Annotated in this window: 55 protein-coding genes and 3 pseudogenes (2 of these 58 only partly in view); 23 read left to right on the top strand and 35 right to left on the bottom strand. The window is 65.6% G+C overall.

Features of this window, described 5'->3' with window-relative positions:
* The 3 genes and pseudogenes from NA5_RS26250 to NA5_RS40650 all read left to right on the top strand — a co-directional run.
* Window positions 1-1,063, top strand: a pseudogene (locus NA5_RS26250) (IS110 family RNA-guided transposase) (it extends 34 nt beyond the left edge of the window).
* Between the two features lie 192 nt (window positions 1,064-1,255).
* Window positions 1,256-1,390, top strand: a pseudogene (locus NA5_RS43520) (transposase); the annotation flags it as partial.
* 22 nt (window positions 1,391-1,412) lie between these two features.
* Window positions 1,413-2,207 carry an integrase catalytic domain-containing protein gene (locus tag NA5_RS40650; RefSeq protein ID WP_157110638.1) on the top strand — a complete coding sequence of 265 codons (795 nt, stop codon included), beginning with the start codon at window positions 1,413-1,415 and terminating at the stop codon, window positions 2,205-2,207.
* Here the strand turns inward: NA5_RS40650 and NA5_RS26230 are convergent.
* The 4 genes and pseudogenes from NA5_RS26230 to NA5_RS40640 form a co-directional block, all read right to left on the bottom strand.
* Complete coding sequence (locus NA5_RS26230; protein WP_062990615.1) at window positions 2,150-3,721, bottom strand: sialidase family protein; 1,572 nt, start codon at window positions 3,719-3,721, stop codon at window positions 2,150-2,152. The two genes, NA5_RS40650 and NA5_RS26230, sit on opposite strands and share 58 nt — an antisense overlap.
* On the bottom strand, window positions 3,718-4,035 hold the full coding sequence (locus tag NA5_RS40645) for a hypothetical protein (RefSeq protein ID WP_157110637.1): 318 nt from the start codon (window positions 4,033-4,035) through the stop codon (window positions 3,718-3,720). The genes NA5_RS26230 and NA5_RS40645 overlap by 4 nt, the downstream gene beginning before the upstream one ends.
* Before the next feature lie 238 nt (window positions 4,036-4,273).
* A pseudogene (locus NA5_RS26225) lies at window positions 4,274-4,429 on the bottom strand (SDR family NAD(P)-dependent oxidoreductase); the annotation flags it as partial.
* Between the two features lie 67 nt (window positions 4,430-4,496).
* On the bottom strand, window positions 4,497-4,664 hold the full coding sequence (locus NA5_RS40640) for a hypothetical protein (RefSeq protein ID WP_157110636.1): 168 nt from the start codon (window positions 4,662-4,664) through the stop codon (window positions 4,497-4,499).
* Window positions 4,665-5,063: 399 nt separating this feature from the next.
* Here NA5_RS40640 and NA5_RS26215 point away from each other — a divergent pair, with 399 nt between their 5' ends.
* Window positions 5,064-5,798, top strand: a complete 735-nt coding sequence (locus tag NA5_RS26215; RefSeq protein WP_062990662.1) for a FadR/GntR family transcriptional regulator — start codon at window positions 5,064-5,066, stop codon at window positions 5,796-5,798.
* Window positions 5,782-6,513 carry a cache domain-containing protein gene (locus tag NA5_RS26210; protein WP_062990610.1) on the top strand — a complete coding sequence of 244 codons (732 nt, stop codon included), beginning with the start codon at window positions 5,782-5,784 and terminating at the stop codon, window positions 6,511-6,513. The genes NA5_RS26215 and NA5_RS26210 overlap by 17 nt, the downstream gene beginning before the upstream one ends.
* A 93-nt stretch (window positions 6,514-6,606) precedes the next feature.
* Here the strand turns inward: NA5_RS26210 and NA5_RS26205 are convergent, their stop codons facing one another.
* The 21 genes from NA5_RS26205 to NA5_RS26110 all read right to left on the bottom strand — a co-directional run bounded on the left by NA5_RS26205 (window position 6,607) and on the right by NA5_RS26110 (window position 26,646).
* Window positions 6,607-8,301: an FAD-dependent oxidoreductase gene (locus NA5_RS26205; RefSeq protein WP_062990660.1), complete on the bottom strand. Its 1,695-nt coding sequence runs from the start codon at window positions 8,299-8,301 to the stop codon at window positions 6,607-6,609.
* A 4-nt stretch (window positions 8,302-8,305) separates the two neighbouring features.
* The gene (locus NA5_RS26200; RefSeq protein WP_062990608.1) at window positions 8,306-9,781 is read right to left on the bottom strand and encodes a flavin-containing monooxygenase; all 1,476 of its coding nucleotides are present in this window, start codon (window positions 9,779-9,781) and stop codon (window positions 8,306-8,308) included.
* An 84-nt stretch (window positions 9,782-9,865) separates the two neighbouring features.
* Entirely contained in the window at window positions 9,866-10,498 is a 633-nt protein-coding gene (gene yczE, locus NA5_RS26195) for a membrane protein YczE (protein ID WP_062990606.1), read from the bottom strand.
* Window positions 10,499-10,914: 416 nt separating this feature from the next.
* Window positions 10,915-11,682 carry a DUF6390 family protein gene (locus NA5_RS26190; RefSeq protein WP_062990604.1) on the bottom strand — a complete coding sequence of 256 codons (768 nt, stop codon included), beginning with the start codon at window positions 11,680-11,682 and terminating at the stop codon, window positions 10,915-10,917.
* Window positions 11,679-12,749 carry a Nickel transporter NicT gene (gene nicT / locus NA5_RS26185; RefSeq protein WP_062990658.1) on the bottom strand — a complete coding sequence of 357 codons (1,071 nt, stop codon included), beginning with the start codon at window positions 12,747-12,749 and terminating at the stop codon, window positions 11,679-11,681. Before nicT ends, NA5_RS26190 begins: the two co-directional genes overlap by 4 nt.
* A 94-nt stretch (window positions 12,750-12,843) precedes the next feature.
* Window positions 12,844-13,920 (bottom strand): hydrogenase expression/formation protein HypE, encoded by a 1,077-nt coding sequence (hypE, locus tag NA5_RS26180; RefSeq protein WP_062990602.1) that lies wholly within the window; start codon window positions 13,918-13,920, stop codon window positions 12,844-12,846.
* The gene (gene hypD / locus NA5_RS26175) at window positions 13,913-15,025 is read right to left on the bottom strand and encodes a hydrogenase formation protein HypD (protein ID WP_062990600.1); all 1,113 of its coding nucleotides are present in this window, start codon (window positions 15,023-15,025) and stop codon (window positions 13,913-13,915) included. The genes hypE and hypD overlap by 8 nt, the downstream gene beginning before the upstream one ends.
* Window positions 15,022-15,348, bottom strand: a complete 327-nt coding sequence (locus NA5_RS26170; RefSeq protein WP_062990598.1) for a HypC/HybG/HupF family hydrogenase formation chaperone — start codon at window positions 15,346-15,348, stop codon at window positions 15,022-15,024. Before NA5_RS26170 ends, hypD begins: the two co-directional genes overlap by 4 nt.
* Before the next feature lie 16 nt (window positions 15,349-15,364).
* Entirely contained in the window at window positions 15,365-17,734 is a 2,370-nt protein-coding gene (locus NA5_RS26165) for a carbamoyltransferase HypF (RefSeq protein WP_062990596.1), read from the bottom strand.
* Window positions 17,731-17,973: a HypC/HybG/HupF family hydrogenase formation chaperone gene (locus NA5_RS26160; protein ID WP_062990594.1), complete on the bottom strand. Its 243-nt coding sequence runs from the start codon at window positions 17,971-17,973 to the stop codon at window positions 17,731-17,733. Before NA5_RS26160 ends, NA5_RS26165 begins: the two co-directional genes overlap by 4 nt.
* A 3-nt stretch (window positions 17,974-17,976) precedes the next feature.
* Entirely contained in the window at window positions 17,977-18,531 is a 555-nt protein-coding gene (locus NA5_RS26155; RefSeq protein WP_062990592.1) for a hydrogenase maturation protease, read from the bottom strand.
* On the bottom strand, window positions 18,497-18,814 hold the full coding sequence (locus NA5_RS26150) for a hypothetical protein (protein ID WP_062990590.1): 318 nt from the start codon (window positions 18,812-18,814) through the stop codon (window positions 18,497-18,499). The genes NA5_RS26155 and NA5_RS26150 overlap by 35 nt, the downstream gene beginning before the upstream one ends.
* Before the next feature lie 21 nt (window positions 18,815-18,835).
* Window positions 18,836-18,955 (bottom strand): DUF6893 family small protein, encoded by a 120-nt coding sequence (locus NA5_RS43285; RefSeq protein WP_371856460.1) that lies wholly within the window; start codon window positions 18,953-18,955, stop codon window positions 18,836-18,838.
* 13 nt (window positions 18,956-18,968) lie between these two features.
* Window positions 18,969-20,297, bottom strand: coding sequence for a hypothetical protein (locus NA5_RS26145; protein ID WP_062990588.1), 1,329 nt, complete (start codon window positions 20,295-20,297; stop codon window positions 18,969-18,971).
* Window positions 20,294-20,941, bottom strand: a complete 648-nt coding sequence (locus NA5_RS26140; RefSeq protein WP_062990586.1) for a DUF6084 family protein — start codon at window positions 20,939-20,941, stop codon at window positions 20,294-20,296. The genes NA5_RS26145 and NA5_RS26140 overlap by 4 nt, the downstream gene beginning before the upstream one ends.
* The gene (locus NA5_RS26135) at window positions 20,938-21,573 is read right to left on the bottom strand and encodes a DUF5947 family protein (RefSeq protein WP_062990584.1); all 636 of its coding nucleotides are present in this window, start codon (window positions 21,571-21,573) and stop codon (window positions 20,938-20,940) included. The genes NA5_RS26140 and NA5_RS26135 overlap by 4 nt, the downstream gene beginning before the upstream one ends.
* Window positions 21,570-22,484: a NifU family protein gene (locus NA5_RS26130; protein ID WP_062990656.1), complete on the bottom strand. Its 915-nt coding sequence runs from the start codon at window positions 22,482-22,484 to the stop codon at window positions 21,570-21,572. The genes NA5_RS26135 and NA5_RS26130 overlap by 4 nt, the downstream gene beginning before the upstream one ends.
* Window positions 22,485-22,516: 32 nt before the next feature.
* Window positions 22,517-24,313, bottom strand: a complete 1,797-nt coding sequence (locus tag NA5_RS26125) for a nickel-dependent hydrogenase large subunit (RefSeq protein ID WP_062990582.1) — start codon at window positions 24,311-24,313, stop codon at window positions 22,517-22,519.
* Window positions 24,314-24,324: 11 nt separating this feature from the next.
* On the bottom strand, window positions 24,325-25,380 hold the full coding sequence (locus NA5_RS26120) for an NADH-quinone oxidoreductase subunit B family protein (RefSeq protein WP_062990580.1): 1,056 nt from the start codon (window positions 25,378-25,380) through the stop codon (window positions 24,325-24,327).
* Between the two features lie 91 nt (window positions 25,381-25,471).
* A complete protein-coding gene (gene hypB / locus NA5_RS26115) occupies window positions 25,472-26,314 on the bottom strand; it encodes a hydrogenase nickel incorporation protein HypB (RefSeq protein ID WP_062990578.1) in 843 nt (280 codons plus the stop codon).
* Window positions 26,272-26,646: a hydrogenase maturation nickel metallochaperone HypA/HybF gene (locus NA5_RS26110; RefSeq protein ID WP_062990576.1), complete on the bottom strand. Its 375-nt coding sequence runs from the start codon at window positions 26,644-26,646 to the stop codon at window positions 26,272-26,274. The genes hypB and NA5_RS26110 overlap by 43 nt, the downstream gene beginning before the upstream one ends.
* A gap of 254 nt (window positions 26,647-26,900) precedes the next feature.
* Between NA5_RS26110 and NA5_RS26105 the strand changes: the two genes are divergently transcribed.
* The 5 genes from NA5_RS26105 (at window position 26,901) to NA5_RS26085 (ending at window position 33,238) form a co-directional block, all read left to right on the top strand.
* Window positions 26,901-27,314 (top strand): Fur family transcriptional regulator, encoded by a 414-nt coding sequence (locus NA5_RS26105; protein ID WP_371856463.1) that lies wholly within the window; start codon window positions 26,901-26,903, stop codon window positions 27,312-27,314.
* A gap of 42 nt (window positions 27,315-27,356) precedes the next feature.
* Complete coding sequence (gene katG, locus NA5_RS26100) at window positions 27,357-29,585, top strand: catalase/peroxidase HPI (protein WP_062990572.1); 2,229 nt, start codon at window positions 27,357-27,359, stop codon at window positions 29,583-29,585.
* Window positions 29,586-29,772: 187 nt separating this feature from the next.
* Entirely contained in the window at window positions 29,773-32,031 is a 2,259-nt protein-coding gene (locus NA5_RS26095) for a serine/threonine-protein kinase (RefSeq protein WP_062990570.1), read from the top strand.
* Between the two features lie 86 nt (window positions 32,032-32,117).
* Complete coding sequence (locus tag NA5_RS26090; RefSeq protein ID WP_062990568.1) at window positions 32,118-32,477, top strand: DUF4913 domain-containing protein; 360 nt, start codon at window positions 32,118-32,120, stop codon at window positions 32,475-32,477.
* 44 nt (window positions 32,478-32,521) lie between these two features.
* Complete coding sequence (locus NA5_RS26085; protein ID WP_062990566.1) at window positions 32,522-33,238, top strand: metal-dependent hydrolase; 717 nt, start codon at window positions 32,522-32,524, stop codon at window positions 33,236-33,238.
* A 300-nt stretch (window positions 33,239-33,538) separates the two neighbouring features.
* On the opposite strand, the gene NA5_RS26080 is transcribed toward NA5_RS26085, so the two are convergent.
* Complete coding sequence (locus tag NA5_RS26080) at window positions 33,539-34,024, bottom strand: carboxymuconolactone decarboxylase family protein (protein WP_062990654.1); 486 nt, start codon at window positions 34,022-34,024, stop codon at window positions 33,539-33,541.
* Window positions 34,025-34,192: 168 nt separating this feature from the next.
* Here NA5_RS26080 and NA5_RS26075 point away from each other — a divergent pair, with 168 nt between their 5' ends.
* The 3 genes from NA5_RS26075 (at window position 34,193) to NA5_RS26065 (ending at window position 37,723) form a co-directional block, all read left to right on the top strand.
* On the top strand, window positions 34,193-35,131 hold the full coding sequence (locus NA5_RS26075) for an RNA polymerase sigma-70 factor (RefSeq protein WP_062990564.1): 939 nt from the start codon (window positions 34,193-34,195) through the stop codon (window positions 35,129-35,131).
* A 385-nt stretch (window positions 35,132-35,516) separates the two neighbouring features.
* Window positions 35,517-36,425: an SMP-30/gluconolactonase/LRE family protein gene (locus NA5_RS26070; RefSeq protein WP_245672401.1), complete on the top strand. Its 909-nt coding sequence runs from the start codon at window positions 35,517-35,519 to the stop codon at window positions 36,423-36,425.
* A gap of 47 nt (window positions 36,426-36,472) precedes the next feature.
* A complete protein-coding gene (locus NA5_RS26065) occupies window positions 36,473-37,723 on the top strand; it encodes a lipase family alpha/beta hydrolase (RefSeq protein WP_062990562.1) in 1,251 nt (416 codons plus the stop codon).
* Between the two features lie 14 nt (window positions 37,724-37,737).
* On the opposite strand, the gene NA5_RS26060 is transcribed toward NA5_RS26065, so the two are convergent.
* A complete protein-coding gene (locus NA5_RS26060) occupies window positions 37,738-38,832 on the bottom strand; it encodes a hypothetical protein (protein WP_062990560.1) in 1,095 nt (364 codons plus the stop codon).
* Window positions 38,833-38,951: 119 nt separating this feature from the next.
* Between NA5_RS26060 and NA5_RS26055 the strand changes: the two genes are divergently transcribed.
* Window positions 38,952-39,749: a HugZ family pyridoxamine 5'-phosphate oxidase gene (locus NA5_RS26055; protein WP_062990650.1), complete on the top strand. Its 798-nt coding sequence runs from the start codon at window positions 38,952-38,954 to the stop codon at window positions 39,747-39,749.
* A gap of 212 nt (window positions 39,750-39,961) precedes the next feature.
* Window positions 39,962-40,612, top strand: coding sequence for an arsenate reductase ArsC (locus NA5_RS26050; RefSeq protein WP_062990648.1), 651 nt, complete (start codon window positions 39,962-39,964; stop codon window positions 40,610-40,612).
* Between the two features lie 2 nt (window positions 40,613-40,614).
* On the opposite strand, the gene NA5_RS26045 is transcribed toward NA5_RS26050, so the two are convergent.
* Entirely contained in the window at window positions 40,615-41,241 is a 627-nt protein-coding gene (locus NA5_RS26045) for a TetR/AcrR family transcriptional regulator (protein ID WP_062990558.1), read from the bottom strand.
* A gap of 111 nt (window positions 41,242-41,352) precedes the next feature.
* Here NA5_RS26045 and NA5_RS26040 point away from each other — a divergent pair, with 111 nt between their 5' ends.
* The 3 genes from NA5_RS26040 (at window position 41,353) to NA5_RS26030 (ending at window position 43,910) form a co-directional block, all read left to right on the top strand.
* Window positions 41,353-41,859, top strand: a complete 507-nt coding sequence (locus NA5_RS26040) for a VOC family protein (protein WP_062990556.1) — start codon at window positions 41,353-41,355, stop codon at window positions 41,857-41,859.
* A gap of 84 nt (window positions 41,860-41,943) precedes the next feature.
* On the top strand, window positions 41,944-42,816 hold the full coding sequence (locus NA5_RS26035; protein ID WP_062990647.1) for a TIGR03619 family F420-dependent LLM class oxidoreductase: 873 nt from the start codon (window positions 41,944-41,946) through the stop codon (window positions 42,814-42,816).
* A 212-nt stretch (window positions 42,817-43,028) separates the two neighbouring features.
* A complete protein-coding gene (locus NA5_RS26030; protein ID WP_062990645.1) occupies window positions 43,029-43,910 on the top strand; it encodes an RNA polymerase sigma-70 factor in 882 nt (293 codons plus the stop codon).
* A gap of 374 nt (window positions 43,911-44,284) precedes the next feature.
* Here NA5_RS26030 and NA5_RS26025 read toward each other — a convergent pair whose 3' ends face one another.
* The 4 genes from NA5_RS26025 to NA5_RS26010 are packed head-to-tail and all read right to left on the bottom strand — an operon-like array spanning window position 44,285 to window position 47,150.
* Window positions 44,285-45,139, bottom strand: a complete 855-nt coding sequence (locus NA5_RS26025) for a fructosamine kinase family protein (protein ID WP_062990554.1) — start codon at window positions 45,137-45,139, stop codon at window positions 44,285-44,287.
* A complete protein-coding gene (locus NA5_RS26020) occupies window positions 45,139-45,927 on the bottom strand; it encodes a helix-turn-helix domain-containing protein (protein ID WP_371856462.1) in 789 nt (262 codons plus the stop codon). Before NA5_RS26020 ends, NA5_RS26025 begins: the two co-directional genes overlap by 1 nt.
* Window positions 45,928-45,984: 57 nt before the next feature.
* Entirely contained in the window at window positions 45,985-46,515 is a 531-nt protein-coding gene (locus NA5_RS26015) for a pyridoxamine 5'-phosphate oxidase family protein (RefSeq protein WP_062990550.1), read from the bottom strand.
* A gap of 38 nt (window positions 46,516-46,553) precedes the next feature.
* Window positions 46,554-47,150, bottom strand: a complete 597-nt coding sequence (locus tag NA5_RS26010; protein WP_062990548.1) for a type 1 glutamine amidotransferase domain-containing protein — start codon at window positions 47,148-47,150, stop codon at window positions 46,554-46,556.
* A 112-nt stretch (window positions 47,151-47,262) separates the two neighbouring features.
* Between NA5_RS26010 and NA5_RS26005 the strand changes: the two genes are divergently transcribed.
* Window positions 47,263-48,366: a glutamate--cysteine ligase 2 gene (locus tag NA5_RS26005; RefSeq protein WP_062990546.1), complete on the top strand. Its 1,104-nt coding sequence runs from the start codon at window positions 47,263-47,265 to the stop codon at window positions 48,364-48,366.
* A 263-nt stretch (window positions 48,367-48,629) separates the two neighbouring features.
* Entirely contained in the window at window positions 48,630-49,403 is a 774-nt protein-coding gene (locus NA5_RS26000; RefSeq protein WP_062990544.1) for a DUF72 domain-containing protein, read from the top strand.
* Here NA5_RS26000 and NA5_RS25995 read toward each other — a convergent pair.
* Entirely contained in the window at window positions 49,390-49,668 is a 279-nt protein-coding gene (locus tag NA5_RS25995; protein ID WP_062990643.1) for a hypothetical protein, read from the bottom strand. The genes NA5_RS26000 and NA5_RS25995 overlap by 14 nt on opposite strands.
* Window positions 49,669-49,958: 290 nt before the next feature.
* Between NA5_RS25995 and NA5_RS25990 the strand changes: the two genes are divergently transcribed.
* From NA5_RS25990 to NA5_RS25980, 3 genes are all read left to right on the top strand, one after another.
* The gene (locus NA5_RS25990; protein WP_062990542.1) at window positions 49,959-51,329 is read left to right on the top strand and encodes a purine-cytosine permease family protein; all 1,371 of its coding nucleotides are present in this window, start codon (window positions 49,959-49,961) and stop codon (window positions 51,327-51,329) included.
* Between the two features lie 404 nt (window positions 51,330-51,733).
* Window positions 51,734-53,149 (top strand): alpha/beta fold hydrolase, encoded by a 1,416-nt coding sequence (locus tag NA5_RS39540; RefSeq protein WP_218020156.1) that lies wholly within the window; start codon window positions 51,734-51,736, stop codon window positions 53,147-53,149.
* A 567-nt stretch (window positions 53,150-53,716) separates the two neighbouring features.
* Window positions 53,717-54,196 (top strand): SLOG cluster 4 domain-containing protein, encoded by a 480-nt coding sequence (locus tag NA5_RS25980; RefSeq protein WP_062990540.1) that lies wholly within the window; start codon window positions 53,717-53,719, stop codon window positions 54,194-54,196.
* A 68-nt stretch (window positions 54,197-54,264) separates the two neighbouring features.
* Here the strand turns inward: NA5_RS25980 and NA5_RS25975 are convergent, their stop codons facing one another.
* Together NA5_RS25975 and NA5_RS25970 are read right to left on the bottom strand one after the other, a co-directional pair.
* A complete protein-coding gene (locus NA5_RS25975; RefSeq protein WP_245672400.1) occupies window positions 54,265-55,701 on the bottom strand; it encodes a DUF4153 domain-containing protein in 1,437 nt (478 codons plus the stop codon).
* Between the two features lie 683 nt (window positions 55,702-56,384).
* A protein-coding gene (locus NA5_RS25970) for a HAMP domain-containing sensor histidine kinase (protein ID WP_371856461.1) crosses the window boundary here: on the bottom strand, window positions 56,385-57,013 show its 3' portion. The gene runs 304 nt beyond the window's last position; only the last 629 of its 933 coding nucleotides appear in the window; the start codon falls outside the window, past its right edge; its stop codon occupies window positions 56,385-56,387.

The following is a 57,013-nucleotide window of genomic DNA, read 5'->3' as shown; positions in this document are numbered from 1 at the left end:
ACGTCGGCAAGGCCGCTCATCATGCGTGCGCAGTCGACGAGCTGGGCACTGTTTGCTGGTCGAACAGAGTGAAGAACGACCAGCGGGCGATCGAGTCGATCATCGATCGGGCCCGGGCCGCCAGCGCTGAGCGGGTGTGGGCGATCGATCTGATCAGCCCGCTGGCGGCGCTGCTGATCACGGCGCTCCTGGCTGCCGGTGAACGGGTTGTGTATCTGCCTGGCCGGACGGTGGCGACCATGACCGGGGTGTTCCGTGGTGAAGGCAAGACTGATGCCAAGGATGCCCGGGTGATCGCCGACACCGCCCGTATGAAGACGGACCTGCAACCGGTAACCGCGCCGGACGAGTTGATCGCCGAGCTGACTGTGCTGTCGGCCTGTCGTGCCGATCTGATGGACGACTGGGTGGCCGGGGTGAACAGGCTGCGGGCGATGCTCGCGTCGATCTTCCCGGTCCTCGAGGCGGCGTTTGACTATTCGTCGCGGTCGCCGCTGATCCTGGTGTCGGGACTGTGTGCCCCAGCGGAGATTCGAGCTGCCGGAATCGGCGGTGTTGCAACGTTTCTCGCTGAGAACGGAGCGTGGGCGAAAAGCATCGACAAGATCGCTGCGGCTGCGGTATCCGCGGCCGGCGCGCAGGACCTTGCTGTTCCCGCTGAGGCCGCAACTGCGGCTTTGATCAAGCGGTCGGCAGCCAAGCTTCTCGATCTCGATCGCGAGATAAAGGACCTCGATAAGCAGATTGCCACCGTATTCCGGCAGCATCCGTACGCGTCGATCATCGAGTCGATGCCGGGCATGGGCCCGCATCTGGGGACAGAATTTCTGGTGTCCATCGGCGGTGACCTGACAACGTTCTCGACGTCGGGTCGTCTGGCCTCCTACGCTGGTCTGGTTCCGGTGCCGCGTGATTCCGCAAAAGGAATGAGCGGCAGGTTCATACCCAGGCTCTGTTGGCGCTGTCTCGGCGCTTGGTCGATGTGCTGTGGGCGCTCTTGCGTGACGGACGGCACTTCACCGACCAGCCTCCGAGGGCACTCCGGGCGACCGCTTCGGCTTGACATCCTCATTGAGACTCCTCCTCATTGAGACTCCTGATGGCCCTGACGAGGGTCGGAAGGGACACTGAGGGACATGGCCGCACGCAAGCGGCATTCCGCGGAGGAGACGTGCGCAAGCTGCGCCGTGCCGACGCGTTGGCCGCGGAGGGCCGCTCGGGTGGAGGAGGTCGCCGCCGAGCTGGAGATCTCGGCGCCACGTTGTACAACTGGCGGCGCCAGTACGGTGGGATGGACACCGATGCCGCGAAGGAGCTCAAGGAGTTGCGCGATCAGAACGCCCGGTTGAAGCGGTTGCTGGCCGAGGCGGAGCTGGAGAAGGACGCGCTTCTGGCGTGAGGAAGGCCTTCAGGTGCGCGAGCATCATCCGCGCAAGCGTGCCGGTGTTTCGTCGGTGCCGCCGATCGACGCGGATGCGCCGAAAGTGGTGTGGGCGCTAGACTTCCAGTTCGACTCCACCATCGACGGGCGGGCGGTGAAGATCGCGTCGATGGTCGACGAACACACCCGCGAATCGCTGCTGCACTTGGTGGAGCGGTCGATCACCGCCGAGCGGCTCGTCACCGAACTCGAGCGAGCGTTTGCCGACCGCGGCACACCGAAGGTGCTGCGGCTCGACAACGATCCGGAGATGATTTCTCAAGCGCTGCAACGATTCTGCTCGAACAGGGTCTGGTGCCGCTGTCTTCCCCTGCGGCGCAGGGGTTTTACCAACCGCTACGTGAATACCCGCGGTCGGGCCGGTGGTCGCCAGTTTTACTTTGTTAACGTTGTACGCATGATGACGCCGTTGCTTTTGTCGGCGTCGATATCGAAGTCGATTGTCACGGTAAAGTCGTTCTTGAAGGCGTCCCGCAGGATATCGAGCATCCCTGCATGGGTGAAGCGGTTCTTGTCGGTCCGCAGCCTGAAACCGAATGCCCGGCCTGGCTCGGTGTCCAGCATGCATACGACCTCTACGTCGATTTGGTTTCCGTGCGGGTGCGCCGCAGAAGGTGCAGGGTCTCCAAAGCGGTCGTTGACGTCGTTCACCCGTAAAAACGTCAGCTTTCCCGATGATTGCAGACGCGTCGCCATGATCTTCCTCCTCTACGGCGAATTCACGACGCGCAGAATGCGGCCGTTGCTGAGTCCCGTCACGATGTAGTCGATCGTGACCTGAATGTTCTGGCTGAACGCGTCGCGCAGCATGTCGAGCATCGCCCGCCGCGCCGTACCTTGCGAGTCGTCGCGCAACTGGAAGCCAAAGGCGCGTCCCGGCATGGTGTCGAGTTGGACCACCACGTCGACATCCAGGAAGTCGCCTGGTGGCCCAAACCCCGTCTTGACGTCGTTTACCCGTAGGAGCGTGATACGTCCAGTTGCGGGGAGCAGTGTTCCAGGGATCGACACCTGCGCAGTCCAGATTTCCTCGGCACCGCCGCTACGGCGATCCGTCCACGTCGGAAAGAAGATCCCATTGTGGCCATGAAGGCCGTTGTAGTCCCCGTACCGGAACGTGTTGGCGCCTGTGCTGGTCTCATCGGTCCGCGCCGATGTCAGCGCGACTGCGGTACTCCACGTCCGGCCGTCATCTTTTGAAGTCTGCATGAAGACATCGGTCTGGAGACGGCTCGGGTCGTTGACAGTGTCGTGATAAGTGACGACGAGATTGCCGTTGCTCTCATCGACACATAGACGCGAGTGGAACTGGTCGTTCCGTCCCGGCTGGTTGTTGATCATTTTCGGTGTCGACCAGGTGGTTCCGCCGTTGGTCGACCGGGTGAACCAAACGCGGGTCTTGCACGCCGAAGTGGTGGAGTTGCCGGGGCCGAATCCAGTTGCGCAGCCAGTTTTGCCGCTGAGATCCGTCCACACGGCGTAGACGAGATCCTTGGTGGCTGTGCGGTACGCGCCGGCCGAGATATACACCCGGCAACCGCCTTGTAGTGCGCCACCGACAGTAACAACCGGAACCGACGGAATCCGAAGCCGACGTCTGGATGCGAACGTCTGTGCGATGACAATAGGGGTTGTAAAGGTTTGTCCGCCGTCGGTCGACTTTACGACAGAGATATTGCGGCTCCCGTCCGCATCAGGCCAGAAGACGAAGACATCGCCGTAAGCGTTCGTTTTGACGTCGCCACCGATGCCGATGCCTGTCGTCTCGGCGCCGCTGAGCTGGATCGGTGCCTGCCACGCACCTGTGGCGCCCGCTGTTCGTCGTGCAAAGAAGACAGGCAGACCGACATGCCACATCGCGTAGATCTGATCCCTGAAGGGAGAGGTCGCCTCGTGGTCGACCCAAACGACGTCGCGATCGGCTGCCAACTGGGTTCCCGAGACAGTCGCGTCGAAGGTCCAGTTCGCGCCGGAATCCGTCGACCGGAATCCATGCAATCGAATGTTCATCATCGTGTCGCTGCCCAATGTGAACGCCCACGCCGTCCCGTCGGAGGTCCAATCGACGGCCGGGTCACCCTGGAACACGTCGCCTGTGACAGGTGGGAGGTTGGTCTGAGACCAGGTGGATCCGCCGTCGGTCGAAAAGAACTGCGCCTGCGTCGGGTTGCCAAGATTGTTCGACGCCGCGATTATCCGGTTGGGGTCACCGTAGTTGAGACGAATATCCGACTCAGCCCGGGGCGAGGTCGACGCGCCAGAAATGCGCAGATCGATCATGACTCGCCTGCGTTCGTTCCGCCTCCGGCGGTAGGACCAAACGTCGGCAGCTCGGGGTGTGCTTGTATCCATTCACAGATCATGAAAAGGACGTCGGGATAGCTGGCTCCAGGATTGATTGTGGAATGCTCGACGTCGGGGTGTTGCTTTCGCCAGCGGACGCGCAGCCAAGGCGGAAGCCCGATGTCATCGTCGGCCTCACGCGGGTCGAGTAGATCAAAGTCCTGGTTACCGCGAATGAGACTCTCAAGCGCGCTTCCACGCGGAGCATTCGCCGAAGCGATCTGCTCTTCCACAGATGGCCAGTTCACCATGGTGACCCTCCACAAGGCTCGAGGTTTCCCTGCTAGCTTCACCGGATCAGCCTGTCGGCATGATCAAGTATGAGCTTGTGGGACAGGGCTTCGGCTGAAAAGTCAACTTTTGGTCAAAGCTGGCGAACTGTGCGGTGTTTGAGGATGGCTGTCGTGGGTGCCTTCGCTGTACGCGGTGGGCGACACAAGCTCGCTGCCGGCCCCAGCTGAGTCATCAAACGGGGGGCACAACCGCGTCAGCCAGTTTCCGTGCGGCGATCTCGAGCGGTCCGGCCGAGCGGGCAGCGATCACGACATCGACGCCTTCGGCTGCGAGGCCGTGCGCGATTGCATGCCCGATACCGCGGCTGCCGCCGGTCACGATCGCGCGTTTTCCATCCAGATTCAGATCCACTCGCCCCACGCTAACAAGTTCGACCGCGCCGGTGATCGGTCCGGCTCGGGCTGATCCGAACTCCGCGCTACGAGACCGTGCGGCCCAGCGCCGCCGAGAGTTCCGCGGCGATCTGCTTGTGTGGCAGCACTTCTGGCCCGGCCACTACGAACCGCTCCCGGTTCCCCTGATCGGTGGTCAGTAGCACCGCGGCGGGATCAGTTGCGTCCAGAATTCGCGGCGGACCGCATCCCACAGCTTCGTCAGTCCCGGAAGGAGTTCTCGCGCTCGCGCGAGATCCGGGTAGCTGCTGGGGCAGAAGGATGCCACTGGCGAAGCGTCGGATGCGTTGTGCACGGCGACGATTGCGATCACATGATGCTGAACCAAGCGCCATGTCACACGCAGTCCGTCGACTTCCGTATGGCAGGTCCGGTTCTGGGACATGGGGAAATTCCTGTTTCGATCATGACGTCGGCGCGTCGAGGTGTCCAGGTGGGGCAGTTCACGCTGCTATTAACCTAAGACATTAGATTTCATAGTTCAAGGGGTTGAGATATAACTTTATAGTTCATAGTTCAATTGTTAGATGGGTAGAATCGTGTCAGGCCCGTCACCCCCAGGAGGCGCGTTGTCCCACCAGAAGAGGGCCGGATTGACCGCGCTCGGCGCAGTGCTGTCACCGCTCGAGGGCAGTGGTCCGAAAACCGAGGCCGTAGTGCAGCGGCTGTCTGCTGCGATCAGCCTCGGTGTGATGGGCGACGGCCAGCAGTTGCCGAGCGAGACCGATCTCGCCAACCAGTTGGGGGTATCGACGATGACCCTGCGGGAGGCGCTGGTCGTACTTCGGCAGCAGGGCATCGTGCACACCAAGCGCGGGCGCGGGGGTGGCAGCTTCATCAGCGCTTCGGCCGAGGTCCTCGAGACCCCCTCGCTGGCGCGGTTGCAGCAGATGAGCGTTCAGGAGCTGCGCGATCTAGGGGATGAGCACTTCGCCGTCACCGGGGCGGTTGCTGTGTTCGCCGCGCGCCGCAGCTTACGGGCCGATATAGCCGGACTCCGCGCCTTGGCCGACCGGCTGAAAGACAGCTCCGACCTTGTCTCGGCCCGCCAAGCCGACAGCCGCTTTCACATCGAGATGGCGGTGTGCGCGCAGTCCACCCGGCTGACCCGCGCCGAGGTCGGTCTGCAGGCAGAGCTCTCCGCCTTGCTCTGGCTGCCGGGCCTGAAGCTGGACCCGGCCGTCGAGGCGAGCGCCCATCGCGAACTGGTGGACGCGATCGAACAAGAAGACGATGCCCGGGCGAGAGAACTGGCAGAATCGCATACGGAATCACGCATCCGCCGCCTTGTTGCTTTGCGCTTGGAGCTCAGTGAGGAACACCGATAGCTTTCCGGCCCCCGCGACCATCGAGTCGCTCGCTGATTCCGTCACAAAACTGGCTGACCAGATTTACGAGTCGCTGGCAACCATCGGGACCGCGCTGACAACCCTATGGGATGAGTTGACCGAGAAGCTGCGATCCGCTCCCCGGGCGACTGATCTGGCACCGTTGCGCGAGGCCATCCTCGGCGAGCTCGAGTCGCGCGGAAAACTGTTCAACGGCGCAGGCGTAGTGATGGCCGACAGCGTTCTGGCGGATCGCCCCCGACACCTCGAATGGTGGCTTCCCACCGCGCAACGACTGGTGCTGGAATTGAATCCCGAGAGTGAATACTTCTACGACTACACCAAAATGGACTGGTTCACGGTTCCGCGCGAGCAGTGTCGGCGATGGGTACAGGGGCCGCACCTCGATTACGCGTGCAGCGATGAGTATGTCTGCACATTCGCGATACCGGTCACGACCACATCGGGAACATTCCTCGGAATCGCCGGTGCCGATGTGCCGGTTGCCGCGATCGAGAAGGTCCTGCTTCCACGATTCCAAGCATCCGGTCAGCGGGTAGTGCTGGTCAACAGCGAAGGCCGCGTCATCATGGGAACCGATCCCGAATTCACGACCGGATCCAAGACGAGCAGGATGGACAGCTCTGCTGCGACGGTCCCGATCGAGGCGGTGCCCTGGTCGCTGCGTCCGCTCGGATCCACGGCATCCCACTGAACTTTTCAGGACAGACGAGGTGATCGGCGCCTATGGCCGCGCCGATGCTCCATCGCGGCGCCCGCGTTCAACTCCACAGCATCACATACACTTTCAGACCGGAGTAATCGGCAACCGAAGCGCTCCCGGCGCCGACTCCGGCACCACCGGATTCTTCGGCGCGATCGCATCGATCCGCCGATACGGCCCACCCAACGGCGGACGCTGATCGGGTTCACCCTTGTTCGGCCACAACGACATCGCCCGCTCGGCCTGCGCGGTGATGGTCAGCGACGGATTCACTCCGAGATTCGCCGAGATCGTCGAACCGTCCACAATATGCAAACCCTCGTAGCCATAGAGCCGCTGATACGGGTCGACCACACCGGTATCGGGGGAGTCGCCGATCGCGCAACCACCGATGAAATGACCGGTGATCGGAATATTCGCCATTTCCGTCCAGGAACCCTGCGGAATGCCGTTGATCTTCTCCGCGACCCGCCGCGTGACCTCATTGCCCTCCGGAATCCACGCCGGAGGCGCTTGTCCCGCACCGGGTTTGGTGGTCATCCGCGTACCGAACAGACCGCGCTTGTTATAGGTGATGATCGAATTGTCCACATTCTGCATCACCAGCAGCCCGATCATCCGCTCGGACCAGTGCGCCGGATTGTGCATACGCAGCAGATCCCGCCGATACCGCACCAGCTCCCGCAGACCCAGCACCCAGCGCCGCTTACCCTCCTGCCCATCGACCAGCACCGTCGTCAACAGACCCATGAAATTACTGCCCTTGCCGTAACGCACCGGCTCCACATGGGTGTAGGAGTTCGGATGGATCGACGAGGTGATAGCGACACCCTTGGTGAAATCCGAATCCTTATCCCGCGAACGCGCCGCCAATACCGCCTCGGAATTCGTGCGCGCCAAATGACCCAGGCGCGGCGAAATATTCGGCAGGACACCGCGATCCCGCAGATCGTGCAGCAGCTGCTGGGTACCGAGCGCGGCCGCGGAGAACACAACCTGATCGGCGGTGAAGCTCTGCCTCCCCTTGCGCACCCAGCGCCCGGTGCGCACGGTATCGACCGCGTACCCACCGCCGGACAGCGGCCGCACCGATACCGCGGTCGTCAACGGATGCACCGTCGCACCCGCCTGCTCCGCCAGATACAGATAGTTCTTCACCAGCGTGTTCTTCGCCCCGTGCCGACACCCCGTCATGCACTCGCCGCAGTGCGTACACGAGCGCCGCTCGGGCCCGACACCACCGAAGAACGGATCCGCGACCGCGGCTCCCGGCCGAGTCTCCTTATCCGCGAACAACACCCCGACCGGCGTGCGACGGTAGGTATCGCCGATACCCATATCCTCGGCGACCTCCCGCAGCACCCGATCCGACGGCGTGGTCGCCGGATTGGTCGTCACCCCCAGCATGCGCTCGGCTTGGTCGTAATGCGGCGCCAGCTCGGATTTCCAATCGGTGATATGCGCCCACTGCTTGTCGCCGTAGAAGGTGTCCGGCGCCTCGTACAGCGTGTTCGCGTACACCAGCGAACCACCACCGACACCGGAGCCGCTCATGATGAAGGTGTCGTTGAGCAGCGTCATCCGCTGAATACCGAAGCAACCCAACTTCGGCGCCCACAGGTACTCGCGCAGATGCCAGGAGTTCTCGGCGAATTCGTGATCGGCGAAGCGCCGCCCAGCCTCCAGGACACCGACCCGATAACCCTTCTCGGTCAACCGCAGCGCGCTCACACTGCCACCGAAACCGGAACCGATCACCAGCACGTCATAGTGCGTCATGGAATTACCTTCCGGTGCGAACAAGCTCGTAGTCGCCGACATCGAAATGCGTCCGCTTGTCGTATTCGCTCATCCGACCCGGCCAATTCGTCGTCACCCGACCGCTGGCCTCGCGATACCAGCTGGTGCACTTGGTCCACACCGTATGCTCGAGCCGTCCCTGGATCTCCTCGTCGAACCGCGCCTCCACCTCCGGCTTCACCGACAGATAACCACCGGCCCCGCGCAGATGCTCGACCGCTTGGCGCAGATAGCGCGCCTGCCGCTCATGCATATAGATGATCGAACCCGCACCGAGGTTCGTATTCGGCCCGTACATGATGAACATATTCGGAAAATGCGGCACGGTGAGACCCTTGTAGGCCCGCGCACCACCCGACCACACCTCGCGCAGCTCCTTACCGCCGACCCCGCGAATCGTCATGGGCGCCAAGAACTCCGTCGCCTTGAAGCCGGTGCAGTACACGATCACATCGACCTCGTAGAGCGTGCCGTCCTCGGTGCGCACACCGGTCGGCGTGATCTCGGCGATACGGGAAGTCTCCACATGCACATTCGGCTGCGACACCGCCGGGTAGTAGTTGCTCGCCATCAGCCCGCGCTTACAGCCCGCCTCGTAATCCGGCGTCATCTTCGCCAGCAGCTCGGGATCGGATATCTGTGAGGCCCGATGCCGATCCGCCCACCCGGAGACCAGCTCGGCGATGCGGCCATTGCCTTCCAGCCCCGAGGTCACCAGCTCGTAGAACGAATACCAGCCGAACCGCTCCGCACGCTGGATCAGCGGAAACCTCGCCACCATCGACAGCTTGCCCAACGCATTGAGTTTCGGTGGCGCGTAATAGCTTTCGATCTTCGGAATGATCCACGGCGCCGACCGCTGGAAGACCGTCAACTGCCCGACCTTCGGCTGAATCGCCGGAATGATCTGAATCGCGCTCGCACCCGTGCCGATGATCGCGACCCGCTTACCGGCCAGCTCGACATCGTGATCCCACCGCGCGGAATGGAACGCATCCCCGGCGAAGGAGTCCATGCCCGCAATATCGGGCCACACCGGACGCGACAGCTGACCCACCGCGGGCACGAAGACATCCGCCTCGAGCAGCTCACCGGCGGTCGTGCGCACCTGCCAGACACCGCGGTCGGCATCGAAGTCCGCCGAGTCGACCTCCACACCGAAACGCATATGCCGGTCGAGGCCATAGCGGCGCGCGACATCATGCATGTAGGCGAGGATGTCGGGCTGCTCGGCGAAGCGCTTGGGCCAGTGCGCATTCGGGGCGAAGGAGAACGAATACAGATCCGACGGCGCGTCACAGGCGGCGCCTGGATAGGTATTGTCGCGCCAGACCCCGCCGAGCCCGTCTGCCTTATCGATAATGGTGAACGCGTCGTAGCCGCGGCGCTTCAGCTCCAACGCGGCCGCGAGGCCGCCGAATCCGGCGCCGACGATGAGCACGGACGGAGTGCTAGTCATGTCGACCACTGTATGAACGGTGGGGGAGTTGCCGAGAGAGCGCCGCGGCCAGGAAATCAACATTTTCGGCCATCCCGGCCATAGTCAAGGCGCTACCGGAACAACATCGGGTTCGGCATTACGATCCGCGTGGAACCCCGGCAGATACCGGTTGGCGAACGGAATCATCACCTGAATCAACGGACCAATCCCGAAGGCGTACACCACGGTACCCACGCCGACGCTGCCGCCGAGTAGCCAGCCGGTCGTCAGGACCGTTACTTCGATCCCGGTTCGCACCAGTCGCACCGACCATCCGGTTCGGCGGACCAGTCCAGTCATCAGTCCATCCCGCGGCCCGGGACCCATACCGGCACCGATATACAGCACCGTGGCCACCGCATTCAAAACCACCGCGGCACCCATCGCGGCGATCCGCACCGCTAGCACATCCCAGTCCGGCAGCATCCACAACCCGACATCGACCGAGACGCCGATCACCACGACATTGCTCACCGTGCCCAGACCCGGCCACTGCCGCAACGGAATCCACGCCAACAACACCGCGACTCCGGTCAGCGCCGTCACCGCCCCGAAACTGATCGGCACATGCGCGGCCACCCCTTGATGAAACACATCCCACGGATCCAATCCGAGCCCGGCCCGAATCATCACCGCCATCGAAAACCCGTACAACCACAACCCGACATAGAGCGCCACCAGCCGCCGAACCAACATCACCCCAGCCTGCCGCCAACTGGACCCTCAGCAACAGAGCCAATCACCAAGCACTGGCCCCATAACACGAAACCAATCCAATCCACGGAACACGCGAGCCGCCCTTAAATCGTCACTGTGACGCTTTAAGGGCGCGAGGGGAACCCCGCGGGGGAGCCGCCTCAAAACCGCCCAAATCGCCGCGCTGAGCCGATCCAATGTTTCTTCGGCGAAATCCAGGTTTCACCGAAACATTTACATCAACAGAATCAGACACCGAGGGGACAGCACGCATCCGCATCCACACATTTCCGACACAGACGCCGGTAGCCAGCCAGCCGCCCAGCATGCGAAGTCGCGAAATCCCGTAGCTACCAACGTCATACAACCAGAGCGCACCCCTTCCAGCGCCTCCGTTGTAACGCCGATAATCAACACTATGTCAAGTAGAGGTGACCCCCGGTGTCCGAGTTTCTGATTCGGCCCCTGAGCCGCCGGTTGGTTGCCTCCAGCTGACGCACTGTTCCCACCTCGAGAACGCTCACCTGGTTGTCGTCCAAACGTCCGCACAGCCGCCCCCAGTGCATCGCGACCGACTCCCCGACAGCCACATCCGGCAACGCCGCGTAGCCGTCTACCCGAATCGGTACGGACAGTAGGGTTTCCGCGGTCAATGTCAGGCACTGTCCGTCCCAACCCAGTCTTCGGCAGCGCACCGCGATATCGGTATCGGTGCGGTCGAGTACGGTGCCCCACCTGATCCGGCAGCTGTCCAGTACGTGCAGCGGGTGCCCACCGCCGTGGCGGAGCAGCCGCGACCACGGATAGACACCGAAGACGTGGAAGCAGTGGTTGGCGGCGGCTTCGTCGGCCAGCTCGGCGGTCAGATGTGTCCAGTACACACCGGCAACCGGACCCAGCAGTGCCATCAACTCGGCGGTGAACTCGACAGGATCCAGGCCCGCGCCGACTCCGCCGCCCAGCCAGTAGGACTCGACCAGCCGCTTATCCAGCGGATCGGCGATGCCGGTCATCCGCGCCATCACCCGGAGATAGGGCCAGGCGCCGGTGAACCGGCGTGCCACCGCCCGCACCTGCTCGTCCGACCCGTCGCGCAGCGCAGCGGTGTCGGGTGGCCCGCAGTAGCCGAGCCTATTGGGGGCGTAGGCGTAGCGGGCGAACATCTCGACTCCCCCGCTCGTCATCCGCAGGACCTTTCACCGACGCGGTCCAGGGTCCATCGCTGCTCGATCCGACCGAATCGCCACACCGCGACGGCGACCGCCCAAGTGAGTATGAACAAACCGACGATAAGGAACCCCATGGCGCTGAGGTCCAGGCCACCGACCCACGCCAGCGGGCCGTGTGCGATGCCGAGTTCGTCGGCCAGCAACGAGATCACCTCCTGTGCACCGATCAGCAGGGCGACCGCGACCGACAGCCCGGTCACCACGATGTTGTAGTAGATCGTGCGCAGCGGACCGGCGAACGCCCACCCGTAGGCATAGTTCATGAGCGCGCCGTCCAGCGTGTCGAACAGTGTCATACCTGCCGAAAACAACACGGGCAGAACCAGAATCGCGTACCACGGCAGGTCGGTGGCGGACGCGCTGCCCGCGATCACCAGCAGGCTTACCTCGGTGACGGTGTCGAAGCCGAGTCCGAACAGCAATCCGACGTAATACATCTGCCAGGGCGCGCGTATGGCGCGGGTCAGTGGTCCGATCACCCGCTGCAGGGCGCCACGATCGTCCAGTTGCCGCCGCAGTGCCGCTTCGTCGTAGCGCTCGCGGCGCATCGTGCGGAACACCCGCCAGATCCCGATCAGCGAAACAAGGTTCAGCAGGCCGATCACCAGTAGGAAGGTCCCCGACACGCCTGTACCGAAAACGCCGGTCCACCGTTGCAGGCCGGAATTCTCGTCGCGCAGATTCCCGGCCAGCGCCTTGACGCCGAACGCCAGCACCGCGACCAGCACGAAGACGATCGTGGCGTGCCCGAGCGCGAACCAGAACCCGACCGTCAACGGTAAGCGCCCGTCCGCCACCAACTTTCGGGTCGTGTTGTCGATCGCGGCGATGTGGTCGGCATCGAAGGCGTGTCGCATTCCGAGCGTGTACGCGGCGACACCGAGGCCGACCCCGAACACCGCGCCGTCGACGACGTAGCCGCCGGGCACCACGAGCAGCAGCAGCGCCGCCCACCCGATGACGTGCAGCGTCACGACGACTGAGGTCATCACCGCGACGCTGCGACGCTGCCGCCGGTCCATGCGCCGCAGCGGGCCACGCGGCGCGGCTGGTGTGTCGACGATCCGAACGATGACCACACCTCGCCTTCTCGTTCTGGGACCGTGCGGTCCCGGGTCAGCAGATCCGTGGGAGTTGTTCTCCCGCAGGCAGATCCACCACACGTGTGCCGCCAAGCGCGGTGCGCGCCACCACCATCCCGGGGTGTTCGGTAACGCAGCGGCCGATGGCAGCGGCCTGCGCGCCCAGCGGATGTTCTCGCATCGCAGCGAGCACATGGTCGGCATGCTCGGGGGCGACGAATGCCAGGAGCTTGCCCTCGTTTGCCACGTACATGGGGTCCAGTCCGAGCAGCCCGCAGGCGTCGCGGACGGCGTCGGGAACCGGGAGCTGACGCTCGTCCAGCGCTATCCCGATATCGGCGGCGCGGGCGATCTCGTTGAGCGAGGCCGCGACGCCGCCGCGGGTGGGATCGCGCAGGACGTGCACATCGGCGCCGGTGGCCAGCATCGCTGCCACCAACCCGTGCAGCGGTGCGGTGTCGCTGAGCACGGTGGTGCCGAATTCCAGTCCCTCCCGGCAGCTGAGCACTGCGACGCCGTGCACGCCGATATCGCCGCTGACCAGCACGACGTCGCCGGGGGTCGCGCGCTGCGGCCGGATATCGACTCTCGCGTCGAGCACACCGATTCCGGCTGTATTGATGTAGATCCCGTCGCCGTGTCCGGCATCGACCACCTTGGTGTCCCCGGTGACCAGCTGGACTTCTGCTGCCAAGGCGGCGGTACCGACGGCCTGCGCGATGCGGGCGATATCGGCCAGTGCGGTGCCCTCCTCGAGGATGAACGCGGTCGACAGCACCATCGGGCGGGCTCCGGACATGGCCAGGTCGTTCACCGTGCCGTTGACCGCCAGTTCGCCGATCGTGCCGCCGGGGAACACGATCGGCTTGACCACGAACGAGTCGGTCGAGAACGCCAGCCGTGCGCCGCCGAGTGTGACCACCGCGGAGTCGGTGAGGTCGGCTTGCGCGGCGGAGCCGAACGCGGGCAGGAACAGATGCTCGATCAATTCGCCGGACATCGCGCCGCCGCCACCGTGGCCCATCACGATGTTCGGCGAATCGCGTAGCGGCATCGGGCAAACCCAGCCCTCCATGTCGATCGCCGCGGGGGCGGTGCCTTGTTCAGGCATGTGCCACCTCCGCGGGCAAATCCAGGCGCCGGTAGAGGTAGTAGGCGGCGCATGCGCCCTCGGAGGAAACCATGGTGGCGCCCAATGGGTTTCGTGGTGTGCATTGTTTGCCGAAGGCGGCGCATTCGTTCGGTTTGATCAGTCCCTGCAATACTTCCCCGGAACGGCAGATCGTCGACTCGGCGGTGTGTAGGTCGCCCACGGCGAAACGGTGTTCGGCGTCGAAGTCGCGATAGCGTTCCGAGAGCCGCCAGCCGCTGCGCGGGATCACGCCGATACCGCGCCAGGCTCGGTCGGTGACCTCGAAAACGTCCTGCAACATGGCTTTGGCCGCGGGATTGCCCGCCGCCGACACCGCACGCGGGTAGGCGTTCTCCAACTCGTGCCTGCCCGACTCGAGTTGCAGGACGGTGCGGCGGATGCCTTCGAGAATGTCGAGCGGCTCGAATCCGGTGACCACCATCGGAACGCGGTATTTCTCCGCGAGCGGCGGGTATTCGTCGGTGCCCATCACGGTGCAGACGTGTCCGGCCGCGAGGAATCCCTGTACCCGGCAGGTCGGCGATTCCATGATCGCGGCGATGGCCGGCGGCACCAGCACATGGGAGACCAGTAGCGAGAAATTCGGAATGCCGAGCCGCTGGGCCTGATACACCGTCATCGCGTTGGCCGGGGCGGTGGTCTCGAAACCGATACCGAAGAAGACGACTTCGCGGTCGGGGTTTTCCTTGGCGAGGTTGAGCGCATCCAGTGGCGAGTAGACCACCCGGACGTCGCCGCCTTCGCTTTTCACCTGGAACAGGTCCTTGGAGCTTCCGGGTACGCGCAGCATGTCACCGAACGAACAGAAGATCACTCCGGGCTGCGCGGCGATCTCGAGTGCTTTGTCGATCACCTCCAGCGGGGTGACGCAGACCGGGCAGCCGGGGCCGTGGATCATCTCGATCTGGTCGGGCAGCAGCTGGTCGATACCGTGTCGGATGATCGAATGGGTCTGTCCGCCACAGACTTCCATGATCGCCCAGCGGCGGCTTGTCGAGGCGCGGATCCGGTCGAGCAGATGCCGGGCCAGCTCGGGGTTGCTGAATTCGTCCAGGTACTTCATGACGTCGCCTCCGGTTGCTCGCGTGGCGGCTCGGCGGCGGGATTGTCGACGCCGGCCTGTTTGGCGGCGATGGCGAAACCATCGCCGAATTCCTCGTTCAGTACGCCGAGGTGCTCGAACTCGGCCAGGGTTCGCAAGGCGGACTCCTCATCCAGCCGTTGGATCGCGAAGCCGACGTGGACCACGACGTAGTCGCCGATCGCCGCGTCCGGGATGTATTGCAGGCACACGTCCTTGTGCACGCCGCCGAAGTCGACGACCGACATCAGTGTGCCGTCCCGCTCCTGCAGGCTGACAACCTTGCCTGGTACCGCAAGACACATCGTTGCTCTCCTTCGCTCATCCCTCGCTGCACGCGAGGAGTTGCCCGAATGCGAGGCCGCCGTCGTTGGGAGGCAGCCGGTGGTGGATGATCACGGTGAACCCGTTGTCGCGCAGCAACGCACACGATCGCGCGAGCAGCAGGGCATTCTGGAAAACTCCGCCAGACAGCGCGACGACTGTCGCCGGGGCGGTGTAGCGGACCGCGAGATCGAGTACCAGCCTGGCCAGGGCGGCGTGGAATCGTGCGCCCACCACCGTGGCGGGTGTGCCCGCGCGAATATCGGCCACCACGGCCGTGAGTATCGGTGTGGGGTCGATCACGGCGGGATCGGCGTCGTCGAGCAGGAACCGGTATTCGGTGGTGCCTTCGGTACCGGAACGCGACAACCCCTCCAACTCGATGGCCGCTTGGGCTTCGTAGTCGACGACGTGCCGTACGCCGCACAGGGAGGACACCGCGTCGAACAGTCGCCCGATACTCGAGGTGGGCGCGCATCCCAGTCCGGTGCGGAACTGGTGGGCCAGTACCGATCGCTCGTCTGCCGGGCAGGCCGCGACCGCGGGGATCTCCTCGGCCCAGTCGATCCCGGCTGCCCACAGATGTGCCAGCGCCATCCGGTAGGGCCTGCGGACCGCGAGGTCACCGCCGGCGAGCGGCACGTACTTCAGATGGGCCAGGCGCCGGTATCCCTTGTAGCCCGCCAACAGGACCTCGCCACCCCATACCGCGCCGTCCGGACCGAATCCGGTGCCGTCGAAGGCGATACCGACGACCTGTTCGGTGGCGCCGAGTCCGTGCTCGCCCATGACGGCGGCGATATGCGCGTGGTGGTGTTGCACGGTGTAGAGGGCGCGCTCGCCGGCGTGCCTGCGCGCCCACGCCGTGGAGCGGTAGCCGGGATGCGCGTCGGCGACCAATTGCACCGGGCATACACCGGTCAGCTCTGCGAGGTGGCGCTGGGTGATGTCGAAGGAATGCAGTGTGGCCAGATCGTCCATATCGCCGATGTGCTGGCTCAGCCAGGCGTAGCGGCCATCGGCGACCGCGCAGGTGTTCTTCAGGTCGGCGCCGACGGCGAGGGTCGGTGGCAGTGGCACCGGCAGCGTCAGTGGCAGTGGCGCGTAGCCGCGCGAGCGCCGGACGGGCAGTTCGCGACCGTCGAGCGGACGGACCACCGAGTCGTCGCAGGGCACCAGGATGCGCCGATTGTGTGACAGCCAGCCGTCGGCCAGACCCGCGAGGCGGGTGCGGGCGTCGTCGTCGGTGTAGCAGATGGGTTCGCCACCGAGATTGCCGGAGGTCATCACCAGCACCTGTGGACCCGGCGGGTCACCGGGCAGACCGAACAGCAGCAGGTGCAATGGCGTGTAGGCGAGCATGACACCCAGGTCGGGATTGCCGGGCGCCACCGATGCGGCGGGAAGTGGGCAACGGCTTTGTTCGGCGGTTTCATCATCTGGTCTGGCCCATCCTGGCGCCACCGACGCGATATCGCTCCCGGCGGCATCGGCGATGGTGGTCGTGTCGGTCCGGCGGGCCAGTAGCACAATGGGCCGTGCGGGGCTGTTGAGCAGCGCCGCGGCCGTGTCGTCGACTGTGACGATCGCGCGCGCCGTGCCAAGATCGGGCACCATTACGGCGAAGGGCTTGTCGCCGCGGCGTTTACGCCTGCGCAGTTCGGCGACCGCGGCCTCGTTCGTCGCATCGCAGGCCAGGTGATAGCCGCCGATGCCTTTGACCGCCAGTATCGCGCCTGTGCGCAGCAGCTCTCGCGCGGCCGCCAGCGGCGCATCGGCCCCGGGTCCGGAGTAGGTCAGGGTCGGACCACAGTCGGGGCAGGCGATCGGCTGGGCGTGGAAGCGCCGGTCGGTGGGGTCGGCGTATTCCTGTGCGCATCGGTCGCACATGGTGAACTCCGCCATCGAGGTTCGCTCGCGGTCGTAGGGCAGGCTGGCGATGATGGTGAAACGCGGACCGCAATTGGTGCAGTTGACGAAGGGGTGGCGATAGCGGCGGTCGGCGGGGTCGCGCAGCTCGCGTACGCAGTCGGCGCAGATCGCGACATCAGGTGAGGCCAGCGTGCGCCCGCCGTCGCCGCGGGTGGTGTCGGCGATATGGAATCCGGTGCCACCGCGCACCGGAATCTCGGTGTGTTCGACCGATTCGATCACCGCCAGCGGGGGTGGCCGCAGGCGTAGTCGCTCGCTGAATTGGTCCAGATCCGCTGGCGTGCCCTCGATTTCGATGACGACTCCGCTGCTGTCGTTGCTCACGCTGCCCGACAGCGCCAATTCGGCGGCGGTGGTGTAGACGAACGGGCGGAACCCGACGCCTTGGACTACGCCGCGCACCAGCAGCCGCCGCCGCAGCCGTGCGGCGGTCATGCCGGGTCTCCGCGTTGCAGCAGGCGCAGTCCGTCCATGGCCGCCGCCGCGCCCGCTTCGTCGGTCTTCTCCACGGCGAAGCCCATGTGGATGATCACCCAGTCCCCCGGTCGCGCCGGATCGTCCTCGAGCAAGCCGATATTCACTTTCCGCTGTTCGCCGGACACCTCGACCAGCGCGATCTGGTCGTGGTAGCCGTCGGGGATCTGCACTACCCGACCCGGGATACCGAGACACATCGGTCAGTCCTCCTGTTGCGCTGTGGCCGGCGGAACCGGCGTGGCGTTTTGCGCCGCTGCGGCGGCCAGCACCTCGGTGAGCACCTCGTCGATGGTGGCGACCGCTGCGTCCACCGCGGCGGCTACCGGCGTGGATAGTCCGATGCCCTCGTCCACGCAGGCGACTTGGCAGCCGACCACGACGGTCGGCGGTAGCACGCCGCCCAGGGCGCGCACCCCGGCGAAGACGGCGGCGGGATTCATCGCGTGCGCGTCCAGATGTGCAGTGTCGCCATCATCGGGCACGGCACCGAACACTTCGACCATTCCAGGGGTTCCGCGGTCGGGTATCGCGTCGACCAGTATCAGTGCGTCCCAGGGATCGAGCAGGTCGTAGGCGAGGTGCATGCCGCGGATGCCGTAGTCCACCGCGCGCACACCGGCGTCGGGGTGCCGCGGCAGTCGCCGCACCACCTCCGGTCCGAATCCGTCGTCGCCGAGGAAGATGTTGCCGATCCCGGCGATCAGCACGGTAGCCGTCGACTCACCCCCCTCCCTCGGTCGGCGCTGTCGCTCCATCGACTTCCGCGTCGTCGACCTTGCCGGTCGCCGTCTCGCCGGGGGCGTTGGCCGAGGCTTTACGTCCTTCGTAGGGTGGGGTCGCCGATTCGGTATCCGGCGGGGGCTCCGTCGTGAACTCCGTCTGCTTGTCGGCGTCGCCGCCGGGCGCCGAGGTCGTCTCCTCGTGGCCGAGGTGACCCGGTTTCCGTTCGACCTGACCTCCGGCTGCGGTATCGGTGCCGGTGTCGCGCGAACCCGGTGCACCCCGTGCCGATTGCGGCTCTTCGCGTTGCTCACCCATGATGCTCCTTTCCGGTCGCCGCTACATGTGCCGGATCTTGAGGTATCGCCGGAGATCCGGGATCGCTCGCACGCCGATGTACAAGCCCACCACCGCCAACCCGGCGACGACAGCCGTCGCGATCACTCCCAGCTTTTCCATAGCGGAGTTCCTTTCATTTCTCGGAGTCGTCGATCGGCTCCAGTTCGTCGGGCGCGAAATACAGGTAGCGGCCATACCATTCGTGCAGATCAGCGCCCGGATCGTCGTCCAGGACGACCCCGACGTGCCCCTGCCCGTCCACGTCCTGATGCACCGTGACGACACGGGCGCACCTGCCGTCGAAGAACAGGTCTTGAGCGTCGGCGCGCCGGGCCGGATGCAGCCGGACCCGGCTGCCCTTGCGCACCAGCACGCCCGCGACCGCGACCGCGTCGGATTCCGGTCGAACGGCGCTGTCGGCCAATGGGTCCCACCAGTCGATACCCGCGGGAATCTCCGGGATCAACTGCGGACGTTGTGGGTGCGGGTCACGCAGGGTGCCGTGCAGCTGCCCCATCGCCTCGGGCGTCATACGCTCACTGCGGTCGATGATCTCGGCCGCACGCGAATCGGTGGCACGGGCCTGGGCTTTCTCCTCGTCGGTCATCGTCAGCACCCGCAGGGTGAGGATTTCGTCGATCTCGGTGGAGTCGAACAGCGCGCCCGCGCTCTGCTCGGCGATCTCGGGATGGTCGTAGAGGATGATCGGCGAGATCAGCAGCATGCTGTAGTCGCCGGGCGGGCCCGCGAGGACGGGAAAACAGCGGTGCCGCTCGCAGCGCCCGATGGCGGCCGCGGCATCCTGCGGCGGATCCAGCAGCGAAACGAATTGGCCGTCGGTGACTTCCGCGATGACGTGTGCGCCGATCAGTGAGCGGGCGATGGCGTCGCGGTGGTCGGTCGCGGGCGAGCCCACGTTGCGCAGCACGACGGTCAACCGCAGGTAGCCATCGTCCTGGTCGGTGGCGAGCACGAGTTCGCTGGCGAGCGGAAGTCGGGTCCGCACCAACGCGCCTTCGGCCGCTCCGGCTGCCTCGACGATTTCCTCGGTGTCGGTTCCGCCCGGAATGTGCAGCGACCGAATGAGATTCGCGGGCGCGAGCGGACCGACGACGATTTCCTGCTCGACCGCCTCGTCCCAGGACAGCCACGACCGCTGGTCATGGGTCAGCTCGGCGACCGGGGTGCCGTCGCCGTCGAGTACTTGGCGGCGCTGTAGCTGCAGGAAACGGATCGTGAGGGTCAGTTCGGGGTGCTCGCCCGCGTCGATCAGGCACTGCGTCCACAGCGTCGACTCCTCGCCGAGTCCCGCCGCCGCGGCTCCGTTGGGGCCGAGTACGCCGAACTGCCACCGCGACTGGTTCTTTCGCGCGTCGGCCCGATAGGGGTACAGCAGATACCCCTCGTAGAGCACCGCGTCGGCCACCGCGCGGGCACGGGCACGGGATTCCGCGGTGGTCATGGCTGCTCCTGGGGGTGTGTCAGCAGTCGGGTCACCGCGTCGTCGAAACCGAGCAGTCCGTGGCTGGATTTGTAGGCGGCGAGCGCTTGCAGAGTGTCCCTGTGCAGGCGCACCCAGCCCGCGTTGGGGAAGTGCGCGGCCATCAGGGCGTGCCAGACCGATACCGGCATATCGAACTTGTCTTCGCGGTCCCAGGGAATCTGCTGGATCGCGAATCCAGCGCTGCCCTTGATGAATACCGTTCCGCTGAACAGGAACAGCAGCGGAACCACTCCCTCACACAATGCGTGCATGTACTTCGACCCGGTCACCTCGAAGTCGTAGGTGCATGGCATGGGCAGATCCACTTCGGTGCCGCCGCTGAATCCGGGAACCATGGTGGCGCAGTGCATCCAGAGGAACGAGCGTTGAGTGGCGTGCCATCGCTCGCGCGGGCCGAACAGATCGACCAAGCCCGCGCCCTCGTCCTCGGAGTAGCCGCGGCGGAACGGCTCGATCCGCACCTGGGCGCGCAGGGCGATGGCGTGCACGGGTTCCTCCGCCAGCGCCGCGATGCCGACTCGCGCGGACAGCATCGGCGCGACGGCGTAGGGCTCGGGCTTCATCTCCAGCACGGCGAATGTGGTGGAGTAGACCGGACTCATGGCGCACCGCCCGGTTTCGCCCGTGCCGCCGTGGCGGCGAAGAACTCGTCGAGGTAACGCCGGACGTCCTGGCCGCCGTCGAAGCCACGCCACAGCAATCGCATGCGGCCGACGAACTCGTAACAGGCGTCGATCGGTAGCAGCAGGCAGGCTGCGTGCTCGGTCCCGCGATCGGGAACCCGGATCAGCAGGGCCTCCACATCGGGTGCGAGTTCGTTCAGCTCGGGATGTCGGTGCAGAATCGAATTCCACTGCTGCAGTGGCAATTCCGATTCGGTCGCACCGGCCGGCCCTGGATAGAACGCCACTGTCCGGCCGAGCGCGGAGTTGCGGAAGAAGAACGCGAGACCCACCGGGATCTCCAGTGCGTCCCACTCCGCCTGGCTGATCGTGAAATCGGGAAATACGAGATACCGATCTGGCACGGCTCGATAGCGCAGCGCCGCGTTCTGATCGACGAAAAGCAGATAGCAGCTGCGGCATACGCACATCAGCTGCCTGCCTTCGACATTGACGACGTGTTGGTGCTCGTCGGCGATCGGCTCGGCGCACATCTCGCACCGTTCGCCCGCCCGCGGCGCGGGCCCGCGATCGGCCGCGATCCGCTGTAGCGCACGAAACGGTGTACTCACCCGCGCACCCCTATCGGTACCGCCACTGACAGCTGACCGGAGCGCATGAGCACCGGAAGCGGCTCGAGATGTCCGTCGCCGTCGATGCGGGCTCCCGCGTGCACGACGTCGTAGTGCGCCCGACAGGCCGGGCACCGCAGCACCGCGTCACCGACCGGCAATCCCACCCGACGCTCCAGCGCCGCCCCCGCCAGCGAGCTGTCGCATGCCGGGCAGTGGTCCCGGTAGACGTACACGTCCTCCCCCATCCGGCAGGCCAGCACCGCCAGCCCGGCCACGGTGAACCCGCCAACCTCACCGGCGTGGAGCTCGGCCAGCTCCGGGACCGCGACCCAGTTGCCGGACCGCTGACCGGCCGAGTGCACCCGCGAGAACAGCGCGTCGGCGGATATCACCTGTGCCGATTCCGGCTGTGCGGCAACGACTTCGATGGATTCGATTTCCGGTGCCGCGGCCCGCACCGCGTCCTGCACGGCCAGTTCCAGCGTCACCGACGACGATGGACAGCTGCGGCAACTGCCCGCCAGTTCCAAGCGGACCACCCCGTCGGTGATGTCGACCAGGTGGACGTCGCCGCCGTGCGAACCCAGATACGGGCGCACGCTGTCCAGCGCTGTGCGCACCCTGGTCTGCATGTCGTGCGGGTGCAGTCCGTGCACGAGCAGCAGGCTCGCGACCAGATCGTCGCCGACCAGCCGCTCGATCGCCTCGGCGTCGAGCAACCGCAGCACGTGGGTGAGCCCCGCGCCGTAGAGTTCGACGACCTCGCGCACGAGTTGCTCGGCGCGCTCGCGGGCGGCCGCACCACCCGCCGAACTCGCCTCGAGCAGCGTTTCGATGCGATCACCGGCCGCACGCCACCGGGATTCACCGAACGTCGCGTTGTCCTGGTCGTCTGGGCGATCCTCCACCGTCACCTCCGGTCGTCTCGCCCGACGCGGACTCACTGCGGGGTGAGCGTCTGCGTCGGTGAATGCAGTTTCTCCAGCGTCTGTCCCTTGCCGAGATACATGTGGACGCCGCAGGGCAGGCAGGGATCGAAGCTGCGCACGGTGCGCATGATGTCGATGCCCTTGAAGTGTTCGCGGTCGTTCTCCTCGAAGATCGGCTGGCCCTGCACCGCGTCCTCGTACGGGCCCGGTGTGCCGAAGCTGTCTCGTGGGCTGGCGTTCCACGGCGTCGGTGGATACGGGTGGTAGTTCGCGATCTTCCCGTCCCGGATCACCATGTGATGCGACAGCACCCCACGCACCGCCTCGGTGAAGCCGCACCCGATGCCTTCGTCGGGCACCTCGAACTGCTCCCAGGTCTTGGTGTGCCCCGCTCGGATCTCGGCCATCGCCTTCTCCGCAAAGTGCAGCGCACACGCCGCCGCATACGCCTGGAAGTAGGTGCGCGCCCGATCGCGCTCGATGGTGTTGCTGCCGTGCGCGGGGATCTTCCATTCCAGCGTCGCCGGGCCTTTCAGCGCGGTCTTGGGCAGGTTGATCTGCACGCTGTTCCCGGTCGCCTTCACATAGCCGATATCGACCAAACCGGCCAGCGCCGTCGCCCACAGCCGCGCCAGCGGACCGCCACCGGTGTCCAGCGCGAGATGGTCGGTGCCGTCGAACCACCGTGGCGACATCACCCAGCTGTACTTGTCCTCCAGGTCACGCTTCTGCGGTTTGGGGTTGGTGTGCTGGTTCCAGGGGTGGCGCCGGTCCACCGGGTTACCCAGCGGATCGGTCTCGACGAACATGTCCTGGTCGGTCCAGTCCTCGTAATACGAACTGCCCAACAGGATCCGCAGACCCAAGTTGATATCGACCAGGGAGGTGGTGAGCAACTTGCCGTCGACGACGACGCCGGGGGTCACGAACATCTTGCGGCCCCAGTCCTCCATGTCCTTGTATGCGAAGTTGCATACCTCGGGATCCTGGAACGAGCCCCAGCAACCCAGCAGCGTACGCCGCAGGCCGACCTTCTCGTAGCCGGGCAGCGCCTCGTAGAAGAAGTCGAAAAGGTCGTCGTGCATCGGCACGACCTTCTTCATGAACTCCACGTAGCGCATCAACCGGGACATGTAGTCGGTCATCAACTGGATGGTCGCGACCGTGCCGGGACCGCCGGGATACAACGTCGACGGGTGCACGTGTCTGCCTTCCATCAGGCAGAACATCTCGCGGGTGTAGCGGCTGACCTGCAGTGCCTCCCGGTAGAAGTCGCCGGAGAACGGGTTGAGCGCGCGCATGATGTCGGCGATCGTGCGGTGGCCGTGCTCGCCGGCGTGCGGTGCCTCGGTGTTCTCCGCCCTGGCCAGCACGCCGGGATTGGTCTCCGCGACCATCTTCTCGCAGAAGTCGACGCCGACCAGGTTCTCCTGAAAGATGTTGTGGTCGAACATGTACTCGGCCGCTTCACCGAGGTTGACGATCCACTCCCCCAGGTGCGGCGGACGCACGCCATAGGCCATGTTCTGGCAGTAGCACGAACAGGTGGCGTGGTTGTCGCCGCAGATACCGCAGATGCGGCTGGTGATGAAGTGCGCGTCGCGCGGGTCCTTACCCCGCATGAAGATCGAATAGCCGCGGAAGATCGATGAGGTGCTGTGGCACTCGACGACTTCCCGATTGTCGAAATCGATCTTGGTGTAGATGCCTAGGCTGCCGACGATCCGAGTGATCGGGTCCCAGGCCATCTCGACGAGACGGTCCGGCTCGATCGTTCGGTGCGACGGCTCCGGGATGATCTGTGTCATCAGAGATCCTCCTACCAGGTGCGGGTCGCGCCGGTTTCCAGCTTCTGGCCCTTATGCCGCCACTGCGGCTCTTTGTCGACCGTGCGTCCGGTGATGTGACGGAGACTGCGGATCACCGATCCGTAGAGCCCCGATGCGGTGGAAGAGAACTTTCCGCCGGGCGGTTCGTCCATGAACGGCATGAACTTGTCGGGGAAACCCGGCATGGTGCAGCCGATGCAGATGCCGCCCACGTTCGGGCAGCCACCGACGCCATTGATCCACCCGCGCTTGGGCACGTTGCACTTGACCACCGGGCCCCAACAGCCCAGTTTCACAATGCATTTCGGCGAGCCGTACTCGGTGGCGAATTCACCCTGTTCGTAGTAGCCCGCGCGGTCGCAACCTTCGTGCACGGTCGCACCGAACAGCCATTTGGGCCGCAGCGCTTCATCGAGCGGGATCATCGGCGCCTGTTCGGTCGCCATATAGAGCAGATAGGTGAGCGTCTCCGACAGATTGTCCGGTTGGATCGGGCAGCCGGGCACACAAACGATCGGAATCCCCGCCTTGCTCTTCCACTCCCAGCCGAGATAATCGGGAACGCCCATCGCGCCGGTCGGATTGCCCGCCATCGCGTGGATGCCGCCATAGGTCGCGCAGGTGCCCGCGGCGACTATCGCGGTCGCCTTCGGTGCGAGCCGATCCAACCACTCGCTGGTCGTCATGGGCTGACCGGTGGCGGGATTGTTGCCGAACCCGCACCAGTAGCCTTCTTCCTTCAGCTTCTCATTCGGGATCGAGCCCTCGACGACCAGGACGAACGGCTCGAGCTCGCCGCGGTCCGCCTTGAAGAACCACTCCAGGAAATCGTCGGCACCGCCGTTGGGGCCGCATTCGAAATCGATCAGCGGCCAGTGCACGGCGATCTTCGGCAGGCCCGGCAGCGCGCCGAGCGCGATTTCTTCGATACTCGGCTGGGTGGCCGCCGTCAACGCGACCGAGTCGCCGTCACAACTGAGTCCCGCGTTGATCCACAGCACGTGGATCAACGTGTCTTCTGCTTTTACTGCTTCCTGAGTGGGCATATCTCGCCACCTTCCGCAGCGGACCACCGGGGCCGGATCTCACCTTTCTCGAAGAAGGGGCCGCCGAAATTGTGATCCTGATCACTACACTTTAAGCTCGCCCGGCAACGTCCTCAAGCGACGCCGGAACCGCCGCGCACCGCTGCGCGACCAGCCAGTCGTACCAGCTCGACAGGCCTGAACCGCTGGTCACCGACAGCGGCAGAACCTCGACGCCGGGATGGATCGAGTTGATGTACTCCCGGCATCGGTCCAGATCGAAATCGACATAGGGCAGCAGATCGACCTTGTTGACCAGCACCAGTCCCGCCGCCTGGAACATGTGCGGATACTTCAGTGGTTTGTCGGTCCCCTCGGTGACCGAGATGAGGACCACCTTCTCGCGCTCACCCAGATCGAACAGCGCTGGGCAGACCAGGTTCCCGACGTTCTCCACAAACAGCAGCGTGCCCGGCGCGGGATCGAGCATCTCCAGCGCACGGTGCATCATCTCGGCATCCAGGTGGCATCCCGCGCCGGTATTGATCTGCACGACGCCACAGCCGGTGGCCGTTACCCGCTCAGCGTCGAGCACCGTCGCCTGATCGCCCTCGATCACCGCGATCGGCCGCACACCGGACTCGCCGATCGTGCGTTCCAGCAGTGTGGTCTTGCCCGCACCCGGGGAGCTGGTCATATTGAATGCGACGATGTCGCGCTCGGCCAGCCAGGCCCGGTTGCGTTGTGCCAGTTCGTCGTTTTTCGCGAGGACCTTCAGCTCCAAGCTGACCGTCTCGGTGGCGGGCAGGTGGACGTGGTCGGCGCCGCGCGCATGCTCATGGTCGTGATGATGTTCGGGCTGGTGGGCGTGGTCGGGCCCGGCCCCGTGCTGATGGTCGTGCGGGACTCGGATCACCGCGGCGGTGTCGTCGCCACATCCACAGGTTCGGCACATGTCTGACTCACCTCCATCGATCGGATACGCAGCTCACGCCCGGATCGGATCTCGACATCGGCGCTGCCGCAGGAACACAGCAGGATCGGATCGGCGAGCCGGAATTCGGCGCCGCAGCTGCGGCACGCCGCGACGCCAGGGATGGGTACCAGGATCAGTTGCGCGCCCTCGGCGACCGTCGCCTCGGCGGCAACATCGAAACAGAACCGCATGGCGTCGGGCACGACCGCACACAGCGCGCCGACCTCGACCGTGACGGAGTACACCGTGCGTCCCGCCGCATGTTCGCAGACGGCGTCGATGACACTCTGGGTAATAGCCATTTCGTGCATCGCGGCCTCGATCCCTCGAGTGGACCCTCTTGAGGCTACTCCCAGGCAAATCGACCGCGGACGAAATCGTCGATGCCACGGAAAGAGCCTTCCGAGCCCCCGCACGGGTGCCCGATTGTGGGTTCACCACACGCGACAGTGTCCGCAGCGCGCAGGGATTGTGCGATCTTCTCGAGTTTTCTCGAAACACTGCCCAACAAAGACTTGAATCAGTCATACTCTTGAACGTGTCCAGCAATTCGGAATTCGAGCGCATGCTGCGCGGGGCGTCGCTGCGCGTTACGGCGCCGCGGATTGCCGTGTTGACTGCCGTGCACGAGCATCCGCACTCCGATACGGACTCGATTCTCGGTCATGTGCGCCAGACGCTCGGTGCGGTATCCCATCAGGCGGTATACGACGTGTTGCGCGCACTGACCGCCGCCGGTCTGCTGCGGCGCATCCAACCGATGGGATCGGTCGCGCGCTACGAAACGCGCATCGGCGATAACCATCACCATGTCGTGTGCCGCTCATGCGGCGTCATCGCCGATGTCGACTGCGCCGTCGGCGAGGCGCCCTGCCTGACCGCATCACACGACAACGGATTCGTACTCGACGAGGCCGAGGTCATCTATTGGGGCCTGTGCCCCGACTGCTCGGCGCAAATGTCCGGATCACACCCGTGATCACAGCCCGATTCACCACTCACTCCCCCGAAAGGAAATGCCGTGCCCGAGGAACATCCGCCCATCGGAGAGGCCAATACCGAACCCGCCGCCGGTGGTTGCCCCGTTGCCGGTCGCCTCAAGTCCCCAGCCGAAGGCGGAAGCAACCGTGACTGGTGGCCGAACCAGCTCAATCTCAAGATCCTGCAGAAGAATCCGGCCGTAGCCAACCCCATGGACGCGGACTTCGACTACGCCGCGGAATTCAAAACCCTCGATCTGGCCGCCGTCAAGGCCGACATCGTCGAGGTCATGACCACCTCCCAGGACTGGTGGCCCGCCGACTTCGGTCACTACGGACCGTTCTTCATCCGGATGGCCTGGCATGCCGCGGGCACCTACCGGATCAGCGATGGCCGCGGCGGAGCCGGTGCCGGTATGCAGCGCTTCGCCCCGCTCAACAGCTGGCCCGACAACGGAAACCTCGACAAGGCCCGACGCCTGCTCTGGCCGGTCAAGAAGAAGTACGGCAAAAAACTCTCCTGGGCCGACCTCATGGTCTACGCAGGCAATGTCGCGCTCGAAGACATGGGCTTTCCGACCTTCGGATTCGGCGGCGGCCGCGTCGACCAGTGGGAACCCGAGGAGGACGTGTACTGGGGTCCCGAGCAGACCTGGCTCGGCGACGAGCGCTACACCGGCACCCGCGATCTGGAAAGCCCGTTGGCCGCAGTCCAAATGGGTCTGATCTACGTGAATCCGGAAGGCCCCAACGGCAATCCGGATCCGCTCGCCGCGGCCGTCGACATCCGCGAGACGTTCCGCCGCATGGCCATGAACGATATCGAAACGGCCGCGCTGATCGTCGGCGGCCACACCTTCGGCAAGACCCACGGCGCAGGCGATGCCGGACTCGTCGGTCCCGAGCCCGAGGCCGCCTCGCTCGAAGAGCAGGGTCTCGGCTGGACCAGCGCCTTCGGCACCGGTGTCGGCAAGGACGCGATCACCAGTGGTCTGGAGGGCACCTGGACGCCCACCCCGACCAAGTGGGACAACAGCTTCCTCGAAACCCTCTACGGCTACGAGTGGGAGCTCACCAAGAGCCCCGCCGGTGCCAACCAGTGGATTCCCAAGGACGGCGCGGGCGCGGGCACCGTGGTCGATGCCCACGACCCGTCCAAGTCCCACCCCCCGGTCATGCTGACAACGGACCTCTCGCTGCGGATCGACCCGATCTACGAACAGATCACCCGTCGCTGGCTCGAGCACCCCGAAGAACTCACCGCGGAATTCGGCAAGGCTTGGTACAAGCTGACCCACCGCGATATGGGTCCGAAGGTCCTCTACCTCGGACCGGAGGTGCCGGAGGAGACGCTGCTGTGGCAGGACCCGGTCCCGGCCGCTGACTACGACCTCATCGGGGCAGCCGATATCGCCGCACTCAAGAGCCAGATCCTGGCCTCGGGACTGACTGTCGCACAGCTCGTTTCGACCACGTGGGCAGCCGCGGCGTCGTTCCGCGGCAGCGACAAGCGCGGCGGCGCCAACGGCGGACGCATCCGCCTGCAGCCGCAGGCCGGTTGGGAGGTCAACGAGCCCGACGAACTCGCCCAGGTGGTACGCGTCCTCGAGGGCATCCAGGAGTCCTTCAACTCCGCCCAGACCGGCAACACCCGGGTGTCCTTCGCCGACCTCGTCGTGCTCGGCGGCGCCGCGGCCGTCGAGCAGGCCGCCAAGAACGCCGGTTACGACGTCGAGGTGCCGTTCACCCCGGGTCGCACGGACGCCACCCAGGAGCAGACCGATGTGGAGTCCTTCTCCGCGCTCGAGCCGACTGCCGACGGTTTCCGCAACTACCTCGGCAAGGGCAACCGCATCCCCGCCGAGTACCTGCTGATCGACCGGGCGAACCTGCTGACCCTCAGCGCTCCCGAGCTGACCGTCCTCATCGGTGGTCTGCGCGTCCTCGGTGCCAACCACAAGCAGTCGCCGCTGGGCGTATTCACCACCAACCCGGGATCGTTGACCAACGACTTCTTCGTGAACCTGCTCGATATGGGCACGAAGTGGGAGCCGTCGGCCACCGATGACGGAACCTACGAAGGCACCGATCGCGCCACCGGCGCGGTCAAGTGGACCGGCAGCCGCGTCGATCTGGTCTTCGGGTCGAACTCGCAGCTGCGCGCCCTCGCGGAGGTTTACGCGACCGACGACTCGAAGGAGAAGTTCGTCAACGACTTCATCGCCGCGTGGGTCAAGGTGTCGAACCTGGACCGGTTCGACCTGGTGTGATGAAGGAGGAATGACCGACCGACTCCGGCCGGTCCTCCGCACGCGGCGCCCCCGCGAACTCCCATGGTTCGCGGGGGCGCCGTCATGTGAGCCGGACCCTCCGGTAGCGAAGATCAGCAACCGACGACGATAATCGAATATTCTCGGTTTCTGTCCGGGACACCAACCTTGATCGAGTGAGCCGACAATGAATACCCAGCTCGGCGCGGTACCACCGGAACATGGTGGGGATCGCGCGATGGCGGCTCAGGCCGTATTGGCCAGGGCGGTCGCCGATTTCGCAGGTGAGTGGGAGGCCGCGGGCGAACCGCCCGAGCTGATCCCACATCTGCCCACCGAGACCGCGCTTCGGCGTTCGGCGCTCATCGAGTTGATCAAGGTCGATCTGCATCACCGGTCGATCCGCAAGAAGGCCGAAAAGCGCCTCGACGAATACCTTGCCGAATTTCCCGAACTCGACAGCGCCCCACTGCCACCGGATCTGATCTACGAGGAGATCACCGCGCGCCGCCAGTTCGATCAGGATCTGGATCTCACTGAATACGAACAACGGTATTCCCAGCAGATGGCGCGGATCGCCGACCGCCTCGATGGCGATCACTTCCGCAGCACCGTCCTGACCGACCCGGCCGCACTGGCGACGCTCGACTCCATCAATCCCGGTGCGACCGTTGACGATTTCGACATGTTGATCCTGCTCGGCCAGGGCGCGTTCGGCCGAGTCTTCCTGGCGCGGCAGCGCTCGATGCAGCGACTCGTCGCGGTCAAGATCTCCCATGACCGCGGCAGCGAGGGACAGACGCTGGCCCAACTCGATCACGAGAACATCGTGCGCGTCTTCGATCAACGCCAAATCGCCGATCAGCACCTGAAATTGATGTATATGCAGTACGTGCCCGGCGGCACCCTGCTCGGCGTGCTGCGGCTGCTGCGCCGCACCGGCGTCGAAGGCAAGACCGGTCGCCTACTCCTCGATGCCGTCGACGAAGCGGCCGCCAGCGGCGGGGTGCTCGAACCACAACCATCCCCCACCCGCACCGAACTCGCTCGGCTGAGCTGGCCGGAAACCGTTGCGTGGCTGGGCAGTCGACTCGCCTCCGCACTGGACTACGCCAACCACGCGGGCGTGCTGCACCGCGATATCAAACCCGCGAACGTACTGCTCACCGTCGACGGACAACCCAAGCTCGCCGACTTCAATATCAGCTTCAGCCGTCACATTCCGGGCGCCAGCCCCGCCGCCTACTTCGGCGGCTCACTGGCCTACATGTCCCCCGAACAGCTCGAGGCCTGCCATCCGACCATGGCCACCACCGCGGCGGACCTCGACACCCGAAGCGATCTGTACGCACTCGCGGTCGTGCTGTGGGAACTGCTCACCGGCCGACTCCCCTTCGACGACGAACGCGGTGCGGGCGAATCGGATACCTCACTGGAACGGATGATCGAAGTGCGCCGCCAGCCGGTCCCCGACCGCTTCGCCGCCGATATACCGCCGGACTGCCCACCGGTACTGCAGCATGCCCTGCTCACCTGCCTGTCCCCCGATCCCGCCGACCGCTTCACCACCGGCGCCGAATTCGCCAGTCAACTCGATCTCACCCTGGACCGCACCGCCCGCGACCTCGTCGACCCGCCGGCGCGCAGCATCCGCGCCAAACTGCGGATGCGGCCGATGCCGGTGGTCACGCTGTCCAGCATGCTCGGGCAATTCCTCGGCGCGCTCTATCTTTCCGCGCACAACACGCGTCTGCTCGACGCACAACTCACCGCCGAGGCGAGCGCCCAACTGCAACGTCTCGCAACCCTGCTCGGCGCGATCGGCTACCCGGTCGGCATTCTCGCCCTGCTGTATTGGTGCCGTCTGGTGTTCCTGGTTCCCGACGGATTGAGGCGCGGTAAGCACTTCGACGAGCAGACCCTCACGCGAGCGCGCGCCGATACTCTCGCATGCGGCGACCGCATCGCGGTGGTCGGCTTCGCGGGGTGGGTGTTATCCCTGGTGATCTTCCTTACACAGCTTCATTACACCGCGGACCTAGCCACCGGATTCACCATCAACCTCATCGCATCCCATCTGGTCTCGGCCGCGGTCGCGGTCGTGTACTCCTACTTCCCGATCACGTTCTTCGTATTGCGCTGGTACTACCCAGGTTTGCTCGCTACCGGGCAGAGCTCCCCCGATGACGCCGCCCGATTGCGGCGGCTCGCACGGCGCAGCCGCATTTATCTCGGCATCGCAGCCTCCGTCCCGCTGATCGGGGTGGCAGGTGGTCTGGCCTATCTCGACGCGGCACAACAGCAGATGGTGATCGGTGCCATCGTCATCCTCTGCGTGGTCGGTCTTTTCGCATTCGTCGGCGCGCTGCGCGTGTTCTACGCATTGGAATCGGATCTGCACGCCCTCGATCGCATCGTGAACCCGCGTTCGCGGCGCAACGGTTAGCCTTTTCAAAGGTTTCCCAAAGGACCTCAGTAGATTTCGTGACTACTCTCGAAGCTGTTTGGAATGCCACTGGCCTCGGGGGCGCCATGAAAGAGCAGCGGACACAGGTCTACGGATCGGTCGTGGAATTCGTCGAGAACTACCTGGCCCAGGTCTATCGGCGCAAAGTAGCCGATAACGGCCTGGCCTGGTGCCCGGAATGGTGGCGGCACACCGAAGCCGTGGCGCGCCTCGAGGCGCTCTGGCACTCCTGGGAACTCTACCGGCTCAACGGCGCATTGGGCCTGTCACTATGGTTTCTGGACCATGCCGACAGCCATATGGACATGCTGTTCGATCCCGACGGACCGTTCGCGGGTTGTTCCATGCACAACGGGCATACCGACCGCCTCTGGCCGCTCTCGGTGAAATCGCCTCCCCCCGATACGTTTTCACCCACTGGTTAGTCGCGTTTGTTTGAAACGGGTTGTGGTCAACTAACCTTCATGCGGTGCTAGGACATTCACATGCGACCAGCGGCGCTTTCGCCTGGTCGGTGGCAGCGGCAACGCTGCCCATCTCGGCGTTGGTATATCCGGTATTGCCCACAGGCGACGCGCATCTCGGTGCCGTCGAGGTATTGCTCGGTACCTTTCTCACCGCGGGGGCCGCACTGCTGCCTGATGCGGACCATCCCAACGGCACCATCGCGCATGTACTCGGTCCGATCTCCTATCACCTGTGCCGCTTGATCTCCTGGATCTCCGGTGGACATCGGCACGCCACGCATTCCTTCGCCTTCGTCATCGCCGTCGCCTACGGAACCTGGGCAGGTGAGCACTGGCTCGGACGGTATTTCACACTGGGATTGGTCTTCTTCCTGCTCGCGCTCGCGGTGCGGGCACTGCATCTGTGCCCCGCCGGCGAGGGCATCGAGGCGTGGGGCACGGTCGTAATCCTCGCCACGGCAGGAACGTTCGCGATGGATCACTGGATCACCGATAAACCGGCGTGGTTGCCGTTCGCTGTCGGGCTCGGGGCGCTCGCCCACCTCGCCGGTGACTGCCTCACCGATAAGGGGTGCCGACTGTTCTGGCCGTTCCCGCTGCGTACCTGCGTGCCGGTGATCGAACGGACCGGGAACAAGGTCGAAACCTGGATTCTGTCACCGTTGTTCACGCTGGCCACACTTGCCGTGCTCTGGCACGTCTTCTCCGTCAATCCCTAGTCCCCCGCCGCCGCGGCCGTCGTTGTGCGCAGCGGCGGTCCCGCTGTTCTTTGCGGTTTTTTGGAGTCTCTGGGGTTTGGTGAGTTAGCAGTGTTGGGATTATATAGTTCAATACGCATATCTAGATAGTCAGATGTATTTTCCACGGCTGCACTGAGGCTCGCAGTTCCACCGGATACGTTCCCCGTGGACTCTTTCGATCACCGCCGCGACCCGTCCGGCCCCGCTCATGCGAGCGGAAAGCGCTCCCCCATCCGCGGACCCCGGCCCGCATGCCCCGGGCCGGGGTCCGCGAATAGATCAGCTCGCCACGCTCTCGAACGTACCGGGCACGTAGGAGCCGCCCTTGGTCTGCGTGATCACCAGGAGCCGGTTGGCGGCGTTGATCATGGCGACCAAGTAGACCAGCGCGGCGATCTGATCGTCGTCGTAGTGCTTGCGCACCTGAGCCCAGGTCTCGTCGGATACACCGAGATTCGCGTCGGCGAGACGAGTACCCTCCTCCGCGAATGCCAGTGCGGCCCGCTCGGCCTCGCTGAACACGGTTGACTCACGCCAGGCGGCAACCAGATTGATCCGAACCGCTGGTTCGCCAGCGGCCGCCAGCTCTTTGGCATGGGCGTCGACGCAGTAACCGCAGCCATTGATCTGGCTGGCACGCAACTCCACCAGCTCCAGAGTGGACTTCGGCAGCGACGACTCCATGATCGCCGTGCTCGTGTTGGCGAAACGCTTGCCGATCTTGGCGCCGAGCTCGTTGCCGTTCAGGTTGAAACGGGGTTCCATCACTTCGGTCCTCACTCGTGTGCTGAATTGAACGACCATGAGACGGCGGCACACCGGTCCACGTAACAGCACTTGAATGTGACACACACCACCGCTGCTTCGCTGTTACGAAACGACAGGACCGGACGTCTGATGGGTGACAGAGTCGAAAGTGAACAGGAGCCGCCCATGCCCGGCATGTCGCAGTCCACGCCCGCGAACCGCGGCGCGAGCACCAGCCGCGACGACCGCCCGGACTCCGCGACGGAAGCGTTTGTCGCGCATCGCAATCTGCTGTTCACCGTCGCATACGAGATGCTCGGCTCGGCCGCCGATGCCGAAGACGTACTACAAGAGACCTGGCTGCGCTGGTCGGGCGTCGATCTCGACACGGTGCAGGACCAGCGGGCGTACCTGGTCCGAATCGCCACCCGCCAATCGCTCGACCGGCTGCGCGCGCTCGGGCGCCGCAAGGAGTCCTACGTCGGCCCCTGGCTGCCCGAACCTTTGCTGACCGCACCCGACGTCGCCGAGGACATCGAGCTCGCCGACAGCGTTTCGATGGCGATGCTCTTGGTATTGGAGACCCTCACGCCTATCGAGCGAGCGGTATTCGTGCTGCGCGAGGTATTCGATCTCGAGTATGACGAGATTGCCGATGCGGTCGACAAGAGCGCGGCCGCGGTCCGCCAGCTCGCGTACCGGGCACGGTCCCATGTCGCCGCGCGCCGCCCACGCGGGGTGGTTTCTGCGGACGAGACCCGAGACGCGCTCGCGGCCTTCCAGCGGGCCGTCGAAACCGGCGAACTGCAGAGTCTGCTCGACATTCTCGCACCGGATGTCGTCTTCCTCGGCGACGGCGGCGGAATCGCCCAGGCCGCGCTAGTGCCCATCGTCGGCTCCGATGCGGTCGCGGGTTTGCTCGCCGCCGCGCTCGGGAACCTCACCGCGAGGTCCGCGCAACCTGTCCTCGTCAACGGCTATCCGGCACTGATCCTGCGACTCGACGGCCACATCGACTCCGTCGTGGCCGCGCGCATCGATGACGGCCTCATTACCGGGATCTACTCGGTGCGCAATCCCGAGAAGCTGTCGCGTTTGCACCGGGAGACCGCCCTGTACCGCTGACGCACCGGGGAGACCTCCCCGGAAGCCGCGGTGTCAACGACGGCCCTCCCTCATCCGTGCGCCACGACGCGACATCGGTACTGCCACTTACCTTCTGCGCCTGGGTTTTTCGAAGCGATGGTCCTCCCCCTCTCTTCTGTGCTGCGTTCGGCGAAGCCGGACGCATATCGTTCGCGATTTCTATGAAAGGCGACGATAAATGTTTAAATGCGCATATCTACGTATGGACATGTAACTCTAGTGGTCGGCGTTGTAGCTGACGGTTGTCGATGCCGAGATAAGGTGAGCCATGGTCGTCGGATCGACAATGCAGCCGCAGCGCTGGACACCACCGCCTGCCCCACCCCGGGCTCGCGAAACGCATAGCGCCACACCACTTCCCCGAGTGGCACGTTTGGAACTGCCCGGCGCGGCACCCGAGGATGTGGTACGCACCACCGAGGGGCAGATCATCGCGGGAGTTGATGATGGTTCGATCTACCGCATCGACCCAACGGACGGTGCGGTCCGCCTGCTGGCGAACACCGGCGGCCGTCCGCTCGGTATGCATGCCGAGGCCGATGGGTCGCTGCTGATCTGCGATTTCGATCGCGGCCTGCTGCGACTGGACAGCGCGGGCGGCATCGAGGTGCTCGTGGACGAGGTCGACGGCGAACCGCTCCCCTTCGCCAGCAATGTGGTTCGCGCCGAGGAGGGTTCGATCTACTTCTCCTCGTCGTCGCGCCGTTATCCGCTCGACGAGTGGATGGGTGATCTGCTGGAGCATTCCGGCACCGGTCGTCTGCTCCGCCTCGATCCGTCCGGCAAGCTCGAAACCCTCATCGACGGACTGCAATTCGCCAATGGCGTGGTCCTCTCCCCCGACGGCTCCTGTGTGCTCGTCGCGGAAACCGGCGCCTACCGCGTCACCCGATACTGGCTCACCGGACCGAAGGCGGGCACCTCCGACCGCCTGATCGAGAACCTGCCCGGGTTCCCGGACAATATGGCTCTGGGCAGCGATGGTCTGGTGTGGATCACCCTGCCGTCACCGCGAAACCCCTTGCTGGACCGCCTACTTCCGCTGCCCGGCGTGCTGCGCCGGATCGTGTGGGCGCTACCGCAATGGGTCCAGCCCAAGCCCGCGCGCACGGTCTGGGTGATGGCGGTCGACTTCGACGGAAAGGTCGTACACGACCTGCAGACCGAGGGCACCGACTTCGCAATGGTCACCGGCGTCGTCGAACACGAGGGCACTCTCTATCTCGGCAGTCTCACCGAAACCGCGGTCGGAGTCAGCCACATACCGTCCTAGGCCGCGCTGCGACACATAATCTCAGTGAACAGTTGTACACTGAGCAAATGAGTGAGCCCGAGCGGCAACGACAGGCCGAGATTCAGGCGCTCGCCCGGTTGGCGGGCGATGAGTTGGATGGTGCGATCGAGGGGATCGCCGCGGTGCATCGAGCCGTCTCCGACCGCGTGTTCGCGGCGGTGCGACTGGGTGTCGGCCCTGCGACGCAGCCGGTCAAGGCGGTGCACGATGCGATTACCGATGGGGTGTATCGGCTGGTCGGCGGCACCGCGGCAGCCGCGGGAGCGCTTGCCGAGCGCGCGGTGGACATGCCCGGCGCTCCCGTGCCCTCACGCACCGTGTACGGCTCCGGATTCCTTGCCGCGCTGCAGGGTTTGATCGGCGACAGTCTCGAGGAGGAGCGGCCGATCCTGGCCGGGCCGATGACATTTCGGATCAATGGTGAGCCGGTCGCGCCGGGGTGGGTCGGCGATGTGGTGTCGAATCCGCGCTCGCGCATCGTGGTATTCCTGCACGGTCTGGTGGAGACCGAGCACGCTTGGCGACTGGGCGGGCGGCCAAGCTATGCCGAGCGGCTGGAAGCCGATCTCGACTGCACGGCGCTGATGGTTCGGTACAACAGCGGGCTGCACATCTCGGAGAACGCCCGTCTGCTGAACGGGATGCTGCAGCGGTTGGTCGAGAACTGGCCGGTGCAGGTCGAGCAGATCGCCCTTGTCGGACATTCCATGGGCGGCCTGATCGCGCGGGGCGCGTGCTATGACGCCGATCAGGCCGATCTGCCGTGGGTGCGTCGGGTGCGGCATGTCGTATGTCTCGGATCACCGCATTTGGGCGCGCCGTTGGAGCAGCTGGTCCACTATGCATCCGCCGTGTTGGTGAAGATTCCGGAGACTCGGCCGTTCGGTCGGTTGCTGCGCCGCCGTAGCGCGGGCATTCGCGACCTGCGCCAGGGTTCGCTCGTCGATGAGGATTGGCACGGCTTGGACGCGGATGCCTTGCGCCGCAGGGTCATTCGCGAGGTGCCGCTGCTCGACTGCGCCGATCACTACTTCGTCACCGCCTCGGTCACCCGCAGCCCGCGCCATCCGCTCGGTCGCATCATCGGCGACGGCCTGGTGCTACCGGCCAGTGGCTCCGGCCGAAATCGGGCCCGGCGCATCGGTTTCGACGATGCCAATGGTCTGCATCTCCCCGGGGCCAACCATTTCACCCTGCTCAACCACGACGCGGTTTACCAGGCGCTGCTGCGCTGGCTGGCCGCCGATGTGCGCCAGGAGTCGGTGCGCTGTGGTTGATCGGCGGGGCACGGTCAGAACAGTTGGTCGGGGTGGGTGTCGGCTTCTCCTCTGACGTCGGCGGCGAACTGGGCTTCGACTTGCGCGTCGTCGCCCGCGGTGTGGGCCGAGTAGAGCAGCAGGCAGCCGCGGATGCCGTCGAGGAGATCTTCCAGCAGGTCGAGGGCAGGGCGGGTGGGGTCGAGGCGGCTGATCCGGAATTCGTCGAGGAGAGCGGCGCGGGAGGCGCTGTCGAGCTCGAATTTGCGGGCCTGCTCTTCGATTTCGGCGACGCGGCCCACCACTGCCCATGGGGCGGGCACGTGCCCTTCGGATACGGCCATGGCCTCGGCGATGAGGTCGACGACGATCTCGGTCGGGGTTTCGCCGCCGGTCAGGCGCTCTAGCACCAGGGTCGGGGTTTCGACCTGCAGTGCCTCGATATCGTCGGCTTCGACGACCACATCGGCGGTCGGGACGCCCGCGAGTTCGCCCGCGATCTCGGCGGCGGCGTAGAGCCAGTGCGCGGCCGCGACGGATGCGGAGGCCGGGTCGAGTTCGGTGAACAGTTCCACCGTGCCGAGTGGGTCGACGCGCAGTAGTTCGTCGGCGGCCTGTACCTGGGCGGGTGAGACGTCCGGGCGGGAGAGTTCGACCGCTTGGCGTGCGCGACCGGACAGATCGCCGAGTTCGGCGGATTCGATGGCGGCTTGTTCGGTGCGGACCTCGGCGGCGATGGTGTCGCGCAGGGCGGAGTCGTCGACGGCGTGCAGGGTGCGCCCGACGCGGTGCGCGGATTCGACCACGCCGCTGTAGGAAACGACGAGGCCGTGGTCGGTCGGCAGGTTCGGAGTGCGGATTCCGGCTTCGACCTCCTTGAAGTTGCGGCGCTCCTCCGCGCGCCGCCAGGCCTCGCTATTGGGGACGTCGGGGTCGCCCGCGGCGCTCGCCGGATGTGTGTAGGTGCGCCACTGGAACCGGGACAGGGTGGTCAGATTCGACGCCAAACTCGTTGCCTGGTCGTGGTTTATTGGTGGCAGCTCGGCCACCGTGGTTGCGAGATCGCCGCGTCCGGTCGCCCAGATGGCGACGAGGGCGTTGCGGTCGGCGTCGAAAGCGTATCTGGTCACGCACGCCAGTCTTGCCGATCAGCGGCCGTTGCGCGCGCTATCGCCCGGTTCGGGATGCGGTCTTCGCTGTTTCAGTGTGCGATGTCGGCGCTGCCGTGGTTCCTGCGAGGATGGAGGGTATGACTCTCGATCACGGTGATCCCGGCGACGCGCCTTCGATTCCGCAGCCGATCGCGCCGGTGGTGAATCCGGTCCGGCCGTCGGCGGCCGAGGAGGCCAGAACCGTTGCGGCGGCGACGAATATCGCGACGCTGGCGAGTTTGAGTGAGGACGGCGGTCCGTGGGCGTCGTTTGTCACCTATGGGTTGCTGGAGGGGCAGCCGGTGCTGTGCGTGTCGCGGATGGCCGAGCACGGGCGCAATCTCGCGGCGGATCCGCGGGCCAGTCTGTCGGTGGTGTCGCCTGATGTTCCCGCCGATCCGCTTGCTGGTAGTCGGATCACGCTGGCCGGTGTGGTGGAGCGTCCGGTCGGTGATGAGGCTGCGGCGGCGCGTGCGGCGCATCTGGCGGCGGTGCCTGCGGCGAAGTTCTATGTGGACTACAGCGATTTCTCGCTGTGGGTGTTGCGGGTGCGGCGAGTTCGATGGGTCGGTGGGTACGGACGAATGGATTCCGCGACCGCGGAGCAGTATTTGGCGGCCGCGCCGGATCCGGTTGTTCCGGTGGCGGGGCGGGCGATCACGCATCTGAATGACGATCACGCGGACGCGCTGTTGTCGATGGCGCGGGTCTTGGGTGGATATCCGGATGCGACCGAGGCGAGTTGCGAAAGCGCCGACCGGTATGGGCTGGACTTGCGAGTGGTCACACCACGCGGAGTGGCGCGAACACGAGTCGGCTACGCGACCCCGATTGATTCCGCCGACGAATTGCGCGCGGCGACAGTCGAATTGACGAGGCGTTCGCGCGAGGGGTGATGGCGCTTCCCCGCGGTGGTCGATCGGCAGAGGGTTCTCTGCGCTAATGGTTTCGCGACGCGCTGTATCGGGGGTTCTTCGTCGGTACGCCGCGTTGTGGTCTGCGGGTTCGTTCCGGTTCATCACCAGTTTGGTTGCCGCGCACGGTCATTGGTGTCACCCTCACTACTGTGGCTGTGCCCGAGCGGACGAACCGGGCCGGTTACGCCGAGATCACTCCGGCGTACCGACTCCTCGATATTGTGCACGGTACGGCGCTCGCCCGTGCCGAGCGGCGCCTGCATCGCGAGTTCACGATCTTGTTCGACGCCAATACGATTCACCGATTCCTGCACGACTCCTACGCGCAGCTCGGGGTGCGGGCGCCGGTGAAGTTGTACCTGCCGCTGCTGGCCGAGCGCTTCGCCCGGCAGCAGTTGCACGCTCGGGCCAAGGTGGAGGGTCGGATGGAGCACGAGGTGCCGGTGGTGCTGTTCCTGTGCACATTCAACGCCGGGCGTTCGCAGATGGCGCTGGGTTTCTTCGAGCATTACGCGCGGGGGCGGGTATTGGCCTGGTCCGGTGGGTCGGAGCCGAGTGGGGCGCTGAATGCGGCGGCGGTCGTGGCCATGGCCGAGGTGGGCATCGACATCTCCCACGAGTTTCCGAAGTCCTGGACCGATGAGATCATCTTGGCCGCCGACGTCATCATCACCATGGGGTGCGGCGACGTGTGTCCGCTGGTACCCGGCGTCCGGTATGAGGAGTGGGGGGTGGACGATCCGGCCGGGCTGCCGTTGGCCGAGGTGCGGCCGATCCGCGACGATATCCGCCAGCGGGTCATCGACCTGTTGGCCAGCCTCGACCTGCCGGTCACCTGTTGACCTCACACACCGCCTGAAGTCGCTTGGGGTACCGGCACGGTGAGCATTGCGACGATCATGTCGATGATCTCGGCGGTGTCGCCGTCGGGGTGCGCGGTGCGCACGCCCGCTTCGAGTGCGCGTTCGTAGTCGGCGATCAGAGCGAACATGACGGTCGCCATCGTTTCCAGGCGTTGGCGGCGTCGGCGGGGTGGCAGTTGCGGCAGGGCCGCGTCCAAGCGGGTGGCGATGATGCGGACGGCGGCGCGGTCGGCACCGGCGAGGCGGCGGGCGTCGGCGATCACCGGGTGGGCGCGCACCACCTCGAGGAAGCGGCCGTAGTGGGTGACCTGCGCGGTGTAGATGAGTTCGAGGATGGGGGTGGCGAGCATCGCGACCAGGGTGCGGATCTCGTGTGCGGTGCCCTCGGTTTCGTATCGGGCGAGCAGGCTCATTCGGCGGTCTTCGAGCCAGTTCATCCGGCGGTCGACGATGGCCTCGAGCAGGCCGCCGCGGGAGTCGAAGTAGTAGTGCACCGCGGAGTTGTTGCGCTGGCCCGCGGCCGCGGCGATATCGCGCAGTGGGACGTCTACGCCGCGTTCGGCGATGAGCCGTTCGCCCGCGTCGAGCAGTGCGGCACGCGGATCCATGTCAGCACTGTACTAAACCCGAGTATTGACGAGGTTAAGCGGAGGTGCTTAATTTGGGCCGTACGGAACGAAGGCGCGGCGGTCTTCGTGCAGCAGACTCGAGGTGATCCGATGAGCATCGCGCGCGGCCCGATCTTCCAGCTGTGCTGGGTGGTGCGCGATATCGAGGCGGCCCAGCGGGAGTTCACCGAGCGATATGGCGTCGCGAAGTGGTTCACCATCCCGGACGTGCACTTCGGACCGCAGTCGTGCCAATTGCGTGGCGCGCCCGCCGATTACACGATCACGGTGGCACTGGGGTATGCGGGCGCACAGCAGTTGGAGTTGATCGAGCCCAAGTCCGGGACCAGTTTGTATTCCGAACATCTGGACACCGTCGGGCCAGGGCTGCATCACGTCGCGTGGGTGCCCGAGGACTACGACGCGGCGCTGGCCGACGCGCAGGCGAGCGGGGCCGAGGTGCTCGCGCGCGGTGCGTTCGAGGGCGTCGGGATGGAGTTCGCTTATCTCGACGGAGGCGCGCTCGGCTCCGCTGTCGAGCTCATGCGGTTGTCGGCGGATATGAAGACGATGTTCGATTCTCTGATTCCGGAGGGGTTTTCGAATCCATGGGCCTAGGTGCCGAACTCCCTCAGCTCGCGGGCCTACCGGGTGCCGCATCGAACAGGGCGCCCAGCGCCGAAAGTATGGAAGGCGATTGAGATGCGATTCACCTATGCCGAGACGATGACGGACCCGACCTTCTATGTGCCGCTGGCACAGGCCGCCGAAGCTGCCGGGTATACCTCGATGACGATCGCCGACAGTGTGGCCTATCCGAAAGAATCCGACGCCACCTACCCCTACACCCCCGACGGCAATCGGGAGTTCTTGGAGGACAAGCCGTTCATCGAGGCCTTCGTGCTGTCGGCGGCCATCGCGGCGGCCACGACGACACTGCGGCTGACGCCGTTCGTGGTGAAGCTGCCCATCCGTCCACCGGTGCTGGTCGCCAAGCAGGCCGCCTCGATCGCGGCATTGAGCGGGAACCGGTTCGGCTTCGGCGTCGGCATCAGCCCGTGGCCGGATGATTTCGAAATCATGGGTGTGCCGTTCGAACGTCGCGGTGCACGCATGGACGAATGCATCGATATCGTGCGTGGGCTCACCGCGGGCGGCTATTTCGAATACCACGGGGAGTTCTACGATCTGCCGCCGATCAAGATCAGCCCGGTGCCGACCGAGCCGATTCCGATCCTCATCGGCGGACACAGCGGCCCGGCATTGCGCCGCGCGGCCCAGCGTGGCGACGGCTGGATGCATGCCGGTGGCGATCCGGCCGAATTGGACCGGCTGCTCGCGAAACTCGATGTCCTGCGTGCCGAATACGGCACCCGCAAGGATTTCGAGATCCATGTCATCTCGCTGGACGGATTCACCGTGGAAGGTGTGAAGCGGTTGGAGGACAAGGGCGTCACCGATGTGATCGTCGGCTTCCGCTACCCCTACACCACCGAACCCGATACCGAATCGCTGGACACCAAGATCGCGCACCTGTCCCGGTTCGCGGAGAAGGTCATCGCGAAGACGAGCTGAACTCATCTTCCGGAGCCGGGATTTCTCCTTGTCGTGGGCGACTCCGGTGTCGCGATCGGGGCGGTGTCGCCCCAACTCGGGTAGGTGATGCCCGTCACGCGCGCCTGCTGTCACAGAATGTGGTGGTCGTGCGTCTGGTGAGCGACGCCGTCGAAATCCAACAGACAGGAGCCTCCCGTGGCCACACACTTCCGGACGCCGGGGGCGCAGTCGTGAGTGCGGATGCTGCCACCGAAGTCTTTGTCACCCACCGCAACCTGCTCTTCACCGTCGCATACGAAATGCTCGGCTCGGCCGCCGACGCCGAAGACGTGCTCCAGGAAACCTGGCTACGGTGGGCGCGTGTTGACCTCGACACCGTGCAGGACCAGCGCGCCTACCTGGTTCGAATCACCACCCGCCAGTCCCTCGATCGACTCCGCGCGCTCGGACGCCGCAAAGAGTCCTATATCGGCCCCTGGCTGCCCGAACCACTGCTCACCACGCCCGACGTCGCCGACGATGTCGAGTTCGCCGAGAACGTCTCGATGGCGATGCTGCTGGTATTGGAGACACTCGCCCCGATCGAGCGCGCGGTATTCGTGCTGCGCGAGGTGTTCGACCTGCCCTACGACGAAATCGCCGCCGCGGTCGACAAAACACCGGCCGCGGTCCGCCAGATCGCCCATCGTGCCCGAGCACATGTCGCCGCGCACCGACCTCGTGGGCCGGTTTCGGCGGCCCAGAGCCGAGATGTGCTCACGGCGTTCCAGCGGGCGCTCGAAACCGGCGATATCCAGGGCCTGTTCGATATGCTCGCGCCCGATGTCGTGCTCCTGGGTGACGGTGGCGGAATCAAACAGGCTCTGCCACGGCCGGTCGCGGGGGCCGATAAGGTGGCCCGCCTCCTGGGCGCCCTGTCGGACAGGGTGACTGCCTGGTCGCTGCAACCGGCCGAGGTCAATGGCTTCCCGGCGCTGGCTGTCCGGGTCGATGGCGAACTCGATACGGTCATGGCGGTGCGCGTCGACGACGGGTTCATCACCGGTGTGTACGCCGTCCGCAATCCCGAGAAGTTGTCGCATATGCAGGAGGAAACTGCATTGCGCCGCTGAGTCCGTCGGCCTCGGATGAGCCCTGCTCAGCGTGCCGCTGTCGGGGCACGATTGCCAGGTCATCGCGACGTGCGCGCCGAGGAGGTCGGTCTGGCAGCGTCGAGTATGGCCGGACCCGCGACCGCGGCACGCCCAGAAACCAGTTACCCGTCACCGGGCTGCGTCCCCGTGAGCGCGCGGCCCTACGCGGTCTTGTCGCGTGCCGGTCTGCTCGCTCAGGAGGTCGGTCTGTGCGCGCCGAATATGGTCAGGCACTCGACCGCAGTACGCTGCTGCACCTCTGAGGAACCGGCATACGTCACCGTGCCTGCGCCCTTGTGTACGGCCAGTTCTGGGCGCGCAGCACTGAGCGCGGGACCTCATGAATTGCGGTGTTATCGGTGCGGTGCGGTGAGGGCGGCGGTCGCGGCGGCGAGGGTTTGGGATCGGTAGGAACTGCCGAAGAGGGCGACGTGCACGAGGAGTGGGTGCAGTTGATGCAGGGGGAGGCGGGCCTGCCAGCCGTCGGCGAGGGGGTGGGTTTCGTGGTAGGCGGCGCGGATTCGGTCCAGGTGTGGAGCGCCGAAGAGGGCGAGCATGGCGAGGTCGGTTTCGCGGTGACCGCCATGGGCCGCGGGGTCGATGAGGAGTGCGCGGTCGGCGGTCCACAGGATGTTGCCGGACCACAGATCGCCATGGACGCGACTGGGTGGTTCGGGTGGGCCCGCGAGGGTTTCGATATTCTCGATCACGCGTTCCAGCAAGCGGATTCCGTCGCGACCGAGGTGTGCGGCGGCTCTCGGCAGATATGGGGCGAGGCGGTAATCGGCGTACCAGCGCGCCCACGAGCCATCGATCCGGGTGTTGTCCAGCGGCAGATCGGCGATCCAACCCGGCCACGGTGCGCCGAACCAGCCTGGTGAATCCCCGTGCAGCGCAGCAAGTTCGCGCCCGAAACGCTCCGCTGCGGATGCGGTCGGCGCGGCCGCGGGCACCCAGGGCAGTACCAGCATCGCGTCATCTACTGCCAGCACCTCGGGCACCAGGTTCGGCGCGCCCGCGGCGAGCCACCGCAGCCCGGCCGCCTCCGCCGCGAATACCGACGCCTGGTCGGGCGCGGCCTTCACGAAGACCTCGCGCCCGTCGCCGAGTACTGCCCGATGTAACGTCCACGAATGATGTGATCCGAGATCGGTCATCGAATCCACCGCCACACCAACCAGTGCCGCGAGATCCGCCGCGCCCGTCATCATGACGACGCGGCGTTGAGGCGCTTCTTCGTCTCCTCATCGGCGGGGAAGAACGATTCGATGGCCAGTTCGGCGACGGTCACGTTCATCGGGGTGCCGAAGACGGTGGTGACGCTGATGAACGACAGTTCGTGGTCGTCGTGGCGCAGGCGCAGCGGGACCACAGCCTGGTCCGGTTCGGGCAGGGTGAGATCGACTGTGCCGCCGGGATATTCGCGCAGTTCGTCGCGGAGCGCGATTAGTTCGGGCGAACCGGTGACTTCGATCTGGCGCGCGAGCCGCTCGAAGATATGGCCGCGCCATTCGGCCAGATTGAGGATTCGGCTGGCCATACCGTCGGGATGCAGACTCAGTCGCAGGGCATTCACCGGCGCGGTGAGCAGTTTCGGGTCGATGCCCGTCAACAGCAGTGCCACACCGGAATTGGCGTCGATCATCTGCCAGCTCTGGTCGATGGCCAGTGCGGGATAGGGGTCGTGGCCCGCGAGGATCTGGCGCATCGCGCCGCGCACCGCGTCCATCGCCGGTGTATCGAGGGATGGTTCGGCGTAGGCGGGTGCGAATCCGGCCGCGAGCAGCAACCGATTGCGTTCCCGCAATGGGATTTCCAACTGCTCGCACAGGTGCACCAGCATGGTGCGGCTCGGATTCGCGCGACCTGTTTCGATGAAACTGAGGTGCCGCGCGGAGGTTTCGGCGCGCCCGGCCAATTCCAGCTGGCTGAGCCTGCGCTCGAGCCGCCAGTGGCGCAGCAGGTCACCGGCTGTCTGCGTACTCACCCTGCCGATCCTACGAAGCCCACGGCCCCGACACGATTACCTCAGGGGTAATCGAGGTGCGGCGAATCAGAACTGCCAGCGGGTCGCGCCACCGGGTTCCACAGTCGAGAGCGCGGTGGCGGTGAGCGCGGTCAGGCGGTAGACGTGCCACGGCGGCGGGCCCGCGGAGGGGGCGCTGTATTCGGCGGTGAGCGCCTCCCCTGTCTCGTCCACGCGACACGGCCAGCCGCCGTCGGCCCAGCGCCGCGCCATATCGGCGACGGCGGCGGGATCGGCGATCATGGTCGCGATGCCGTCGACGACCAGATCGAACTCGTGGGTGGCCACACTCATCGAGCAGCGCGGATCGCGAGCCAGATTGCGGCCCTTGCGGCTGCGGGCGCTGGTCGTGAACCAGAAGGCGCCGTCTACCCAGAGCGCGCCGACGGCGGTGACATGCGGGCTGCCGTCGGGATTGATGGTGGTCAGCCAGCAGGTGTGCCGGTCGAGGCCGCCGCTGCCCGGCGCTTGTTCGATGCCCGCGTCGAGCCGTCTGCGGACACTGTCCCAGTCGAGCGGCGGCAGCTCGTAGCGGTCGGCGAGGTTGATTGTGTCCATATCAGTAGGACGATCCGTCTCCAGGGAACTCACCGGTGTCAAAAGATTTCATCGCCAGCGAAGGCCTGTGCAGACGGGGCCGCGGTGAGCTCGGCTCCGATCGCCTCGGTGAATTCCTTCAGGTCGCCGGGACTGCGGGAGGTGATCAGCGGCCAGCCGTTCTCATCCGAACGCACCACCGCACGATCGATCCAGCGCCCCTCGGCATTGACGACATCGGTGCGCAGCGAGTGGTACGACGTCAGTGTCTTACCCGCGACCACGTCGGCCTCCACGAGCAGCCATGGGCCGTGGCAGATCGCCGCTACGGGTTTACCCGCACGCACGAATTGCTGTGCCACTTCCACGGCGCGCTCACAGACGCGCAGTTTATCCGCGTTCACCGTTCCGCCCGGCACGACGAGCAGGTCGAAATCGTCGGCCTCGAGATCGTTGAGCGCCGCGTCCGGCTGCACGACCTCATCCTTGTCGACATCGTGCCGGAAAGTCTGGACCTCGCTTCGTTCAGGGGTCGCGTGCACGGCGACGGCACCGTGTTCGCGCAACCAGTCCAGTGGCATCAGCAGCTCGTCGTGTTCGACGCCGGTATTCGCGGTAATGACCAATGCGCGCACACCACGCAATTCCTCGGACATACCGGACCCCTTTCTTGCCGATCCTCCGCTAACATCGGCCTACCCCGGCCCGGGGCGCTCAAACGATTCCGGCATATGTCCGAATCAGCGATTTGCGCAGTAAGATCCAGTAATGGCCGTGGCACTGCCCACTGTCGGCGTGGAAGAGGAATTCCTTCTAGCGGATCCGATCACGGGTGCGCCGAGTCCGCGGAATGTCGAAGTCGCGGCGGCGGCGGCCGACGTCGGCATCAATCTGCAGTTGGAGCTGACACGCTGTCAGGTCGAGATCAATACCGAGGTGCATACCTGTACCCCCGGATTGCTCGATGACCTGTGTCGGCAACGCCGCGTTGTGGCGAATTGCGCGGAGAAGAACGGTGCCCGGTTGCTCGCGGTGGCGGTGCCGCCCGCGATACCGGATGCGTATCCGGTCACCGATACCCCACGCTATCGACGCATCGAGCGCTATTACGGGATGCTCGCGCATGAACAGGGTTTGTGCGGTTGTCATGTCCATGTCGGGGTTCCGTCCCGTGACGTCGCGGTCCGGGTCGGGAATTACTTACGGCCCTGGTTACCGGTGTTGTTGGCATTGACGGCCAATTCCGCGGTCTACCGCGCCACCGATACCGGATATGCCAGTTGGCGCAGCATTATGTGGCGGCGGTGGCCCAGTGCCGGTCCCCCACCCTTCTTCGATTCGCCCGCGGATTTCGACCGTATGGTGCAGATGATGTTCGCCAGCGGCAGCATTCTCGATACCGCGATGGTGTATTGGGATGTGCGGCCCTCCACCTCGTACCCGACCGTCGAAGTGCGCGTCAGTGATGTACCGGCGACGGTCGAGGAAACGGCATTGTTGGCCACGCTGATTCGCGCCGCGGTCGTCATGGCGCAGACGGCGATTCAAGACCGGATACCACCGCCGCCGGTGCCCGCGGAGGTTCTGCGGGCCGCGTATTGGAAGGCCGCCCGGTCCGGCCTGGACGGAGACGGACTCGACACGATCAGCGGCCGCGCCCTTCCGGCCAGCACCCTGCTGGCCACGCTGGTGGACCACCTCACCCCCGCGCTCGAACAGTCCGGCGACCAGCAGTTCGTCGCCGATACCGTCAAAGCGGTTCTGGCGCGGGGCAATGGTGCTCGGCGACAACGCACCGCCATGCGGGCGCACAACGATGTCACCGACGTCATCGATGTGGTCGCCGCCGCCACCCTCGAAGGCTGCTACTGATCGGACCGGCCGAATACCGGGCGCACGCCACCATCTCTGCGGACCTGTACGGCGCCGATCGCCAGCAGTACCGCGCCGGTGACCATGTGCTCGATCGCGTCGGTGATGTGACTCGGGAAGCTGAAGACCAGGCAGAAAACTCTACCGCGCCAAGCCGATTCGCCGCTCGGCCACTGATTGTTCGCGCATCACGCCCTCCATGGCCCGGCCTACTACACAGCGTAGTTGATACGGCGATCACCGGAAAGTGCTTCGATGGAGCTATGCCCCTACTCGTCGGCACATCGGGTTGGCAGTACCGGGACTGGCGCGAGGTGCTGTATCCGACGAACATTCCGCAGCGTGCGTGGCTGGAAACCTACGCCGCGGCCTTCGCGACGGTCGAGAGCAACAATGCCTTCTATCGTCTGCCCAGCGCAGAGACCTTCGCGGCATGGCGAGATCGGACGCCGACCGATTTCTGTTTCGCGGTCAAGGCGAGCCGCTTCCTCACCCACATCAAGCGGCTGCGCGAACCGGAGGAGCCGGTCGGGCGCTTGATGGAGCACGCCTGTGCACTGGGCAACAAGCTGGGGCCGGTGCTGTTGCAACTTCCGCCGACGCTGCGGGTCGATCCGGCACTGCTCGACGCGTGCCTGCGCTGTTTTCCGCCCGGGGTCCGGATCGCGGTCGAACCCAGGCACGATTCCTGGTGGATTCCCGAAGTCCGTGCCGTGCTGACGGATTGCGGCGCGGCGCTGTGTTGGGCCGATGTCCACTCCCGTCCCGTCGCGCCGCTGTGGCGCACGACGGACTGGGGTTATCTGCGACTGCATTCCGGACGTGCGACACCCACGCCGCGCTACGGACGCACGGCACTGTCCAGTTGGGCGCGACGGCTGGCCGATACCTGGTCCGATCGCGAAGAGGTGTTCGTCTACTTCAACAATGATCCCGGCGGCGCGGCGGTGCGCGACGCGGTCGTCTTCGCGCGCGCCGCCGCCGCGGCCGGAGCCACCGTCAGCCGAACACCCGCAACGGTTTTCAGCCGACGATAGCGTTCATGATGGTGCCCGCACTGGTCGCGATGACACCGCCGATCATCGCGCCGGCGAGCATCTTCGGCGAGTCCAGGGTGCCCCCGCTCCACTTTTCCCAGGCGAACCGGCCGCCCGCATAGGTGATGCCGCAGACACCCGACAGGAGAACGAACCAGGTCAGGTAGCGGACCATCTGCAGGATCTTCTCCGAGTTGGGCGGGGCCTCGGGCGTCGGATTCCCGATTTGAGCAAGGACGGTCTCGTGCAAGGTGATCAGCATCATGGGCGCATACTCATTCCAGTCGAGGTGAGCGATGAGCGGCAGATAACCGAGCGATAACCAGATCGGTACCGGACAGTATGGGCGGTGTTTGCGATTTTCGGGGCGATCTCCGCGGAACCTGTCTGGAATGTCCGAAGTACCGGCCCGGCGCGCCGGTACACAGGTGTAGCATTTCGCCGAACCCCCAGCGCGGGAGCTCGGGCACGGCCGGGCTGAGAGGGCGGACCCCACGTTTCGCCGACCGCATGAACCTGTCCGGGTAATTCCGGCGTAGGGAGAGCGGTACCGGGATGTCTGCACCCACCCTTGATCGATCCGAGCGGCGCGAAGCACCGCTGACCCTGGACCAGCCAGCGCCGAAGGTGCTCTCGTTCTGGGACCAGAGCGCGTTCTGGGCGAACCTCGGGGTCAGCCTGTTCGCATTCTCCGGCGCCTACACCGTGCTGGCGCCGAACTCCGATGGCGCGGCGCAGATCTCCATCGCCGCGGGCATTCTCGCGATGATCATCGGAACAGTGCTCGGCGGACTCATGCTCGGCCTGGCCGCGGTGCCCGGAGCCGAGACCGGTAAGCCCGCGATGATGTTGCTGCGCGGACTGTTCGGCGCGAAGCTCAGCTACCTACCGACGGTGCTCAATATCGCACAGCTGATCGGTTGGGGCACCTTCGAATTGATCGTCATCGGCGACGCGGCCGAGGAGTTGTTCGATGGCGGGCCGCACTGGATTTACGTGATCGCCGCGGGTGTGCTGACGACGGTTTTGACGATCTGGCCGCTCGGTTCGGTACGGATGCTGCGGCGGTTCGTGACCGTCGGCGTGGTGATCGCGTTGATCTGGTTCTACCTGCAGTTCGTCCGCGCGGGTCTGCCGGATCTCACCGCCAACCCGGGCACCGCGGGCGGCGGGCCGTTCGGCGTGGACTGGAATCTGTTCTGGGTCGCCACCGATGCGGCGCTCGCGGTTTCGATTTCGTGGGTGCCGGTGGCGGCCGACTACACCCGGCACTCCCGCAGCACCGGCGCGGCATTCGGCGCGGCCAGTGGGGCGTACGCGTTCACCCAGATCATCGCGTATGTGCTGGGGTTGTTCGCGCTGGCGCTCGTGTCCGGCGACGGCGGGGTGTACTCGCCGTTTCTGAAGGTGACCCTCGGAGCGGTGTTCTTCTTCATCTTCGTCTTCCGTGAGGCCGACCAGTCGTTCGCGAATGTGTACTCGACGGCCGTGTCGATCCAGAACCTCGCGCCTCGGATCGATCGTCGGGTGCTCTCGATCGGTCTCGGCGTGCTGATCACCCTGCTCGCGCTGCGACTGAACATGGCGAACTACTTCGGCTTTCTCGGACTGATCGGCTCGGTCTTCGTGCCGCTGCTCGGCGTGCTCGTCGCGGACTTCTTCCTGCGGGCACGCGACCAGTGGGATACCTCGGCGAACGCGCCATCGCGGTGGGGCATGGTTTTCGCCTGGCTGGTCGGGCTCTCGGTTTACCAGCTGATCAACCCGGGCGACGCCGGGGTGTGGACCGACTTCTGGGTGCACGCGCAGGAGAAGCTGCACTTCACCAAGCAGGCGTGGATGAGCGCGTCACTGCTGTCGTTCCTGGCGGCGGTCGTGCTCGCGTGCGGTGTGAGCCGCCTCTCGACGCTGCGCAAGTCCGCATAGTCTGCACACCACCGCGCCCGCACTGCGGCCATCGCACCCAACGCGCGTCCTGCCGGTTCCCTGATCGTCCCACCACACGGGGCACCCCGCACCGAGCCCGGCCCACATGCGCTGTCGCGTATCGGAGGCGCCGGACGACTCGGCTGGATCGTGCACGAGTTCGACGACGGTTGCCCAGCGCGTGTGCGGGTGCTGGTGCCGCAGCGGCGCACACCATATGCCCATCGGCGAGCGTGCCGCAGCGGCACACGCCGCGTACCCACTGGCGGGTGATGCGCCGAGACAGCGTGTGGCCCTGCTGGTCTCATACGACGGTGGTTGCGGGGCTTTCGGACCCTATGTGGCGCAAAACTTTCCGATCACGCAATCTTGCGTGCCACGCAAGATTGCGTACCGTGAAGGGCGTGGCATTCGTACTCGGGTTGCGGGAACGCAAGAAACTCGCGACTCGGGAGGCGCTCGGATTCGCGGCGCTGCGGCTGGCGGTCGAGCATGGTCTCGACAGTGTGCTGGTCGAGGACATCGCGGCGGCGGCGGGTGTTTCGCCACGTACGTTCAACAACTACTTCGCCAGTAAGTACGAGGCCGTGTGCTCGGTGGCGGTCGATCGGGCCCGGCGCATCGCGGACGGACTGCGCGATCGTCCGGCGGCCGAAGCGCTGTGGCCCGCGGTGATCCACGCGGTGCTCGCCGAATTCCGTGATGACGAACTGCCGGATCCGGCATGGAGCCGCGGCATTCGGCTGATCACCACCGAGTCCGCGTTGCAGGGTGAATATCTCAAGGCGCAGGCCGTCATCCAGGAGGCCATCGCGACGGCCATCGCCGCACGCACCGGCCGCGACCTGCGCGCCGATATGTTCCCGCGGATCATGGCGGGCGCGATCGCGACGGCACTGCAGGTCGCTATCGACCGCTGGGTCGATGCGGATCCGCCCACCGCGGCACTGCCCGTCATCCGGGAAGCGTTGCGGCAACTGTCCTATCTACCAGGAGAATTTCCCATGGACATCCCTACCGACCACACCCTCGCCGTGCCCGGGGCGACGCTGTACTACGAAATCCGTGGCACCGGACCGCTACTGCTGCTCATCCCGGGCGGTAATGGCGACGCCGGAAGCTTCGACCAGATCGCCGAGCGACTGGCGGATCGCTACACGGTGGTTTCCTACGATCGGCGCGGCTTCTCCCGCAGCCCAGGACAGAACCACAACGTCCAACTGGACGGCGCCGATGCCGCCGCACTGCTCACCCACCTCGGCAACCAGCCCGCCGCCGTGCTCGGCAGCAGCTCCGGCGCCATCGTCGCGCTCGAATTGCTCACAACGCGACCGGACCTCGTGCACACACTCATCGCGCACGAACCGCCGCTTGCGACCGTACTGCCAGATGCCGACAAGTGGCTCACCTTCTTGGACAAGGTCTACCAGACCAGCAAATCCGAGGGCTTCGTCGCCGCCATCTCGCTATTCGCCGAAGGCGTCGGGCTGCGCCAGCAGCAGCCCGCCGGAGAACCCACGCCCGAGGCAGCCGCGATCGGTGCGCGCATCCAGCAGAACATGCAGTTCTGGATGGAATACGAAATGCGCCAGTACGTCCGCTACACACCGGATTTCGACGCACTGCAACCCGTCGCCGACAAGCTCGTCCTCGCCGTCGGACACGATTCGAAGGAAGCGTTCCCGGCGCTGCCCAATGCGGTACTCGGCGCACGCCTCGGACTCGACACCGTGGAATTCGCGGGCGACCACGTCGGATACCGAAACGCCGCCGAGGAATTCGCCGCACAGCTCGATACGTTGCTCACCAAGCGACGGTAGGCACATCTCGCACCCGGGGCCGCCGCGTCGGGGTGACGGATGCAGCTCGGTCAGCCGAGGCCCGGTCGCCGAACACAGGCGCGCGACCGTACATGGGAAGTGCTGTCACCTAGCGTTGGTGGCACGGCGGCAATCTTGATCACTGGAGCGAACAAGTGGCTCGGCTTCGAGACGGCCATGCGACACTTGCCCGCCAGTCGGGCGCAAAGGCTAGGAGAGCTACAAGGCTGCAGGACTGAGCCGCGCGTTGGGCCAGACCACCGGCGTACCAGAATCGGCACGCCTCCCTTCGTCATCGCCGTCGCCTACGGGCCGAGCTGCAGGGTGTGCCGAGCCGAAAGAAACGTTCGGTGTGCTGGGCTTGCAGATTGAATGACCTTCCGGGCGTCCGGGACTCGACCGAACTGCCTGGCCGCACAAGGCGCGGCGGTGCTGGGCTGCTGACAAGACCGGCCCGAGCTGCGGCGCGAGGCGACTAGGCCGGGTTGCGCGGCGTGCAGGTCTGCGAGCGGCCGACCTGCACGAAGTAAGCGGCTGAGCGAGATTCCCGCAACTATCGTCGACTACATGGCTCGCGACATACCTCCGCAGATCGCGGTTTGCGGACCGAGTGATTGCACCACTAGCGAGGGCGAATGGGCTGCGGAGGTGGGACGACTGCTCGCGACTGCCGGTGCCACCGTGCTGTGCGGGGGCGGTACCGGCGTTATGGCCGCGGTCGCGGAGGGGGCCACGCGGGCGGGCGGGCTCGTCATCGGGATTCGCCCGGACAGCGACCGGTCCGCCGCCTGCCGTGGCCTGTCCGCCGTCCTGTACACCGATATGGGCGAGGCCCGCAACGCGATCCTCGTGCAATCCGCCGACGCCGTGATCGTGATCGGTGGCTCGTGGGCCACCCTTTCCGAACTCGCTTTCGCTCACCACCGCGGCACCATTCCCGTCATCTCCCTCGGTGGCTGGCACATACACGACGCCGCCGGAAATCCCATCCCCGCAGCACAACTCGCCACCGACCCCGCCGACGCCGTCCATCGCGCACTCACCTGAGCCCCGAATCCATTCCCGCGTGCATCAACGGACGATGTCGCCATCGCCGACAAACAAGCACGGGTGTCCTACCGGGCATTGGCGCGAGACAGGTTCCAGCTCTGCCACGTGTCCCCGTCGAGACGCTCGCGGATCGGGCCGAGTATCTCAGCACGCTGTGGCTGTGGGAGTCGGTCGACGGCGGAGAGGACATCGGGCGAGAGTGCGCTGAGATAGTACGTGTCGAGATTCTTACCGTGTTCCCAGCGATCGATATTTCGTTCCGCGACAAGGCCTTCCGGGTTGAGCACGGCCAAGGCGAACAGCGTCGACATGGCGGTGCCGATGGCGGCGCGCGGCAGCCAGGTGCCGTCGAGGCGCAGCACCGCCACGATCATCAGCAGGTACACCAGGCCCAGCCAGAGTTCGCATACCTCGACCAGCACGCGCATAACGGTGAAGCCATAGGCCTGCTGGTAGGTCCACATGCGGCCGAGGGCGGAGGCGACGATGATCAGCGTCAACACCGCGATCGCGCACAGCAGGATGCGCAGCCACGCTCGGTCTACTGCGGATTCCTGCGCAGCCCAGCGCAACACGACAGCTATCACGGCGAGGGTGAGAATGGTGACGATCGAGAGCTGCCAGAATCCGCTGCGCGCGTATTCGGCGTAGGTCAGATTCGCCGTGCGCTGGACATAGTCGTCACCGCCGAACAAAGCGACGAACTGGGCACCGACGAACACCGCGAACAGGATGGTCAGCGCGCCCACCGGCAGTGCCCACTCCAACCGTCGCAGGCATCGCCCGGATGGTGCGCCTGTCGCGGCGGCTCGCGGGCCCGCCAGCAGATACATGGCCCCGACGCTGCCGAGACCGAGTAGCGCGAACAGCACGATCCACTGCACGACAGATGCCGCGTCGAACTGCGGCGTCACCGCGTCGAGAAGTTTCGCGAATGTCGCATCGGCACCGCCGAGCAATGGCACGAAAATCGCCAATAGTGCGAGCGTCACCGCAACCGATGTCCCGGCCCGCCACGACCGCCTCGCCTTGCCATCGCCGATCCGATCGAACGCCGAATAGATCCAGGGAATGCCCGCAATCGACTCGATCGGCACCGCGATCACGTCGTACCACGCGCTATAGACCGAGCGCCGCCCGACGACAGCCAACGACCCGGCCACCGCGGCCCCGACCACACACAGCGCGAACAACCAGCCCGCGGCCCGCACCGCCCCAACCGCCAGCAGCCCCAACGCCAGGGTCGTCCACCACACCCTGCCCCAATTGGCTGCGCGGACACCGAATCGCGATCCAGCTGGGTCGGCTCCCCCACTCCCGTCTTCCAGCGCGGTCGGACCGCCGGAACCGACCGGATCGGAGCTTCCCGCCGCACGCTTCGCCTCGGGAGAATGCGCCGAATCGGACGAATCCGGTAGCGACGACGACCCATCCCGGCCCGCCGCGCCATGATTGTCCGAATCAGCCCGATTCGGCTCCGTGCCAGCACCTTTGAGCAGCATCTGAGCGCCGTCGACCACGGGTGCCGACTGCCCGGGCTGAGGATCTGCCGTCGTCGAGCTGGGCGATTCAGTCGAGTCCGACGGTTTTGGTATCGACGTCGCAGCCGCACGCACCGAACCACTGCCGTTCACATCAGACGGCGCGCCGGCACCTTTGACCGACGTCCGGCGACCAGGTTCGTCACTAGCCGGACATGCTGGACCCGGCTCCATCGCCGGATCCGTTGTGGAGGTAGCCGCTCCGGCCGTACGCCGTGCGCGGCGGTCCACCGTGAAAACCGCGGCCGCTGCCACCGAACCGGCAAGTACCCAACCGATTCCCGGCCGATCCAGTGGGATGAACACCGCGCCCGCGAGACCTGCGATACCAGCGGCGGGCAAAACGCCGGGCGGGCAGGCGACGTGCCGCCACCTCGGCACTTGAACCGGCCACGGCCTTGCCGCGGGCAGTCCAGACCTCGGCGGCAGTGCACTCGCCGGTGGACCGATCAGCGCACTCGCCGGATTCGACCACACACTCGGTGAGCTCGGCGCATCCGCGGTCGGCTCCGATTTCGCCGCGGGTGGCGTAGGTGATCGGTGTTGCGATGGTTCGGGTTGGTCTGGCATGGATGTCCCCTCCTATGGGTGTGCGAGATCGTCCCGGGAACTCATTGGCCCGGGTCACGAAATAGTGGAATGGGTTAAGCGGCAGGGAGAGTCACGCGGATGCGCGAGCCCGGATCGGCGACGGCTATGGTGCCGCCGTGTAGGTCGACTATCCAGCGCGAGATGGCCAGCCCCAGGCCGGTACCGCCGCCGTCGCTGCGCCCGCCGCGGGTGAAGCGGTCGAAGATGGTGGCGCGCTCGGGGATCGGAATGCCCGGGCCTTGGTCTTGGACATCGATGACGAGACCGCCGCGGTCGGCGCGGGCCTCGATGCGGACTTCACCACCGGCGGGTCCGTGGCGGGCGGCGTTGTCGAGCAGGTTGAGCAGCACCTGGTGCAAACGTGCGCGGTCTGCGAAAACGCTTGCGCTGCTCGGTTGCACGTCGGTGCGGAAGCGCACGCCGCGCCCGAGCGCCGCCGCGGCCGCCTCGGCCTCGGCGACGACCTCGGCCAAAAGCGGTGTGACGCTGAGCTCTTCGCGGTCGAGCGCACGCGCGCCGGATTCGATGGTGGACAGGTCGAGCAGTTCGGAGACGAGTCGAGCGAGCCGTTCGGTTTGGGCGAGTGCGGTGCGCAGGGTTTTGTCGTCGGGTTCGGATACGCCGTCGACCATGTTCTCCAGCACCGCATTCAGCGCGGTGATCGGGGTGCGCAGTTCGTGGG

It is taken from the genome of Nocardia anaemiae NBRC 100462 (assembly GCF_001612725.1).
Taxonomy (GTDB): Bacteria; Actinomycetota; Actinomycetes; order Mycobacteriales; family Mycobacteriaceae; genus Nocardia; species Nocardia anaemiae.
This window is presented reverse-complemented; position numbering and strand designations above follow the sequence as displayed.

Excerpts from the sequence above, each read along its gene's own strand:
- NA5_RS26230 (WP_062990615.1), bottom strand. The coding sequence starts at position 3,721 with ATGATCGATCTGCGCATTTCTGGCGCGTCGACCTCGCCCCGGGCTGAG.
- NA5_RS40645 (WP_157110637.1), bottom strand. The coding sequence starts at position 4,035 with ATGGTGAACTGGCCATCTGTGGAAGAGCAGATCGCTTCGGCGAATGCT.
- NA5_RS26205 (WP_062990660.1), bottom strand. The coding sequence starts at position 8,301 with ATGACGCACTATGACGTGCTGGTGATCGGTTCCGGTTTCGGTGGCAGT.
- NA5_RS26200 (WP_062990608.1), bottom strand. The coding sequence starts at position 9,781 with ATGACTAGCACTCCGTCCGTGCTCATCGTCGGCGCCGGATTCGGCGGC.
- yczE (WP_062990606.1), bottom strand. The coding sequence starts at position 10,498 with ATGTTGGTTCGGCGGCTGGTGGCGCTCTATGTCGGGTTGTGGTTGTAC.
- NA5_RS26190 (WP_062990604.1), bottom strand. The coding sequence starts at position 11,682 with ATGACGAGCGGGGGAGTCGAGATGTTCGCCCGCTACGCCTACGCCCCC.
- nicT (WP_062990658.1), bottom strand. The coding sequence starts at position 12,749 with ATGGACCGGCGGCAGCGTCGCAGCGTCGCGGTGATGACCTCAGTCGTC.
- hypE (WP_062990602.1), bottom strand. The coding sequence starts at position 13,920 with ATGCCTGAACAAGGCACCGCCCCCGCGGCGATCGACATGGAGGGCTGG.
- hypD (WP_062990600.1), bottom strand. The coding sequence starts at position 15,025 with ATGAAGTACCTGGACGAATTCAGCAACCCCGAGCTGGCCCGGCATCTG.
- NA5_RS26170 (WP_062990598.1), bottom strand. The coding sequence starts at position 15,348 with ATGTGTCTTGCGGTACCAGGCAAGGTTGTCAGCCTGCAGGAGCGGGAC.
- NA5_RS26165 (WP_062990596.1), bottom strand. The coding sequence starts at position 17,734 with ATGACCGCCGCACGGCTGCGGCGGCGGCTGCTGGTGCGCGGCGTAGTC.
- NA5_RS26160 (WP_062990594.1), bottom strand. The coding sequence starts at position 17,973 with ATGTGTCTCGGTATCCCGGGTCGGGTAGTGCAGATCCCCGACGGCTAC.
- NA5_RS26155 (WP_062990592.1), bottom strand. The coding sequence starts at position 18,531 with ATGGAGCGACAGCGCCGACCGAGGGAGGGGGGTGAGTCGACGGCTACC.
- NA5_RS26150 (WP_062990590.1), bottom strand. The coding sequence starts at position 18,814 with ATGGGTGAGCAACGCGAAGAGCCGCAATCGGCACGGGGTGCACCGGGT.
- NA5_RS43285 (WP_371856460.1), bottom strand. The coding sequence starts at position 18,955 with ATGGAAAAGCTGGGAGTGATCGCGACGGCTGTCGTCGCCGGGTTGGCG.
- NA5_RS26145 (WP_062990588.1), bottom strand. The coding sequence starts at position 20,297 with ATGACCACCGCGGAATCCCGTGCCCGTGCCCGCGCGGTGGCCGACGCG.
- NA5_RS26140 (WP_062990586.1), bottom strand. The coding sequence starts at position 20,941 with ATGAGTCCGGTCTACTCCACCACATTCGCCGTGCTGGAGATGAAGCCC.
- NA5_RS26125 (WP_062990582.1), bottom strand. The coding sequence starts at position 24,313 with ATGACACAGATCATCCCGGAGCCGTCGCACCGAACGATCGAGCCGGAC.
- NA5_RS26120 (WP_062990580.1), bottom strand. The coding sequence starts at position 25,380 with ATGCCCACTCAGGAAGCAGTAAAAGCAGAAGACACGTTGATCCACGTG.
- hypB (WP_062990578.1), bottom strand. The coding sequence starts at position 26,314 with ATGTGCCGAACCTGTGGATGTGGCGACGACACCGCCGCGGTGATCCGA.
- NA5_RS26110 (WP_062990576.1), bottom strand. The coding sequence starts at position 26,646 with ATGCACGAAATGGCTATTACCCAGAGTGTCATCGACGCCGTCTGCGAA.
- NA5_RS26105 (WP_371856463.1), top strand. The coding sequence starts at position 26,901 with ATGCTGCGCGGGGCGTCGCTGCGCGTTACGGCGCCGCGGATTGCCGTG.
- NA5_RS26095 (WP_062990570.1), top strand. The coding sequence starts at position 29,773 with ATGAATACCCAGCTCGGCGCGGTACCACCGGAACATGGTGGGGATCGC.
- NA5_RS26090 (WP_062990568.1), top strand. The coding sequence starts at position 32,118 with ATGAAAGAGCAGCGGACACAGGTCTACGGATCGGTCGTGGAATTCGTC.
- NA5_RS26080 (WP_062990654.1), bottom strand. The coding sequence starts at position 34,024 with ATGGAACCCCGTTTCAACCTGAACGGCAACGAGCTCGGCGCCAAGATC.
- NA5_RS26075 (WP_062990564.1), top strand. The coding sequence starts at position 34,193 with ATGCCCGGCATGTCGCAGTCCACGCCCGCGAACCGCGGCGCGAGCACC.
- NA5_RS26065 (WP_062990562.1), top strand. The coding sequence starts at position 36,473 with ATGAGTGAGCCCGAGCGGCAACGACAGGCCGAGATTCAGGCGCTCGCC.
- NA5_RS26055 (WP_062990650.1), top strand. The coding sequence starts at position 38,952 with ATGACTCTCGATCACGGTGATCCCGGCGACGCGCCTTCGATTCCGCAG.
- NA5_RS26045 (WP_062990558.1), bottom strand. The coding sequence starts at position 41,241 with ATGGATCCGCGTGCCGCACTGCTCGACGCGGGCGAACGGCTCATCGCC.
- NA5_RS26040 (WP_062990556.1), top strand. The coding sequence starts at position 41,353 with ATGAGCATCGCGCGCGGCCCGATCTTCCAGCTGTGCTGGGTGGTGCGC.
- NA5_RS26035 (WP_062990647.1), top strand. The coding sequence starts at position 41,944 with ATGCGATTCACCTATGCCGAGACGATGACGGACCCGACCTTCTATGTG.
- NA5_RS26025 (WP_062990554.1), bottom strand. The coding sequence starts at position 45,139 with ATGACGGGCGCGGCGGATCTCGCGGCACTGGTTGGTGTGGCGGTGGAT.
- NA5_RS26015 (WP_062990550.1), bottom strand. The coding sequence starts at position 46,515 with ATGGACACAATCAACCTCGCCGACCGCTACGAGCTGCCGCCGCTCGAC.
- NA5_RS26010 (WP_062990548.1), bottom strand. The coding sequence starts at position 47,150 with ATGTCCGAGGAATTGCGTGGTGTGCGCGCATTGGTCATTACCGCGAAT.
- NA5_RS26005 (WP_062990546.1), top strand. The coding sequence starts at position 47,263 with ATGGCCGTGGCACTGCCCACTGTCGGCGTGGAAGAGGAATTCCTTCTA.
- NA5_RS26000 (WP_062990544.1), top strand. The coding sequence starts at position 48,630 with ATGCCCCTACTCGTCGGCACATCGGGTTGGCAGTACCGGGACTGGCGC.
- NA5_RS25995 (WP_062990643.1), bottom strand. The coding sequence starts at position 49,668 with ATGATGCTGATCACCTTGCACGAGACCGTCCTTGCTCAAATCGGGAAT.
- NA5_RS25990 (WP_062990542.1), top strand. The coding sequence starts at position 49,959 with ATGTCTGCACCCACCCTTGATCGATCCGAGCGGCGCGAAGCACCGCTG.
- NA5_RS25980 (WP_062990540.1), top strand. The coding sequence starts at position 53,717 with ATGGCTCGCGACATACCTCCGCAGATCGCGGTTTGCGGACCGAGTGAT.
- NA5_RS25975 (WP_245672400.1), bottom strand. The coding sequence starts at position 55,701 with ATGCTGCTCAAAGGTGCTGGCACGGAGCCGAATCGGGCTGATTCGGAC.